The organism is Amycolatopsis sp. CA-128772, assembly GCF_002904295.1.
Lineage (GTDB): Bacteria > Actinomycetota > Actinomycetes > Mycobacteriales > Pseudonocardiaceae > Amycolatopsis.
Genome location: NZ_PPHG01000078.1, coordinates 1 through 55,953, shown reverse-complemented (window position 1 = coordinate 55,953; position 55,953 = coordinate 1). Strand labels below are relative to the sequence as shown.

57 protein-coding genes (1 of these 57 only partly in view) are annotated in these 55,953 nt (G+C 72.9%); 31 read left to right on the top strand and 26 right to left on the bottom strand.

Features of this window, described 5'->3' with window-relative positions:
- Positions 1-353, bottom strand: the 5' end (the start) of a protein-coding gene (locus C2L59_RS31665; protein ID WP_103353203.1) for an MFS transporter. It extends 826 nt beyond the left edge of the window; the window shows 353 of its 1,179 coding nt (coding positions 1-353); its start codon is at positions 351-353; the stop codon falls past the left edge of the window.
- Positions 354-415: 62 nt separating this feature from the next.
- Between C2L59_RS31665 and C2L59_RS31660 the strand changes: the two genes are divergently transcribed.
- On the top strand, positions 416-1,312 hold the full coding sequence (locus C2L59_RS31660; protein ID WP_103353202.1) for a LysR family transcriptional regulator: 897 nt from the start codon (positions 416-418) through the stop codon (positions 1,310-1,312).
- Here C2L59_RS31660 and C2L59_RS31655 read toward each other — a convergent pair.
- Complete coding sequence (locus C2L59_RS31655) at positions 1,309-1,650, bottom strand: helix-turn-helix domain-containing protein (RefSeq protein ID WP_199199348.1); 342 nt, start codon at positions 1,648-1,650, stop codon at positions 1,309-1,311. The genes C2L59_RS31660 and C2L59_RS31655 overlap by 4 nt on opposite strands.
- A gap of 120 nt (positions 1,651-1,770) precedes the next feature.
- Here C2L59_RS31655 and C2L59_RS31650 point away from each other — a divergent pair, with 120 nt between their 5' ends.
- Positions 1,771-2,541: an alpha/beta fold hydrolase gene (locus C2L59_RS31650; RefSeq protein ID WP_103353200.1), complete on the top strand. Its 771-nt coding sequence runs from the start codon at positions 1,771-1,773 to the stop codon at positions 2,539-2,541.
- On the opposite strand, the gene C2L59_RS31645 is transcribed toward C2L59_RS31650, so the two are convergent.
- Entirely contained in the window at positions 2,466-3,917 is a 1,452-nt protein-coding gene (locus tag C2L59_RS31645) for a M17 family metallopeptidase (protein ID WP_103353199.1), read from the bottom strand. The two genes, C2L59_RS31650 and C2L59_RS31645, sit on opposite strands and share 76 nt — an antisense overlap.
- A gap of 90 nt (positions 3,918-4,007) precedes the next feature.
- Complete coding sequence (locus C2L59_RS31640) at positions 4,008-4,175, bottom strand: DUF3117 domain-containing protein (RefSeq protein WP_013222969.1); 168 nt, start codon at positions 4,173-4,175, stop codon at positions 4,008-4,010.
- Positions 4,176-4,374: 199 nt separating this feature from the next.
- Here C2L59_RS31640 and C2L59_RS31635 point away from each other — a divergent pair, with 199 nt between their 5' ends.
- Positions 4,375-5,169 carry an enoyl-CoA hydratase-related protein gene (locus C2L59_RS31635; protein ID WP_103353198.1) on the top strand — a complete coding sequence of 265 codons (795 nt, stop codon included), beginning with the start codon at positions 4,375-4,377 and terminating at the stop codon, positions 5,167-5,169.
- 19 nt (positions 5,170-5,188) lie between these two features.
- Here the strand turns inward: C2L59_RS31635 and C2L59_RS31630 are convergent, their stop codons facing one another.
- The 5 genes from C2L59_RS31630 to C2L59_RS31610 are packed head-to-tail and all read right to left on the bottom strand — an operon-like array spanning position 5,189 to position 7,502.
- Positions 5,189-5,752 (bottom strand): DNA-3-methyladenine glycosylase I, encoded by a 564-nt coding sequence (locus C2L59_RS31630; protein ID WP_103353197.1) that lies wholly within the window; start codon positions 5,750-5,752, stop codon positions 5,189-5,191.
- Positions 5,745-6,203 (bottom strand): SRPBCC family protein, encoded by a 459-nt coding sequence (locus tag C2L59_RS31625; protein ID WP_103353196.1) that lies wholly within the window; start codon positions 6,201-6,203, stop codon positions 5,745-5,747. Before C2L59_RS31625 ends, C2L59_RS31630 begins: the two co-directional genes overlap by 8 nt.
- On the bottom strand, positions 6,200-6,523 hold the full coding sequence (locus tag C2L59_RS31620) for a DivIVA domain-containing protein (protein WP_103353195.1): 324 nt from the start codon (positions 6,521-6,523) through the stop codon (positions 6,200-6,202). Before C2L59_RS31620 ends, C2L59_RS31625 begins: the two co-directional genes overlap by 4 nt.
- Complete coding sequence (locus tag C2L59_RS31615; RefSeq protein ID WP_103353194.1) at positions 6,520-7,188, bottom strand: permease prefix domain 1-containing protein; 669 nt, start codon at positions 7,186-7,188, stop codon at positions 6,520-6,522. Before C2L59_RS31615 ends, C2L59_RS31620 begins: the two co-directional genes overlap by 4 nt.
- Positions 7,185-7,502: a helix-turn-helix transcriptional regulator gene (locus C2L59_RS31610; RefSeq protein ID WP_103353193.1), complete on the bottom strand. Its 318-nt coding sequence runs from the start codon at positions 7,500-7,502 to the stop codon at positions 7,185-7,187. The genes C2L59_RS31615 and C2L59_RS31610 overlap by 4 nt, the downstream gene beginning before the upstream one ends.
- Before the next feature lie 60 nt (positions 7,503-7,562).
- Between C2L59_RS31610 and C2L59_RS31605 the strand changes: the two genes are divergently transcribed.
- The 4 genes from C2L59_RS31605 to cydC are packed head-to-tail and all read left to right on the top strand — an operon-like array spanning position 7,563 to position 12,475.
- The gene (locus tag C2L59_RS31605) at positions 7,563-8,351 is read left to right on the top strand and encodes a cytochrome ubiquinol oxidase subunit I (RefSeq protein ID WP_103353192.1); all 789 of its coding nucleotides are present in this window, start codon (positions 7,563-7,565) and stop codon (positions 8,349-8,351) included.
- Between the two features lie 3 nt (positions 8,352-8,354).
- Positions 8,355-9,323: a cytochrome d ubiquinol oxidase subunit II gene (locus C2L59_RS31600; RefSeq protein WP_103353191.1), complete on the top strand. Its 969-nt coding sequence runs from the start codon at positions 8,355-8,357 to the stop codon at positions 9,321-9,323.
- 9 nt (positions 9,324-9,332) lie between these two features.
- Entirely contained in the window at positions 9,333-10,886 is a 1,554-nt protein-coding gene (cydD, locus tag C2L59_RS31595; protein WP_233223791.1) for a thiol reductant ABC exporter subunit CydD, read from the top strand.
- Complete coding sequence (gene cydC / locus C2L59_RS31590; protein ID WP_103353189.1) at positions 10,883-12,475, top strand: thiol reductant ABC exporter subunit CydC; 1,593 nt, start codon at positions 10,883-10,885, stop codon at positions 12,473-12,475. The genes cydD and cydC overlap by 4 nt, the downstream gene beginning before the upstream one ends.
- Here the strand turns inward: cydC and C2L59_RS31585 are convergent.
- Positions 12,411-13,313, bottom strand: coding sequence for a glucosyl-3-phosphoglycerate synthase (locus C2L59_RS31585; protein ID WP_103353188.1), 903 nt, complete (start codon positions 13,311-13,313; stop codon positions 12,411-12,413). The two genes, cydC and C2L59_RS31585, sit on opposite strands and share 65 nt — an antisense overlap.
- Before the next feature lie 51 nt (positions 13,314-13,364).
- On the opposite strand from C2L59_RS31585, the gene C2L59_RS31580 reads away from it, so the two are divergent.
- Positions 13,365-14,039, top strand: a complete 675-nt coding sequence (locus C2L59_RS31580; RefSeq protein WP_103353187.1) for a 1-acyl-sn-glycerol-3-phosphate acyltransferase — start codon at positions 13,365-13,367, stop codon at positions 14,037-14,039.
- Positions 14,040-14,437: 398 nt separating this feature from the next.
- Here the strand turns inward: C2L59_RS31580 and C2L59_RS31575 are convergent, their stop codons facing one another.
- Genes C2L59_RS31575 through C2L59_RS31565 form a run of 3 tightly spaced genes read right to left on the bottom strand, consistent with a single transcriptional unit; the run spans position 14,438 to position 17,649 of the window.
- Entirely contained in the window at positions 14,438-15,022 is a 585-nt protein-coding gene (locus C2L59_RS31575; RefSeq protein WP_103353186.1) for a TIGR00730 family Rossman fold protein, read from the bottom strand.
- Positions 15,022-15,807 (bottom strand): TIGR00730 family Rossman fold protein, encoded by a 786-nt coding sequence (locus tag C2L59_RS31570; protein WP_103353185.1) that lies wholly within the window; start codon positions 15,805-15,807, stop codon positions 15,022-15,024. The genes C2L59_RS31575 and C2L59_RS31570 overlap by 1 nt, the downstream gene beginning before the upstream one ends.
- A gap of 9 nt (positions 15,808-15,816) precedes the next feature.
- A complete protein-coding gene (locus C2L59_RS31565; RefSeq protein WP_103353318.1) occupies positions 15,817-17,649 on the bottom strand; it encodes a glycoside hydrolase family 9 protein in 1,833 nt (610 codons plus the stop codon).
- Positions 17,650-17,830: 181 nt separating this feature from the next.
- Here C2L59_RS31565 and C2L59_RS31560 point away from each other — a divergent pair, with 181 nt between their 5' ends.
- From C2L59_RS31560 to C2L59_RS31535, 6 genes are all read left to right on the top strand, one after another.
- A complete protein-coding gene (locus C2L59_RS31560; RefSeq protein ID WP_233223790.1) occupies positions 17,831-19,117 on the top strand; it encodes a helix-turn-helix domain-containing protein in 1,287 nt (428 codons plus the stop codon).
- Positions 19,118-19,373: 256 nt separating this feature from the next.
- Positions 19,374-21,404, top strand: a complete 2,031-nt coding sequence (locus C2L59_RS31555) for a M4 family metallopeptidase (RefSeq protein ID WP_103353183.1) — start codon at positions 19,374-19,376, stop codon at positions 21,402-21,404.
- Between the two features lie 80 nt (positions 21,405-21,484).
- Positions 21,485-22,750: a helix-turn-helix domain-containing protein gene (locus C2L59_RS31550; protein WP_103353182.1), complete on the top strand. Its 1,266-nt coding sequence runs from the start codon at positions 21,485-21,487 to the stop codon at positions 22,748-22,750.
- Positions 22,751-23,071: 321 nt separating this feature from the next.
- Positions 23,072-25,336, top strand: a complete 2,265-nt coding sequence (locus C2L59_RS31545) for a M4 family metallopeptidase (protein ID WP_199199347.1) — start codon at positions 23,072-23,074, stop codon at positions 25,334-25,336.
- 113 nt (positions 25,337-25,449) lie between these two features.
- A complete protein-coding gene (locus C2L59_RS31540; RefSeq protein WP_103353181.1) occupies positions 25,450-27,054 on the top strand; it encodes a M28 family metallopeptidase in 1,605 nt (534 codons plus the stop codon).
- A 134-nt stretch (positions 27,055-27,188) separates the two neighbouring features.
- Positions 27,189-28,244 carry a chitinase gene (locus C2L59_RS31535; RefSeq protein WP_370444799.1) on the top strand — a complete coding sequence of 352 codons (1,056 nt, stop codon included), beginning with the start codon at positions 27,189-27,191 and terminating at the stop codon, positions 28,242-28,244.
- A gap of 42 nt (positions 28,245-28,286) precedes the next feature.
- Here the strand turns inward: C2L59_RS31535 and C2L59_RS31530 are convergent, their stop codons facing one another.
- Both C2L59_RS31530 and dapE read right to left on the bottom strand, forming a co-directional pair.
- Positions 28,287-29,096: a DUF3152 domain-containing protein gene (locus C2L59_RS31530; protein WP_103353180.1), complete on the bottom strand. Its 810-nt coding sequence runs from the start codon at positions 29,094-29,096 to the stop codon at positions 28,287-28,289.
- Between the two features lie 211 nt (positions 29,097-29,307).
- The gene (dapE, locus tag C2L59_RS31525; RefSeq protein ID WP_103353179.1) at positions 29,308-30,378 is read right to left on the bottom strand and encodes a succinyl-diaminopimelate desuccinylase; all 1,071 of its coding nucleotides are present in this window, start codon (positions 30,376-30,378) and stop codon (positions 29,308-29,310) included.
- A 44-nt stretch (positions 30,379-30,422) separates the two neighbouring features.
- Between dapE and C2L59_RS31520 the strand changes: the two genes are divergently transcribed.
- From C2L59_RS31520 to C2L59_RS48280, 3 genes are all read left to right on the top strand, one after another.
- Entirely contained in the window at positions 30,423-30,833 is a 411-nt protein-coding gene (locus tag C2L59_RS31520) for a hypothetical protein (protein WP_103353178.1), read from the top strand.
- Positions 30,834-30,861: 28 nt separating this feature from the next.
- Positions 30,862-31,845 carry a 2,3,4,5-tetrahydropyridine-2,6-dicarboxylate N-succinyltransferase gene (gene dapD / locus C2L59_RS31515; protein WP_103353315.1) on the top strand — a complete coding sequence of 328 codons (984 nt, stop codon included), beginning with the start codon at positions 30,862-30,864 and terminating at the stop codon, positions 31,843-31,845.
- Between the two features lie 101 nt (positions 31,846-31,946).
- On the top strand, positions 31,947-32,123 hold the full coding sequence (locus C2L59_RS48280; RefSeq protein ID WP_199199345.1) for a hypothetical protein: 177 nt from the start codon (positions 31,947-31,949) through the stop codon (positions 32,121-32,123).
- A gap of 6 nt (positions 32,124-32,129) precedes the next feature.
- Here the strand turns inward: C2L59_RS48280 and C2L59_RS31510 are convergent, their stop codons facing one another.
- The gene (locus C2L59_RS31510) at positions 32,130-33,542 is read right to left on the bottom strand and encodes an FAD-dependent monooxygenase (protein ID WP_103353177.1); all 1,413 of its coding nucleotides are present in this window, start codon (positions 33,540-33,542) and stop codon (positions 32,130-32,132) included.
- 81 nt (positions 33,543-33,623) lie between these two features.
- On the opposite strand from C2L59_RS31510, the gene C2L59_RS31505 reads away from it, so the two are divergent.
- Positions 33,624-34,241, top strand: coding sequence for a TetR/AcrR family transcriptional regulator (locus tag C2L59_RS31505; RefSeq protein ID WP_103353176.1), 618 nt, complete (start codon positions 33,624-33,626; stop codon positions 34,239-34,241).
- Here the strand turns inward: C2L59_RS31505 and dapC are convergent.
- The 3 genes from dapC to C2L59_RS31490 all read right to left on the bottom strand — a co-directional run bounded on the left by dapC (position 34,235) and on the right by C2L59_RS31490 (position 35,947).
- Positions 34,235-35,326 (bottom strand): succinyldiaminopimelate transaminase, encoded by a 1,092-nt coding sequence (gene dapC, locus C2L59_RS31500; protein WP_103353175.1) that lies wholly within the window; start codon positions 35,324-35,326, stop codon positions 34,235-34,237. The two genes, C2L59_RS31505 and dapC, sit on opposite strands and share 7 nt — an antisense overlap.
- Complete coding sequence (gene fdxA / locus C2L59_RS31495; RefSeq protein ID WP_003083029.1) at positions 35,323-35,643, bottom strand: ferredoxin; 321 nt, start codon at positions 35,641-35,643, stop codon at positions 35,323-35,325. Before fdxA ends, dapC begins: the two co-directional genes overlap by 4 nt.
- Positions 35,644-35,767: 124 nt before the next feature.
- Complete coding sequence (locus tag C2L59_RS31490; protein WP_233223797.1) at positions 35,768-35,947, bottom strand: hypothetical protein; 180 nt, start codon at positions 35,945-35,947, stop codon at positions 35,768-35,770.
- Between the two features lie 53 nt (positions 35,948-36,000).
- On the opposite strand from C2L59_RS31490, the gene C2L59_RS31485 reads away from it, so the two are divergent.
- Genes C2L59_RS31485 through C2L59_RS31455 form a run of 7 tightly spaced genes read left to right on the top strand, consistent with a single transcriptional unit; the run spans position 36,001 to position 40,782 of the window.
- A complete protein-coding gene (locus C2L59_RS31485) occupies positions 36,001-36,768 on the top strand; it encodes an N-acetyltransferase (protein WP_103353174.1) in 768 nt (255 codons plus the stop codon).
- A complete protein-coding gene (gene cofD / locus C2L59_RS31480) occupies positions 36,765-37,754 on the top strand; it encodes a 2-phospho-L-lactate transferase (RefSeq protein WP_103353173.1) in 990 nt (329 codons plus the stop codon). Before C2L59_RS31485 ends, cofD begins: the two co-directional genes overlap by 4 nt.
- Positions 37,690-39,084: a coenzyme F420-0:L-glutamate ligase gene (locus tag C2L59_RS31475; protein WP_370444798.1), complete on the top strand. Its 1,395-nt coding sequence runs from the start codon at positions 37,690-37,692 to the stop codon at positions 39,082-39,084. Before cofD ends, C2L59_RS31475 begins: the two co-directional genes overlap by 65 nt.
- Positions 39,081-39,626: an NUDIX hydrolase gene (locus C2L59_RS31470; RefSeq protein WP_103353171.1), complete on the top strand. Its 546-nt coding sequence runs from the start codon at positions 39,081-39,083 to the stop codon at positions 39,624-39,626. The genes C2L59_RS31475 and C2L59_RS31470 overlap by 4 nt, the downstream gene beginning before the upstream one ends.
- Before the next feature lie 27 nt (positions 39,627-39,653).
- Positions 39,654-40,088: a hypothetical protein gene (locus C2L59_RS31465; RefSeq protein WP_103353170.1), complete on the top strand. Its 435-nt coding sequence runs from the start codon at positions 39,654-39,656 to the stop codon at positions 40,086-40,088.
- A complete protein-coding gene (locus C2L59_RS31460; RefSeq protein WP_103353169.1) occupies positions 40,085-40,450 on the top strand; it encodes a GntR family transcriptional regulator in 366 nt (121 codons plus the stop codon). The genes C2L59_RS31465 and C2L59_RS31460 overlap by 4 nt, the downstream gene beginning before the upstream one ends.
- On the top strand, positions 40,450-40,782 hold the full coding sequence (locus tag C2L59_RS31455) for a hypothetical protein (protein WP_103353168.1): 333 nt from the start codon (positions 40,450-40,452) through the stop codon (positions 40,780-40,782). The genes C2L59_RS31460 and C2L59_RS31455 overlap by 1 nt, the downstream gene beginning before the upstream one ends.
- Positions 40,783-40,824: 42 nt before the next feature.
- Here the strand turns inward: C2L59_RS31455 and C2L59_RS31450 are convergent, their stop codons facing one another.
- Together C2L59_RS31450 and C2L59_RS31445 are read right to left on the bottom strand one after the other, a co-directional pair.
- On the bottom strand, positions 40,825-41,721 hold the full coding sequence (locus C2L59_RS31450) for a DNA-3-methyladenine glycosylase (RefSeq protein WP_103353167.1): 897 nt from the start codon (positions 41,719-41,721) through the stop codon (positions 40,825-40,827).
- 3 nt (positions 41,722-41,724) lie between these two features.
- A complete protein-coding gene (locus tag C2L59_RS31445) occupies positions 41,725-42,813 on the bottom strand; it encodes a sugar phosphate nucleotidyltransferase (RefSeq protein WP_103353166.1) in 1,089 nt (362 codons plus the stop codon).
- Between the two features lie 141 nt (positions 42,814-42,954).
- Between C2L59_RS31445 and C2L59_RS31440 the strand changes: the two genes are divergently transcribed.
- Entirely contained in the window at positions 42,955-43,407 is a 453-nt protein-coding gene (locus C2L59_RS31440; protein WP_103353165.1) for a hypothetical protein, read from the top strand.
- Here the strand turns inward: C2L59_RS31440 and C2L59_RS31435 are convergent.
- The 3 genes from C2L59_RS31435 to C2L59_RS31425 form a co-directional block, all read right to left on the bottom strand.
- Entirely contained in the window at positions 43,404-44,264 is an 861-nt protein-coding gene (locus C2L59_RS31435) for a glycosyltransferase family 2 protein (protein ID WP_199199344.1), read from the bottom strand. The two genes, C2L59_RS31440 and C2L59_RS31435, sit on opposite strands and share 4 nt — an antisense overlap.
- A gap of 67 nt (positions 44,265-44,331) precedes the next feature.
- Positions 44,332-45,480 carry a glycosyltransferase family 1 protein gene (locus tag C2L59_RS31430; RefSeq protein WP_103353163.1) on the bottom strand — a complete coding sequence of 383 codons (1,149 nt, stop codon included), beginning with the start codon at positions 45,478-45,480 and terminating at the stop codon, positions 44,332-44,334.
- Between the two features lie 66 nt (positions 45,481-45,546).
- On the bottom strand, positions 45,547-46,623 hold the full coding sequence (locus C2L59_RS31425) for a glycosyltransferase family 1 protein (protein WP_103353162.1): 1,077 nt from the start codon (positions 46,621-46,623) through the stop codon (positions 45,547-45,549).
- A 9-nt stretch (positions 46,624-46,632) separates the two neighbouring features.
- Here C2L59_RS31425 and C2L59_RS31420 point away from each other — a divergent pair, with 9 nt between their 5' ends.
- Genes C2L59_RS31420 through C2L59_RS31410 form a run of 3 tightly spaced genes read left to right on the top strand, consistent with a single transcriptional unit; the run spans position 46,633 to position 51,180 of the window.
- Positions 46,633-47,568, top strand: coding sequence for a glycosyltransferase family 2 protein (locus C2L59_RS31420; RefSeq protein WP_199199343.1), 936 nt, complete (start codon positions 46,633-46,635; stop codon positions 47,566-47,568).
- 32 nt (positions 47,569-47,600) lie between these two features.
- Positions 47,601-50,102 (top strand): glycosyltransferase, encoded by a 2,502-nt coding sequence (locus C2L59_RS31415; protein WP_103353161.1) that lies wholly within the window; start codon positions 47,601-47,603, stop codon positions 50,100-50,102.
- Entirely contained in the window at positions 50,095-51,180 is a 1,086-nt protein-coding gene (locus C2L59_RS31410) for a glycosyltransferase family 1 protein (RefSeq protein ID WP_103353160.1), read from the top strand. The genes C2L59_RS31415 and C2L59_RS31410 overlap by 8 nt, the downstream gene beginning before the upstream one ends.
- Before the next feature lie 12 nt (positions 51,181-51,192).
- Here the strand turns inward: C2L59_RS31410 and rfbD are convergent, their stop codons facing one another.
- The gene (gene rfbD / locus C2L59_RS31405; RefSeq protein ID WP_199199358.1) at positions 51,193-52,080 is read right to left on the bottom strand and encodes a dTDP-4-dehydrorhamnose reductase; all 888 of its coding nucleotides are present in this window, start codon (positions 52,078-52,080) and stop codon (positions 51,193-51,195) included.
- A 12-nt stretch (positions 52,081-52,092) separates the two neighbouring features.
- A complete protein-coding gene (rfbB, locus tag C2L59_RS31400) occupies positions 52,093-53,082 on the bottom strand; it encodes a dTDP-glucose 4,6-dehydratase (RefSeq protein ID WP_103353158.1) in 990 nt (329 codons plus the stop codon).
- 138 nt (positions 53,083-53,220) lie between these two features.
- Between rfbB and C2L59_RS31395 the strand changes: the two genes are divergently transcribed.
- Together C2L59_RS31395 and C2L59_RS31390 are read left to right on the top strand one after the other, a co-directional pair.
- The gene (locus C2L59_RS31395; protein ID WP_103353157.1) at positions 53,221-54,765 is read left to right on the top strand and encodes an LCP family protein; all 1,545 of its coding nucleotides are present in this window, start codon (positions 53,221-53,223) and stop codon (positions 54,763-54,765) included.
- Positions 54,766-54,844: 79 nt separating this feature from the next.
- Positions 54,845-55,953: LCP family protein (locus C2L59_RS31390; protein ID WP_199199357.1), on the top strand; the 1,109-nt coding region annotated here is incomplete at its 3' end.

Below are 55,953 nucleotides of genomic sequence, written 5' to 3'. Positions count from 1 at the left end.
TAGGCCGCCGCCACGCCGGGAAAGCCCGCGATCGCCACGCCCTGCAGCGCGCGCAGGGCCAGCAGCGCCGGGTACGTCGGCATCAGCGGCAGGAGCAGGCCGCACACGACCGACGCGAGCACCGACGTCAGGATCACCGGACGGCGGCCGATCACCTCGGACAGCGCCGCGATGGGCAGGACCGCGATGGCGAGCGCACCGGTCGCGACGCTCACCGCGAGCGCCGCGCCGCCGGGGTCGAGGTGGTACTGCGCGGCGAGCTGCGGCAGCACCGGCTGCGGCGCGTAGAGCAGGGCGAACGAGGAGATCCCGGCCGCGGCGACGGCGGTCTTGACTCGGCGGGTGGCAGTCACGTCCTGAAAGTAAGCAGCGCTAATCAATACGTCCAATGCACGAACGTGCGAGGATCGATGCGGTGAAGCATGAATCGTTGTCCGCGCAGGTCGCGCCGCACCTGCCACTGCTGGCCGCGCTCCGGGAGACGAGGAACGTCACACGCGCGGCCGCGCTGCTGGGCGTACCGCAGCCGACCGTCAGCCGCCGGCTCGCCGCGCTGGCGGAGGCGCTCGGTGCGCCGCTGACCGTCCCGGACGGCCGCGGCATCCGGCTCACGCGCGCGGCCGAACTGCTGGCCGAGGCGGCCGAACGCGGAATGGCGGCGGTCGACACCGGTGTCCGGCTGGCGCGCGAGGAGGTGTCGCCGGAATCCGGGCACGTCGTGCTGGGGTTCCTGCACCTGCTCGGGCGCTCGCTGGTGCCTTCGCTGCTGCGCGGGTACCGGGCGCGGTTCCCGGCGGTGCGGTTCACGCTGGTGCAGGGCTCTCGGCAGGACATGGTCGACCGGCTCGCGGGCGGCGAGCTGGACCTCGCCCTGGTGGCGCCGCTGCCGGACGTCCCGGCGCTGGCCTGCGCGGGCCTGGTGGACGAGGAGATCCTGCTGTCGGTCCCCGCGGGCCACCGGCTGGCGGGCCGGGCGTCGGTGCGGGTGGCGGAGCTGGCGGACGAGGAGTTCGTGCTGCTGGAGCAGGGGTACGGCGTGCGGACGCTGACGGACGAGCTCTGCGCGGCGGCCGGGTTCACGCCGCGGATCGCGTTCGAGGGCCAGGAGTCGGACACCGTGCGCGGCCTGGTGGCGGCGGGCCTGGGGGTGGCACTGCTGCCGCGGTTCGGGCCGGGCAGCCCGGCGGGGGTGGCGGAGGTGCCGCTGTCGCCGCGGCCGTACCGGACGATCGGGCTGGTGTGGCGGGCGGACGAGCCGATGACGCCGGCGGTCACCGGGTTCCGCGAGCACGTCCTGGCCGGGCCGCGCTAACGGCGGTCGTCGTAGGCCGCGCGGGCCGCGTCGATCCGCGGGAGGTGCTCGATGCTCCACTCGAGCAGGGGCGCGGCGGCTTCGCGCAGCGTCCGGCCCATCGGCGTCAGCTCGTAGCTCACGTTCGGCGGCATGACTTCACGGACCGTGCGGGTCAGGATCCCGTCGCGCTCGAGGTCGCGCAGGGTCACGGTGAGCATGCGCTGGCTGATCCCGTCGATGGCCCGCTTGAGTTCGGTGAAGCGCAGCGGCCCGTCCTTGAGCATGCGGACGACCAGGAGCGCCCACTTGTCCCCGACGATGTCGAGCACCGCCCGGGTCCGGCACACGTCCTGCACGGTTACCTCCAAAGAACCGGGGCACGGGAAAGTGCCTTATTGCCCGGTTCGCGTCCAGTGGATCACGATGGTTCCGGTTACCGAATGGTACCGAGGCACTGATGGGAACCGAGGTAGTGCATGACCACGTTCGTCCTGGTGCACGGCGCCTGGCACAGCGGACGCTGCTGGGACCGGGTGGTCCCGCTGCTGACGTCGGCCGGGCACCGCGTGCTCGCGCCGTCGCTGACCGGGTACGGCGGCAAGGCGCACCTGCTGAGCCCCGGCGTCGGGCTCGACACGCACGTCGACGACATCGCCGGCCTGATCGAGGCCGAGGCGCTCGACGACGTCGTCCTCGTCGGGCACAGCTACGCCGGGCTGGTCATCTCGTCGGTCGCCAACCGCCTCCCGGAGCGGATCGCGCACCTGGTGTACCTCGACGCGATGGTCCCCGAAGACGGCGAAACCGCGGTGGACGTCCTGCCCGTCACCCAGCAGCTGATCGACGCCGCGATCGAGGGCTGGCGGGTCCCACCGCTGCCGGAACTGCCGCCGCCCCTCGGCCTGTTCGGGGTGACCGATCCAGGCGACGTCGCCTGGCTGCGCTCGATGCTTTCGGACCAGCCGGTGCGGTGCCTGCGCCAACCGGTCCGGCTGGACAACCCGGCCGTGTCCGCGATCCCGCGCACGCACATCCACTGCACCGCCGGCCGGCCGGACGGCATCACCCGCCGGCCCGTCCCGCCGGGCGCGCGGGTGCGGGAGCTGCCGACCGGGCACGACTGCATGATCACCATGCCCGCCGAGCTCGCCGCCCTGCTCGCCGAGGCGGCTCAGCCCAGAGACGCCGCCAGCTCCACCAACGTCCGCGCCGCGAACCCGGTCGCGCCCGGGACCACCTCGTCGTAGTTCTTCTCCGAGCGCGCCGGCCCCGCGATGTCCAGGTGCGCCCACGGCAACCCCGCGGTGAACTCGCGCAGGAACAACGCCGCCGTGATGCCGCCTGGGCCGCCCGGCGTCTGGCGGACGTCGCCGAACTCGCCGCGGACGTTCTCCGCGTAGTCCTCCACCAGGGGCATGCGCCACCACGCCTCGCCCACCCGGGCGCCCGCCGAGGTGACCGCGGCGGCCAGGAAGTCGTCCGAGGCGAACAGGCCGCCCGTGCGCAGGCCCAGCGAGACCTTCATCGCGCCCGTCAGGGTCGCCGCGTCCACCACGTAGTCCGGGGTGAACCGGCGGATGCCGTACGCCAGCGCGTCGGCCAGGACCATCCGGCCCTCCGCGTCGGTGTTGCCCACCTCGGTCGTCTTGCCGCCGTAGTGGCGGACGATGTCGCCCGGGCGGTACGCCGAGCCCGACACGTGGTTCTCCGCGCACGGGACCAGCGCGGTGACCCGGACCGGCAGCCCCAGTGCCGCGATCGCGCGGGTCGCCGCGATCACCGCCGCGCCGCCCGCCATGTCCGTGCGCATCAGGTGCATGCCGTCGGCCGGCTTGATCGACAGGCCGCCCGTGTCGAACGTGATGCCCTTGCCCACGAGCAGCAGGTGCCGGGACGCGCCCGCCGGCTTGTACGTCATTTCGACCAGCCGCGGCGGCCGCGCCGAGCCGCCGCCGACCGCCAGGACGCCGCCGAAACCTTCCGCCGCGAGCCACTTTTCGTCCCGCACCGCCACCTCGACGCGCGGGCCGGCCACGCGGGCCGCCGTGTCGGCCAGCCAGGCCGGCGTCTTCACGTTGGACGGCGTGTTCGCGAGGTCGCGGGTCAGCGCCGTCGACGCGGCCAGCACCGCGGCCCGCTCGACCAGCTCCGGCACCGCGCGATCGGACGTGACCAGCCGGATCGTCCGGACCACCGGCTTCGGGTCCTCGCCGGTCACCTTGTAGCGGTAGCCGCCGAGCAGCAGGCCAAGCACCAGCTCGGTCACGTGCTCGCCGGACGCCTCCTCGGGCAGCTCCAGCTGCACCGCCCGGAACGCCTTGCCCCCGTTTTCGACGTCCTCGGCCAGGGTCGCGTGCACCGCGCGGACCAGCGCCGCGCCCGTCTTGCGGTACTGCTTCGGCTCGCCGCCGCCCAGCCCCGCGACCCAGCGCGGCCCGCCGCCGGGGACCGTCTGGACGTCTCCCGCCTTGCCGCTGATCCGGACGCCCTCGATCTCCAGGGGCTCGACGTCATCGTTGTCGGGAGCGGCCACCAGGCGGGCCGCCGGGACGCCGCGACGGAGCTCCGTCGCGACCTCGACGTCGAGCAGGGTAGCCGGAACGGGCGGTAGCGGATTACGCACAGTGAGCAACCTTCGGGCGCAGAGGAACCGCGACCCCGGCCTCCGAAGGGAGACCGGGGTGCGACGGAAGGACGGATCGGGAAGGCAGGCTCAGCCGGTGACCTCCGCCAGTGCGGCGCCGAGGTCCTTCGCTTCTTCCGCGGAGAGTTCGACGACGAGTCGCCCACCACCCTCGAGCGGTACGCGCATCACGAGGCCCCGCCCCTCCTTAGTCACTTCGAGGGGACCATCTCCGGTCCGGGGCTTCATGGCCGCCATAGCGTGCTCCCTCCGTCTCAACCGGCGCGCCCGGGTCGCGCTCGCGTGAAAGCCAGCCGGGTCTGCTGTCCATTGTCCCTCATCAGCGGCCGGGCGCATCAGCGGAGGGGATCTTTTGCTGCGGTATCGGTGCTGGTATGCGGCCCGCGCGAGGTGAAAGACTCTCGGCCGACCGAAGTTTTCCGCGCAAGGAGAAGACGTGACCACATCCGACGTCCTGTTGACCGCCGACGCCGACGGGGTGCGCACCCTCACCCTCAACCGGCCCCAGGCGTACAACTCGCTGACCGTCGAGCTGAAGGAAGCACTGCTCGCGGCGCTGCGCGAGGCGTCCGGCGACGAAGGAGTCCGCGCGGTCGTGCTGACCGGTTCCGGCAAGGCGTTCTGCGCCGGCCAGGACCTGAAGGAGCACGTGGGTCTGCTGCAAGCGGGTGACCCCGCCCCGCTACAGACCGTGAAGGAGCACTACAACCCGATCGTCCAGGCGATCGTGGCGATGGAGAAGCCGGTGATCGCCGCCGTCAACGGCACCGCCGCCGGTGCCGGGGCCGCTTTCGCCTACGCCAGTGACCTGCGGATCGCCGCCGAATCGTCGTCGTTCCTGATGGCCTTCGCCAACGTCGGGCTGGGCCCGGACTCGGGCGCGTCCTGGACGCTGCAGCGGCTGGTCGGCTACGGCCGCGCCGCCGAGCTGATGCTGCTGGCCCGGACCGTGGACGCGGCCGAGGCGCTGCGGCTCGGCCTGGTCGGCGAGGTCGTCCCGGACGAGGAGCTTGCGGCTCGCGCGCAGAAGGTGGCGGCGAAGCTCGCGGCCGGTCCGACCGTGGCCTACGCGAAGATCAAGAGCGTGCTCAACCTGGCCGCGCAGTCGACGTTCGAGGAGGCGCTCGACGCCGAGGACGCCGCCCAGACGGCGCTCGGCGCGACGGCCGACCACGCCGAGGCCGTCGAGGCCTTCGTCGGCAAGCGCAAGCCCGCCTTCCAGGGCAGGTGACGTCCGGCTGCTTCCGGGCTCAGACCGCCCGGAAGCAGCCTTCGACGTGGTCGTCGACCATGCCGGTGGCCTGCATCAGGGCGTAGCAGGTCGTCGGGCCGAGGAAGACGAAGCCGCGCTTCTTGAGTTCCTTCGCCATCGCCTTGGACTCGTCGGTGATGGCCGGGACGTCGGCCATCGTCTTCGGGCGCACCTGAACCGCGGGTGCGAACGACCACAAGAGGTCGTCCAGCGGCGTGTCGAGCGAAGCGATCGCCTGGGCGTTCTTGATCGCGGCCAGGATCTTGGCCCGGTTCCGCACGATCGACGCGTCCTGCATCAGCCGCTCGACGTCGGCGTCGCCGAACTTCGCCACCTTCGCCGGCTTGAACTGCTTGAACGCCTTCCGGAAGCCCTCCCGCTTGCGCAGGATCGTGATCCACGACAGCCCCGACTGGAACGACTCGAGGCAGAGCCGCTCGTACAGCTCGTCCTGCCCGTGCAGGGGCGTGCCCCACTCCTTGTCGTGGTACTCCGCGTAGTCCGGGGTCGAATTGCCCCAGCTGCAGCGCGCGACGCCGTCGGCGCCGGTCAGCTCACTCATCCCCACCCACCGAATAGTCCTCCGCGAACCGCGCGAACTGCCGCAGCGACCGGCGCACCCCCAGCGCGAACGCCGGCCGCACCACCGGCCAGCCGAGCCGGCCCAGCGGCCCGAACGGCAGCCGCAGGTGCTCGGCCCAGACGAACGTCGAGCGCGTTGCGCCCTTGGGCACCACCTGGAACGTGCCGGTGCCCTGCACGACGCTGCCGAGGTGCCGGACCGCGCACCGCACCGGCGGCTCCCAGCTGGTGATCTCCATGGTGTCGGTGAAGCCGATGCCGGCCACCCCGGTGAACGCCGCCAGCCGCGAGCCGACGCTGCGGCCGTTGCCCTCGACGACCTCGACCTCGGTGCCGAGCATCCACTCGCCCTGGCGCGTCCAGTCGGTCAACGCGAGCCACGTCGTCCCGGCGGGGGCGCGGACGTCGACCGAAAGCACCAGGTCCGTCACGGAGCACCCTCGGGCGAGCTCTCCCGCTCCGGTTCGCGCTGCTCCAGCTCGGCGACCCGGGCCCGCAGCCCGTCGATCTCGACGCCGAGCCGTCGCACCACCCAGTCCACCTCGGACATCTTGTAGCCGCGGAACACCAGCTGGAACCGGACGTCGGCCAGGTCGTCGCCGGTGATGTCCTCGGCGGGCAGCCGCGTGGGCGAACTGCCCGGCGGAAGCGGGGCGAGCTCCTCACCCCGGCCGAACACCACCGCGGCGAGCAGGAACACCACGGCCGCCACCAGCAGCATGACTACGAGGTAGATCAGCGCGGTCGTCACGCGACGATCGTGGCATACCCACCCCAGGATCGTCTCGCGAGCACGACGAGCCGGACGGAAAGTGCCACCCAGGCCAGCATCAGGAGCACGCAGGGGACGCTGAGGAACAGCCTGGAGACGTCGACTACGCCGGTCGCGCCGATCAGCAGCCCGACCGAGGCCAGGTTGACGCCGACAGCGAAGGCGATCAGCACCCCGCAGAACCGGGACAGCCGGACGCCGTCGAGGCGGCGGCTGAGCCAGCGCGTGCCGAGCAGCGCGAGGACGCCGATCACCGGCACGACGAACACCGCGCCGTGGGAGGCGTGCGCGACGACCTTGTACCACCCGGGGGTCGGCGTCGACAGCTTCGTCCAGTCGCCGAAGGTGAGGATCCGCGCGTAGTCCCACAGGACCTGCATCGCCGGGACGCCGATGACGAGCTTCCACAGCGTGCGGACGCCGCTGAGCATGCCCAGCTCGGCCTGGTAGCCGCGGGCGACGACGGCCGCCGGGCCGAAGTCGGCGACGGCGCGACGCTCGGCCTCTTCGCCGGTCCAGCCGCCGGCGCGGTAGGCGTCGGCGGCGTCGTGCAGGCCGTCGCGGGCCTCGTCCAGCAGGTCGGCCTTGAACCGGCCGCAGCCGTGCAGCCGCCGGTCGAGATCGGCCAGGTACGCGTCGATCATGCTTCCAGCACTCCCCCGATGACCGCGGTGAACTCCCGCCACTCCGCGCGCTCGGTGGTCAGCGCCTGCTCGCCGGAGCGGGTGAGCCGGTAGGTCCGCCGCTTGCGGCCGGAGACGACGTCCCATTCGCTGGCCAGCCAGCCGGCCCGCTCGAGCCGGCGCAGCGCCGGGTACACGGTGCCGGTGGGCAGGTCGAGCGCGCCGTCGCTGCGCAGCTGGAGCGCCTCGATGATCGCGTAGCCGTGCAGTTTCCGGCCGTCGAGCACGGCCAGCAGCAACGCGTCGAGGTGTCCGCGCAGGGTGTCCGCCTTCATGGGTACGCAGTCTACACGTCGGTTCGCTACATGTAGGCAGACTATGTGTAGCCTGTCTACATGAACGCTCTTCCGATCGCGAGACTCCAGTTCGCGACGACGACCTCGTTCCACTTCCTGTTCGTGCTGCTCACCTTGGGGCTGGTCACGCTGGTGGCCGTGATGCAGACGCGCTGGACGCTGGGCGGTAAGCCCGAACTGCTGCGGATGACGCGCTTCTGGGGCCGCCTGTACGTCATCAACTACGCGCTCGGGATCGTCACCGGCATCGTGATGGAGTTCCAGTTCGGCCTGACCTGGACCGGGCTCTCTACCTTCGCCGGCGACGTCTTCGGCGCCCCGCTGGCCATCGAGACGCTGGTCGCGTTCTTCCTGGAGTCGACCTTCCTCGGCCTGTGGATCTTCGGCTTCGGCCGCCTGCCCAAGGGGCTGCACCTGGCGCTGATCTGGCTGGTCACGCTGACCGCGTACGCGTCGGCGCTGTTCATCATGCTGGCCAACTCGTTCCTGCAGAACCCGGCCGGCAGCCACCTCGAGCACGGCACACTGCACCTCGACGACTTCGGCGCGCTGTTCGCCAACCCGGCGCTGGCCGCGTCGCTGCCGCACGTCACCGGCGCGGCGATCGTCACCGGCGGGTTCTTCGTCGTCGGCGTCAGCGCGTGGCACTTCCTCAGGCGCACCGCCGAGGCCGTCCCCGCCGGCCAGATCCTGTTCTCCTTCATCGCTTTCTCACTGCTGTTCGCCGCGCTCGCGGTGGCCGACTGGGTGCTCATGGCGCGGGTCGCCAAGCGCGGCCCGGATCCGGTCGACGAGCCCGCCGGGCTGCCCGTCCTGAGCGGGGTCTGACCGGTGGTGACCTTCTGGTGGTGTGTGCTGGGCCTGCTGACCTGCGGGTACTTCGCGCTGGCGGGGTACGACTACGGCGTCGGCATGCTCCTGCCCGGCTTCGAGGCCGGCGAGCGGCGCCGACGGCAGACACTGGGCGCGCTCGGGCCGTTCTTCCTGGCCAACGAGGTGTGGCTGGTGGCCGCGGTCGGCCTGCTGTTCGGGGCGTTCCCGCACCTGGAGGGCAAGGTGTTCGCCGGGGCGTACGTCCTGGTCGTGACGCTCCTGCTCGGCCTGGTCACGTTCACGGCGTCGATGCAGCTGCGCAGCCGCCGCCCGGACGCGCGCCGCGGCGCCTGGACGGCCGGCATCGTCGGCGGCGCGCTGGTGACGGCGCTGTCGTGGGGCCTGTTCCTCGGCAACCTGGTCGTCGGGCTGCCGCCGGTCGCCGACGTGCTCGCGCTCTTCAACCCGTACGCGGTGCTGTGGGGCCTCGGGTTCGTCGCGCTGTTCTGCCTGCAGGGCGCGGCGTTCCTGGCCGTGCGGGCACCGGCCGAGCTGACCGGCCGCGCGGTCCGGCTGGCCCGGGCCTTCTCGGCGCCGGTGCTCGCGTTCCTCGTGGTCGCCTCGGGCTGGGGGTACTTCGCGCTCGACGGCGTTTCGCTGCTCGGTGCCGGTGCGGTCGTCCTGGCCTTCGCGGCTTTCGCCGTCACCCGCTTCGGGCTGGCGACGCGGCGGTACCGGGTCGCGCTCGCCGGGTCCATGGTGCTCTCGGCCTGTCCGGCGCTGCTCGCCGGCACCGTGCGGTTCCCGGCCGTGCTGGTGTCTTCGCAGTCCACGCTGACGCTCGAGCAGGCGGCGACGGCGCCGGAGACGTTCGCGGTGCTGGCCTGGTTCACCCCGCCGTCGCTGCTGGTGCTGCTGGTGGTGCAGTGGCTGACCTGGCGGGCGCACCGCCGCCCCGTCGACCAGCACTCGCTGCTGCACTTCTAGGGGGACGCCGTGCCTGCACTGCCCGGACTCCGGCGGTACCTCGTCGTGGTGGGCCTGCTCGGGGTGCTCACCGCGGCGGCGGTGCTCCTCCAGGCCGAGGGGCTCGCCACCCTGCTGACCGGTGGTGGCGTTTCCGCGCTCCTGGTCGTGGCCATCGCGGGGCGGGTGGCCCTGTCGTGGGGGCACACCGTCCTCAGCGGACGCTTTGCCGCGTCGGTCCGCCGCGGGTTGCGCCGGCGGCTCCTGGAGTCCGCTTCGGACCGGGCCGGGGTTGTCGCGACGCAGATCACGCGCGGTGTCGACGCCACGGACAGCTACCTGACCGGGTACCTGCCCTCACTGGTGGTGTCGGTGGTCGTGCCGGCCGCGGTGGTCGTGCGGCTGTTCACCACGGACCTGGTGTCCGCGTTGGTCGTGGTGGTCACCCTGCCGCTGATCCCGGTGTTCGCGGTCCTGGTCGGGAAGCACACGCGGGCCTCGGTCCAGTGGCAGCTGCTGACGAAGCTGGGCGGGCACTTCCTGGACGCCGTCCGCGGGCTCGGGACGTCGAAGGTGTTCGGACGGGCGGCCGAGCAGGCGGCCACCGTGCGTTCGATGGCGGCCGCCCACGCCGACGCGACCATGAAGACGCTGCGGGTCGCGTTCCTGTCGGCGCTGGTGCTGGAACTGGTGGCGACGCTGTCCGTGGCGTTGGTGGCGGTGCCGATCGGCTTCCGGTTGCTTTCGGGCGGCCTGGAGGCGCGTCCGGCGTTGCTCATCCTGCTGCTGACGCCGGAGGCGTACCTGCCGCTGCGCGCGGCGGGCGCGAAGTTCCACGCGGCGGCGGAGGGGTTGACGGCGTTGCGGGAGGCTCTCGCGGTGCCGGTTGTCCCGGTTCCGTCCGGGACCGTCTGCCGGCGGCGGGGGGCGCCTTCGGTGGTCTTCGAGCGGGTGTCCGTGGCTTACGACGGGGTTCCGGCGTTGTCCGAAGTGGACCTTTCGCTGCCGGCCGGGTCGCGGGTGGCGCTGGTGGGGCCGAGCGGGTCGGGGAAGAGCACCTTGCTGGCGGTGCTGCTGGGGTTCGTGACGCCTTCGTCGGGACGGGTGCTCGTGGACGGGGTGGACCTGCGGTCGCTGTCGTCGCCGGACTGGCTGGCCGAGGTGGCGTGGGTCCCGCAGCGGCCGACGTTGTTCCGCGGGTCGCTGGCTTCGAACATCGCCCTCGGCGGTCCGGCCGACGTGCCGGCGGCGGCCCGGGCGGCGGCGTTGGCGCCGGTGGCGGCGAGCCTGCCGGCGGGCTTTTCGACGCCGGTGGGCGAGCTGGGCGAGGTGCTGTCGGCGGGCCAGCGCCAGCGGGTGGGCCTGGCCCGGGCCCTGGCGCGGAGGTCGGCGGGGCTGGTGCTGCTGGACGAGCCGACGGCGCGGCTGGACGCCCGGACGGAGGACGCGGTGCTGTCGGCGACGCGGAAGCTGCTGCCGGGCCGGACGGCACTGCTGGTCGCCCATCGGCCGGCCATGGTTTCGCTGGCGGACCGGGTGGTCGAGCTACGCGACGGCCGGATCCGCACGGAGGTGACGGCGTGAACGTCCGGGCTCTGTCCACAAGAGACTGGCTGCGGCTGCTCCGCGCCGCGCTCCTCGGTGCCGCCGCCGAACTCGCCGCCCTCGCGCTCATGGCCACCGCGGCCTGGCTGCTGCTGCGGGCCGCCGAACGGCCGCCGCTCGGCGCCCTCACCCTCGCCGTCGTCACCGTCCGGACCCTCGCCCTCCTCCGCGGTGGCCTGCGGTACGCCGAACGGCTCGCCGGGCACGAGGTCGTCCTCCGGTGGCTCGGCTCCCTGCGGACCCGCGTCTACCAGGCCCTCCTGCCCGGGACCCGGTACTCCGGCGGCGACCTCGTCACCCGGCTCGTGTCCGATGTGGACGCGCTGCAGGACGCCGTCCTGCGGTGGCTCCTGCCCGCCGCCGTGGCCGCCGTCGTGGGTGCCGCCGCGGTCGCCGTCACCGCGGGCGCTTCGGTGCCGGCCGCCGCCGTGCTCACCGCCGGGCTGCTCGTCGCCGGTGTGCTCCTGCCGTGGCTCGTCGTCCGCGCCACCGGCCGGGCCGCGCGGGAGACCGCGGGTGCCCGGGCCGAACTCGCCGAACGGGCCGTCGAGCTCGTCACCGGGCACCGGGAGCTCGTCGCCGCCGGGGCGCTCGGAGAACAGCGGCGCAAAGCCACCCGGGTCGTCGACGTCATCGCCGCCGCCGAGCGGGCGGCCGCGGGCCGGACGGCCCTGCTCGGCGCCGCCGGGGTGCTCGTCCAGCTGGGCACCGCCGTCGCCGTCGCCCGGCTGTGCCACGCCTCCGGGCCCTGGACCGCGGCCCTCACCCTCGCCGCCGTGACGGCCTTCGAGGTCGTTCTCCCGCTGATCGGCGCCGCCCGGCGCGTTCCGGAAATCCGCGCCTCGGCCGCCCGGGTGCGGGCCGTGCTGAGCGAGCCCGCCCTCCCGGCCGGCACCCGCACCGCGGCGGACGGCCACTTCCGGCTGGAGAAGGCCGGCGTCCGCCACCCCGGCCGGCCGCCGGCGCTCCGGGACGTCGATCTCGACCTGCCGCCCGGCAAGCGCGTCGGCATCCTCGGCCCGAGCGGCGCGGGGAAGACGACCCTCCTGCGGCTCCTGCTCGGCAGCGAGACCCCGACCGAAGGCCGGGTCACCCTCGACGGCCACCCGCTCGCGGAGTACGCCGGCCTGGCGAATGTCATTTCCGGCGCCGAAGCCGACGCCCACGTCTTCCACACCACCGTCCGCGAGAACCTGCTGCTCGCGAAGCCGGACGCCACCGACGACGAACTCCGGGCCGCCTGCGACACCGCCGGGTTCGACCTGGACCTCGACCGCGACACCGGCCCGGACGGTGACGCGCTGTCCGGGGGTCAGCGGCAGCGGCTGGTCCTCGCCCGCGCGGTGCTCGCCAAGCCCCGGGTCCTCGTGCTCGACGAGCCCGTCGAAGGGCTCGACCCGGCCCACGGCGACGCCGTCCTGAAGCGGGTCCTCGCCCAGGCGGCCGGCAGCGTGGTGCTCGTCACCCACCGGCCCGAGCACGTCGACGGCTTCGACGAGGTGCTCACCCTCGAGGACGGGCGAGCACTTCCCGCATCGGCGGCCGGTCGGCGACGCGGACGTCCGTGACGTCCGGCAGCCACTCCTCGTCGACCTGCACGAACTGCGTGAACGGGGCGTCCGCGGCCGGGACGCCGCAGCGGTCCAAAGCCGTGCCGAGGATCTGGCGGGACATCGCGCCCAGCTGGCTCAGCGACCGGTTCCGGTGCTTGCGGACACCCAGGTTGACCTGCGCGAGCCCGTCGAGGCCGTACCGCGCCTCGGCGTCGAGCAGCAGCCCGATCTCGACGCCGTAGCCGGCCGCGAACGGCACCGACTCGAGGAACTCGCGGGTGCCCGCGTACTCGCCGCCGAGCGGCTGGACCAGCCCGCCGAGCGCGGGGCGCAGCGCGGAGAGGACCGGCCGGGCGAGCAGCTCGGTGACGCGCCCGCCGCCGGTGCTCTCCAGCCGCAGCGGGCGGCGGTAGAAGCCCTTGACCAGGTGGACGCCGTTTTCGGTGAGCAGCGGGCCGAGCAGGGACGGCACGAACGCCGGGTCCGGGTCGACCAGGTCGGAGTCGAGGAAGACGACGATGTCACCGCTGGTCGCGGCCAGCGAACGCCACAGCACCTCGCCCTTGCCGGGGACCGGCGGCAGGTCCGGCAGGACGTCCTCGCGGCGCACGACCCGCGCGCCCGCGGCTTCGGCGGTTTGCGCGGTGGCGTCCGTGGAACCCGAATCCATGACGACGAGCTCGTCGACGACCGAACCGACCAGCGGCCGGACCGACGCGACCACAGCACCGACGGTCCGCTCTTCGTCCAGGGCCGGTAGCACGACCGAAACCGTCCGGTCACCCTTCGCGGCCAGGATGTCCCCGGGCGTCCAGCCGGGCTCCTGCCACGTACGCCGCTCGAACCAACTCACGAGTAACGATCGTGCCATGCTGGTGGCACCGCCACCGAGGAGGAGGACGACTTGATCGCGCTGCTAGTCCGGTTCGTGCTGGGCCCGCTGGCCAGGGCCGTGTACCGGCCGGAGGTGCACGGCGTGGAGAACGTGCCGCTCAGCGGCCCGGTGCTCCTGGCGGCCAACCACCGGGCGGCGCTCGACACCGGCGTCATCACCTTCGCGACGCCCCGGCAGGTCAAGTTCCTCGGCAAGGCCGAGTACTTCGCCGGCAAGGGCCTCAAGGGCCGGGCGCTGGCCGGGTTCCTCGGCGGCCTCGGCTACGTCCCGGTCGAGCGCGGCAACGCCCAGGCCGGGCTGGCCGCCCTGGAGGCGGCGCGCAAGGTGCTCGACGCGGGCGGCGTGTTCGCGATCTACCCGGAGGGCACCCGCTCCCTGGACGGCCGGCTGCACCGCGGCCACACGGGCGTCGCGGCGCTGGCCCTGGCGACCGGCGCGAAGGTGGTACCGGTCGCGCTGACCGGCACCGAGAACCTCCAGCCCCGAGGCGCGAAGATCCCACGGCCGGCGAAGATCGGCATCACGTTCGGCAAGCCCCTCGACTTCTCGCGGTACGAAGGCCAGGACTACGCGCCGGCGATCCGCCGCTCGGTCACCGACGAGGTGATGTACGCGATCCTGGAGCTCTCGGGCCAGGAGTACGTCGACACCTACCACAAGCGGCCGAGCGAAGGCGTCGCCTGACTCACCACGGCACCGGGCCTTCGTCGTCGACGAAGGTGCCCGTCGGGCCGCCGCGACCGCGCCCGGCGCCGGATGCGCGGCGCGGCCGACCGCCGCCGCAGCGGCTTCCTTGCGAGAGCCGCAAAGCGCTCGCCGCGGTACACCGGGCGCGGTGCGGGGCAGGCCGTGCCGAAGCTGCTCGTGGCGATGGAGCCCGACGAGCAGGACCAGCCGGCGGCGCTCCCCCGCGGGCACCGGCCGGCCGGGCGGCCGGCGCTGGTCGTGGCCGACCTCGGCGGCGAGCCGTTCCCGCACTGGGCCGAGCAGCGATGTGCCCGGGCCGGAGGTGCGCGACCCGGGCCGGCTGCCGGCGCTGGGCGAGCTCGCGGGCGGCGGCGTTCGTCCGGGCGGGCACGACGTCAGATCCCCGGCGATTCCTTCGCCCACTTCGGCGGCGCGGGCGGCTCGTACGTCTCGAACCGGTCCAGCAGCGCCGCCGGGTCGGCGTCGGTGAGCAGCAGCTGCCGGTAGTCCTCCTTGACGAAGCCCTCCGCCACCATGTGGTCGGCGAAGGTGATCAGCGGCGCGTAGTACCCGTCCACGTCGACCAGGCCGATCGGCTTTCCGTGCAGGCCGAGCTGGGCCCACGTCCAGACCTCGAACAGCTCCTCCAACGTGCCCGCGCCGCCCGGCAGGGCCAGGAAACCGTCGGACAGGGCCGCCATCTTGGCCTTGCGCTCGTGCATGTCCGCCACCACGTGCAGCTCGGACAGGCCCGCGTGGGCGATCTCGACCGACGACAGCGCCTCCGGGATCACGCCGATCACCTCGCCGCCCGCCGCGAGGGCCGCGTCGGCGACCACGCCCATCGTGCCGACGCTCGCGCCGCCGTAGACCAGGCCGATGCCGCGCTGGGCCAGTAGCTTGCCGAGTGCGGCCGCCTGCTCCGCGTACCTCGGCGAAAAGCCCATCGACGACCCGCAGAAGACACAGATCCGCCGCATCAGTGGGTGTCCTCCCACGCCTGATAGGACTCCTGCACCACGCGGACCGCGTCGTCGATGTCGTCGGTGAGGTGCAGCAGGTCCAGGTCGCCCGGGCTGATCTTGCCCTCGGCCAGCACCGAGTTCTTGATCCACTCGTAGAGGCCGCCCCAGTAGTCGCTGCCGAACAGCACCACCGGGAATTTCGTGACCTTCTTCGTCTGCACCAGGGTCAGCGCCTCGAACAGCTCGTCGAGCGTGCCGAAGCCGCCGGGCAGGCAGATGAAGGCCTGCGAATACTTGATGAACATCGTCTTGCGGGCGAAGAAGTAGCGGAAGTTGACGCCCAGGTCGACCCACGGGTTCAGGCCCTGCTCGAACGGGAGCTCGATGCCCAGCCCGACGGAGAAGCCGCCGGCCTCGGCCGCGCCGCGGTTGACCGCCTCCATCGCGCCCGGGCCGCCGCCGGTCATCACCGCGAAACCGGCGTTGGCCAGCGCCCCGCCGATCTTGCGGCCGAGCTCGTACTCCGGGTTGTCGCGCTTGGTGCGGGCCGAGCCGAACACCGTGACCGCGCGCGGGACCTCGGCGAGCGCGCCGAAGCCCTCGACGAACTCGGCCTGGATCCGCAGGACGCGCCACGGGTCGGTGTGCACCCAGTCGCTCGGGCCGCGCGAGTCCAGGAGCCGCTGGTCGGTGGTGCTGCCCTGGTCACGGCGGTCGCGGCGCAGCACGACCGGGCCCTTGTGCCGCTCCACCGGGCGTTCGGGGTACTGGCCGTCCGGCCATTCAGACTGTTCGCTCACTTCCCCATGCTACGGCCTGCCCGCCAGCGAGAATGCGAGCAGCGCGGTGGAGGTGAAGTCGATGGCGGGCTCGTTGCTGGGCCATGAACTCAGGTCGTCGGCGTAGCGGCTTCCCTGGCCGTCGAAGGATTCATACGGACGGGTGCACTCCCTGGCCCCGGCCGGGAACGGCAGGTCGGCGAAGTTGTCCGCGCCGTTCGGGCCGTTCACGACCGCGCCGTAGAGCACTTTCGAAGGTCCGGCCAGGTTCGCGGCCTGGTGGTGCGGACACTGCGGGGACGTCGTGCCGACGCCGACCACCAGCGAGACGCCCCAGGCGTTGGCCCCGAGGGTGAAGTTCCGTTGCCGGGCGCCGAAGGCGGCGTAGCGGGTGTCGCCGGTGACGCGCTGGTAGAGCCGCGCGGTCGCGGCGAAGCCGAAGCTCTTGCTGGCGGCGTCGAAGTCCGTGACGTCGACGGCTGTCCCGAATGGACTCGCCTTCGCCGCCTCGACGCCGGAGTCGAGCTGGCGGCGCAGGTCGGCGGCCAGCTCCCGGACGCCGAGGGCCGCGCCCGGGACGCCGGTGCGCAGCAGACCGGCCAGGTCGGCGTGGGCGAGCGCGCTCGTGTCGTAGAGGTTCAACGTGCTCGTGTCGCCGCTGCCGATGTACGCCTTCGCCCACTTCGCCGCGTCACGGGCCCAGCCGCCGGCGCGCGGGTCGTGGAGCGCCCGCGCCGCCAGAGCGAGCTGCGTCGCGCCCAGTTCCAGGTCGTCCTCCCAGGAGGATTCCGGGTAGTAGGCGTGCGGGAACGCGGTGACGAGCTCGCCGACACCGGTCGTCTTGGCCTGTGCGAACACGGCGGCCGCCTCGGCCAGGTAGTGGCGGGCGAGCCGCGGGTCGCGGTGGGCGTACACCTGGGCGCCGAGCGCGAACGCCGCCGCGACCCGGCCGGCGAGGTTCGGGGACAGCGGCGCGCCCGCCGGGGCCGCGGGGAACACCGGGCGGTGCTTGACGAAGTAGGCCGGATCGCCGGGCTTGACGTCGAGCGCGTCGTCGTCCTGCGGGTTGCGCCAGACGTCGTGGTCGCCGAGGAAGCCGAACTCCTCGCTGCCGGTGCCGATGCCGACCTGGGCGTAGAGGGTCTTCGAGCGGCCGTCCCACACCTTGTCGAGCCAGTCGAGACCGAACCGGACCTCCTCGGCCAGCACCGGGTCCGGGTCCTCGCGCAGCACGAAACCCAGCTCCGCCAGCGAATACGCGGTGTTGGAGGTGAACTTCACGAAGTCGCCGGCGTCGACCCAGCCGCCTTCGACGTCGACCGGGCCGCCCTGCGGTTTCAGGGGTTCGACGATCTCGTCGCCGCCTTCACCGGCGAACTTCGGTTCCGCGTAGACGGTCGCCGTCCGGTCGGCGAGGTGCGACGGCCGGCGGTCGAGCCGGCCCGGGACGACGTCGTGGCCGTCGCGCTGGGCCTGGAAGAACTCGGTGGTGGCCCGCACGAGCGGGCGGAAGAGGCGGCGCGCGGTGTCGATCCGGAACGGCGGTGACACCGCGCCCGCCGCCTTGACCCGGTAGGTGCCCGGTCGGTCCAGTGTGGACAGATCGAGGTCGAACACCGCGGGGTAGCGGGCGTTCCAGGCGCCGAGGCTCGCGCCGGTCCGGCCTTCGCGGACGGTGTGGCCGCCTTCGTCGACCACGGCGAACTTCCCGGGGGCGCCGCCGAGCAGGTACGCGTGCTTCGCCTCGCCCAGCGCGTAACCGGCCTGGTCGACGCGCACCTCGGCCGGGGTGGCGGCCTCGGCCGGGGTCGCCGCGAGGGGCACGGCGAGCACGGCCGCCGTCGCGAGGGGAAGCAGGCGCATGATCGGCTCCACTTTGTTAGGAAAGTTTCCTATTTAGCGGAGAACGCTATCCCGGGCCGGCCGGAGGCGTCAATATGTCCGGTTCCGGGATCGGGACGAGCGACCGGCGCCGTCGGCCCCGGCGAACCCCGCCGATCGGCGCGACCGGCATCCCGGCGTCCCGATGACCTACCGTGGGGAGATGACCAGCGCACCCGCCGAGCCGCTCGGCGCGCGGATCCGGCGGCTGCGCACCGGCCGCGGCTGGACCCAGCGCGAGCTGGCCGAGCCGGGCTACGACCGGGGCTTCCTGGCGAAGGTGGAGACCGGCAGCCGCCCGCCGTCGGAGGAGATGCTGGCCTACCTGGCCCAACGGCTCGGCCTCACCGTGGACGAGCTGCGGTTCGGCCGGCCGCCGGGCGTCGCCGTCGAGCTGCGCGCCTCGCTGGACGAGGGCTACCGCGACCTCGAGCAGGGCCGCGTCGCCGACGCGGAGGCGCGGTTCGCCGCCGTGGCGAAGCAGGCCGCGGGCTACCACCTCGACGACGTCGAGTGCTACGCGCGGTTCTGCCAGGCCGAGGTGAAGTGGCAGCTGTTCGACGTGGCGGAGGCGCAGGAGGCCCTGGAGCACGCCGGGGAGCTGGCCGGCGCGGCCCCGCCGTGGCTGCGGGCGATGATCGTGCACCGGTGGGCCAACTGCCGGTTCCAGCACGGCGACCCGGGCCCGGCGATCGCGCGGATCGAGGCCGAGCTGGCCGTGCGCCCGCTGGACCCGGACGCCGAGCTGTGCCTGCTCACGGCCCTGATCCACCCCCTGATGGAGATGGGCGGCCTGCACCGGGCCCGCCGCGCGGCCGAGGACGGGCGGCGGCTGACCCGGGTGGCGACGCGGCCGGACTTCATCGCGCGGTTCCACCGGCAGGCGTCGCAGGTGTGGCACGCGACCGGCCAGGCGGACCGGGCCGACGAGGACCTGACCGAGGCGTGCCGGCTGTTCGCGTCGGTGGGGTTCGACCGGGACGCGGCCCGCTGCCGCTGGGCCCGCGGCTACCTGCTGCGTCACCTCGGCCGCCTCGACGAGGCCCGCGCGGAGCTGACGACGGCCCGCGACCAGCTCGCGGCGATCGGCGCGGAGGAAGGCTTCGCCGGGGCGACGCTCGAACTGGCCGAGGTCCGGCTCCGGCAGGGTGCCCCGGCGGAAGCCGCGGCGCTCGTCTCCGGCGTCCGCGAACTGCTGTCCCGTGACGTCGAAGCACGCGGCGAGGCGACGAGCCTGCTCGGGCAGGTCGCCCGGGCCCGTGGCGACCTGGAGACGGCGACCCGGCTGCTGCGCGAAGCGTTCGAAATCCAGACCGGGGCGTCCCTGCACGGCGCGGCGGTTTCGACGGCCCTGCGGCTCGGCGACGCGCTCCGACAACGTGGTCATCTCGAGGACGCCATCGCGGCGTACCGCCGCGGCCTGGACTCGGCGAGCGGCACCGACGCCTGATCGGGCGGACCACCGGGCTCGATGGTCCGGACCACAACCACTTTCCTACGAAAGTCGGTGAATTGGTTCAGACCAGTCATCGACATCGTACTGACCTGGGCTTTCGGGCCCCCACGAGCGATCGACACGGAGGCTCGCTACTCCGTTCGGCCCATTGACCTGCCCGCGGCCGGAACCTTTACTCGGACGCGTCCGGCGCAATAACACCAGTTATTCCGCCGGGCACATTGCTCACGGTCCCCGGAAAGGTTCCCCCATGAGATCCCCACGAGGGCTGGCGGCGATCGCCGGCCTGGCCCTGACCTTCGCGGTGCCGGCGATCCCGGCCGCCGCCGCACCCGCACCTCCCGCCGCCACCCCACCCGAGGCGCTCGCCGCGCGAGCCGCCGATCAGGCCGCCCTCAACGGCGCCGACCGGCTCGCCAAGGGCGCCGGGGAGACCTTCGTCCGCACCGGGGTCACCCCGGGTGGCGGCGGGCTCTACTACGCCTCCTACCAGCGCACCTACCACGGCCTGCCGGTCGTCGGCGGCGACGCGGTGGTCGTCGCCGACGGCGCCGGGCGCGTCCGCGGCACCGAAGCCGCGCCCACCGCCCCGATCACCGTCGGCACGCAGGCGGCCCTCAAGGCCGAGCAGGCCACGAAGATCGCCACGGCCAAGGTGTCCAAGGTGGACAGCGTCACCAGCCCGAAGCTGGTCGTGCTGGCCGGGAACGCCCCGAAGCTGGCGTACGAGGTCGTCGTCAGCGGCTACGACCGCGCCCGGCCGACCCACCTGCACGTGTTCGTCGACAGCGCGACCGGCGCCGTCCTCGACACGCGCGACGACGTCCGCGAGGCCGGCACCGGCAACTCCTACTACGCCGGCACCGTCTCGATCGACACCTCCGGCTCCGGCAGCTCCTACTCGATGACCGACCCCGCGCGCCGCGGCATCGCCTGCGGCCGCGAGGGCGGCTCGATCTTCACCAAGAGCTCCAACACCTGGGGCAACGGCTCCGGCACCGACCTGGAAACCGCCTGCGTCGACGCGCTCTACAGCGTCCAGACCGAGTGGAAGATGCTCGGCGACTGGCTCGGCCGCAACGGCATCGACGGGGCGGGCGGCGGCTTCCGCGCCAGCGTCGGCCTCAACGACGTCAACGCCTACTGGGACGGCTCCTCGACGCACTTCGGGCACTCCCAGGACAACCGCCGCCAGGCGACGCCGATGGACGTCGTCGGCCACGAGTTCGGCCACGCGATCTTCCAGACCACGCCGGGCGGCGCGGGCTCGGGCAACGAGAACGGCGGCCTCAACGAGTCCACCGGCGACATCTTCGGCGCGCTGACCGAGGCGTACGCCAACAACCCGGTGGACCGGCCGGACTTCACCGTCGGCGAGGGCGTCAACCTCGTCGGCCAGGGCCCGATCCGCTACATGTACAACCCGTCTCAGGTCGGCGACCCGAACTGCTACTCGTCGTCGATCCCGAGCACCGAGGTGCACGCCGCCGCGGGCCCGCAGAACCACTGGTTCTACCTGCTCTCGCAGGGCAGCAACGCCTCGCCGGCCAGCCCGACCTGCAACGGCTCGACCGTGACCGGCATCGGCATCCAGAAGGCCGGCAAGATCTTCTACAACGGCCTGCTGAAGAAGACCTCGTCGTGGAACCACAAGGCCGCCCGCAAGGCCACTCTCGAAGCCGCGGTCGCGCTCTTCCCGGGCAGCTGCACCGAGTTCGCCGCCACCAAGGCCGCCTGGGACGCGGTGAGCGTCGCCGCGGTCAGCGGTGAGCCCACCTGCAGCGGCCAGCCGCCCGCCGGCAACGACTACTCGCTGACGCTGTCGCCGACGTCGGCGTCCGTCCAACCCGGACAGACGGCGACCACCACGGTGACCACCCGGGTCACCTCGGGCAACGCCCAGACCGTGCAGCTGGTGGCGACCGGCCTGCCCGCGGGCGCGAAGGCGACCATCAGCCCGGCGAGCATCCAGTCCGGCGGCACCGCCACCTTGACCATCACCACGTCGGCGACCACGCCGGAGGGCACCAGCCAGGTGACGGTCAGCGGCGACGGCCCCGACGCCGACCACTCCGCGCAGTTCACGCTCACCGTCGGCAACGGCGGCCCGCCGCCGACCGGCTGCGAGGGGCTCGCCGAGTGGGACACGGCCAAGGCGTACGTGCCCAACGACGTCGTGGGCCACAACGGTCACAAGTGGACGTCGCTGTGGTACTCGACCGGCGCCGAGCCCGGCGCGCCCGGCTCCTGGGCCGTCTGGAGCGACAGCGGCGCCTGCTGAACCACGCCGCGCGGCGGCGGGGCACCCTCCCCGCCGCCGCGCGGCTTACCCTGGGACGTCCACGGCGGAAAGGCACCTGTGTGAGCGAGAGCGTCGGCGAACGCCTGCGTGAGCTGCGCACCGAACGCGGGCTCACGCAGCGCGAACTCGCCGGGCCGCAGTACTCGGCCGCGTACGTGTCGTCGGTCGAGACCGGCGCCCGGACCCCGTCCGGCGACGCGCTGCGGTTCTTCGCCCAGCAACTCGGCATCGACCCCGACGAGCTGCTCGGCGGCCGGTCGCCGCGCGAGCTGATCGAGCTGGACCTCGAGCTGATCGAGACGGCGGAACGGTTCCTGGCCGGCGACGCCCGCCGCGCGACCCCGCGGATGCAGCGGATCCGGCGCCGGGCCGAACGCCTGGACCGGCCGCGGCCGACCGGGATCGCCCTGCTGTGGCTGGCCGGGTACTCGACCGGCGACGTCCGCACGAAGTACGTCGCCGACGCCGAAACGGCCCTGTCGGGCGAGCCGCCACCGGTGCGGGCGATGGTCGTGCCGCTGCGCGCGGCGGTGCTGTCCGGCTGGGGCGAGGTGCAGTATTCGGTGCACCTGCTGGAAACCTGCCACGCCGAACTGCTGCGCGACGGCTACCCGCAGCCGTCGATCCTGCTCACGCTGCGGGCCTGCCTGGCCGAGCGGCACCTGCGCCAGGGCGACCTGGAGCGAGCGGCCGAGTACGCCGACTCGGCGTTGCGGCTCACCCGGGGCGGCCCGGCGGTGCTCGCGGAACTCACCCGCAGCCACGTCGAGGTGGCCCGCAGCCACCTGGCGGCGGACCGGTTCGCCGACGCGGCCGCGTCGGTCGCCGCGGCCTACGACCTGATGCAGGAACGGGCGCTGCACCCGGCGATGGCGTACTGCCTGCTGGCCAGGGCCCGGGTCCGCGGCCGCTCGGGTGACGTCGAGGGCGCGCTGGCCGACCTCGGCGCGGCGCGCGAGACGGCGTGGCCGGACGACGTCCCGGCGATCACCGTCGAGCTCGCCGGGGAGTACCTCGCGGCGGGCCGGCTGGAGACCGCGGCCGCGTTGCTCGACCAGGTCCGCCCGGCCGTCGTGGCGGGCACGCCGCTGGCCGCGGAGCTGCGGCTGCAGCTGGGCTCGCTGGCCAGGGCCCGCGGCGACGCCCGGCGCGCGGCCGAGGACCTGCGGGCCGCCGTCGAGCTCGCCACCGGGCTGGGCGCGCACGGGGTGCTGGTCCGCGCGCTGCGGCCGTTGAGCGAGCTGCTCGGCGAAACCGGGAAGCAGGCCGAGGCGGCGGACGTGCTGCGCAACGGGCTCATCGCGCTGGGCGCGGAAGACGGCTGACCAGGCGGGCAACCGTTTTCTGAGCGGTACTAACGAATCCCGGTGATCGAGATCGTCCGGCGTTCGGATGGTGTCCCCGACAATCCCTACGAAAGTCGTTCCGGGACGGAACGCGGCGAGAATCCCCTGCTGCGGCGGGGTTTGTACGAAATGATTCGATAATCCGGAACGCGTCGTTGGTCCGTTCGGCGCATTGACGCCCGGATCCGCTGATCCTTTACTCGGATGCGTCCGGACGCATACCTGCTGTTAGCACGCCGGACACGTCTCCTCCCTTCCCCTTACGGACCTCGATTCTGCCTTCATGGAAGGAAGACCTCGATGACCCATCGTGGGTTCAGCACGGGCTTGGCGGCTGCCGCCGGGCTCGCCATGACGCTCGCGTTACCGGTGACCCCGGCGAACGCAGCGTCCTCAGCCCAGCCCGCCGCTCCCGAAGCGGCCGCCGCCCGCGCCGCCGACCAGGCGGCCGCCAGCGGTCTCGACGCCCTGCGCCGCGGACCGGCCGAATCGTTCCAGCGCGTCGGCCTGACCGCCGGCGGCGGTGGCCTGTTCTACGGCGCCTACCAGCGCACCTACCAGGGCCTGCGGGTCGTGGGCGGGGACGCGGTGGTCGTCGCCGACGGCGCCGGGCGCGTCCGCGGCACCAGCGCCGCGGAGACCGCGGCCATCACCGTCGGAACCCAGGCGTCGGTCGACGCGGCGAAGGCCGCCGCCACCGCGCGCGCTCAACTGCCCACTGTGGACAGTGTGAGCGCGCCGGAGAAGGTGGTGCTGGCCGGGGCGAGCCCGAAGCTGGCCTACGAGGTCGTCGTCGCCGGGCGCACCGCCACGGCGCCGAGCAACCTGCACGTGTTCGTCGACGCGGCGACCGGGGCGGTGCTCGACAAGCGGGACGACGTGAAGACGTTCGGCTCCGGCGCTCGCACGCAGGCCCAGCCGGCGACGGTGAACGTGGCCGGCACCGGCAACAGCTACTACGTCGGCAACGTCTCCATCGACACCACGCAGTCCGGCAGCACGTACACGCTGCGCGACCCGGGCCGCACCGGCATCAGCTGCGGCCGCGAGGGCGGTTCGGTCTACAGTGGACCGGACAACAACTGGGGCAACGGCTCCGGCACGGACCTCGAGACCGGCTGCGTGGACGTGCTCTACAGCGTCCAGACCGAGTGGAAGATGCTCGCCGACTGGCTCGGCCGCAACGGCATCAACGGCAGCGGCACCGGCTACCCGGCTTCGGTGGGCCTGGCCGACGTCAACGCCTACTGGAACGGCTCCTCGACCCACTTCGGCCACTCGCAGGACAACCAGCGTCAGGCCACCTCGATGGACGTCGTCGGGCACGAGTTCGGCCACGGCATCTTCCAGTTCACCCCGGGCGGTGCCGGTTCCGGCAACGAGAACGGCGGGATGAACGAGTCGACCGGTGACATCTTCGGCGCGCTGACCGAGGCGTACGCGAACAACCCGAAGGACACCCCGGACTACGAGGTCGGCGAGGGCGTCAACCTGGTCGGCCAGGGCCCGATCCGCTACATGTACCAGCCGTCGAAGGTCGGGGACCCGAACTGCTACTCGTCGTCCATCCCGAGCACCGAGGTGCACGCGGCCGCCGGCCCGCAGAACCACTGGTTCTACCTGCTGGCCGAGGGCTCGAACCCGGGTGGCGGCAAGCCGGCCAGCCCGACCTGCAACAGCTCGTCGGTCACCGGCGTCGGCATCCAGAAGGCCGGCAAGATCTTCTACAACGGCCTGCTGAAGAAGACCTCGTCGTGGAACCACAAGGCCGCCCGCAAGGCCACCCTCGAAGCCGCGATCGCGCTCTTCCCGGGCAGCTGCACCGAGTACAACGCCACCAAGGCCGCGTGGGACGCCGTCTCCGTCACCACGGTCAGCGGTGAGCCCACCTCGTGCAGCGGCGGCGGGCCGGACTTCTCGGTCGCGCTGAACCCGGCTTCGGGTTCCGTGCAGCCGGGCGCCTCGGCGACCACCACGATCAGCACCGCGATCACCTCCGGCGCGGCCCAGTCGATCACGCTGTCCGCCTCCGGCCTGCCCGCCGGCGCGACCGCGACGTTCAGCCCGGCCACCATCTCCTCCGGCGGCAGCTCCACGCTGACCATCGCGACCACGTCGTCGACCCCGACCGGCAGCTTCCCCGTCACCATCACCGCCGACGGGGCCAGCACCGACCACACGACGACGTACACGCTGAGCGTGGGCACCACCGGATCGTGCGCCCCGGTGACCAACTCGACCCGCCTGAACATCCCGGACTACCCGGCGAGCGCGGTCAACAGCACCAGCACCGTCAGCGGCTGTGCGCGCAACGCGTCCGGCACCACGAAGGTCGAGGTGCACATCGTCCACACCTACCGCGGTGACCTGGTCCTCGACCTGGTCGCGCCGGACGGCACCGCCTACCGGCTGAAGAACTCCAGCAGCGACTCCGCCGCGAACATCGACACCACCTACACCGTGAACGCCTCCACCGAGGCCGCTAACGGCGCGTGGCAGCTCCGCATCCGAGACGTCGGCCCCGCCGACACCGGTTACCTGTCCTCCTGGACGCTGACCGTCTGATGCGACCCGATGCCGTCACTTTCACGTGAAAGTGACCACCTGGGGGCGGCACTTTCACGTGAAAGTGCCGCCCCCAGAGTTGTCCCCAACCCCCACCGAAGGAATTCACCGCCATGAAGTGGAAGACACGACTCGGCGCCGGGGTCACCGCCCTCGCCGCCGTGCTGGGCGTTGTCAGCGCGCCAGCGGCCACCGCCGCGCCCGCCGCGGCGCTCGCCGCGCCGGACATCTCGCTGGCCAACATCAAGGGCCACCTCAACCAGCTGCAGTCCATCGCCAACAACAACGGCGGCACCCGCTCGGCCCGCGGCGGCGGGTACGCGGCGTCGGTGTCCTATGTGGAGAACCTGCTGAAGAACGCCGGGTACACCACGACCCGGCAGACCTGCACCAGCTGCCTCGGGCAGTCGCAGAACCTGATCGCCGAGTGGCCGCAGGGTGACGCGAGCCAGGTCATCATGCTCGGCGCGCACCTCGACTCGGTCAGCGCCGGCCCCGGCATCAACGACAACGGCTCGGGCAGCGCGTCGATCCTCGAGGTCGCGCTGACGCTGGCCCGCACCAACCCGGCGATGGCCAAGCGCGTCCGGTTCGGCTGGTGGGCCGACGAGGAGTCCGGCCTGGTCGGCTCGAAGTACTACGTCAACAACCTGCCGAGCGCCGAGCGCACGAAGATCAAGACCTACCTCAACTTCGACATGATCGGCTCGAAGAACTGGGGCTACTTCGTCTACGACGACGTCGCTTCGATCAAGGCCGTCTTCGACGAGTACTTCGCCTCCATCGGCATCCAGACCGAGGGCGACAGCGAAGGCGACGGCCGGTCCGACCACGCGTCCTTCAAGAGCGCGGGCATCCCGGTCGGCGGCCTGGCCACCGGCGCCGGCGACATCAAGAGCTCCGCGCAGGCGCAGAAGTGGGGCGGCACCGCGGGTTCGCCGTTCGACAACTGCTATCACCGCGCGTGCGACACGACGGCGAACATCCCGGACGCCCCGCTGGAGCGGAACTCCGACGCCATCGGCTACGCGCTGTGGAAGCTGGCCGTCGCCACGACGCAGGGCAACGACTTCTCCGTGGCGCTGAACCCGACCTCCGGGACCGTCCAACCGGGACAGTCGCTGCAGGTGGCCGTGAGCACCGCGACGACGTCCGGCTCGGCGCAGTCGATCTCGCTGTCCGCGTCCGGCCTGCCCGCCGGCGCGACGGCGTCCTTCAGCCCGGCCACCGTGCAGTCGGGTGGCAGCTCGACGCTGACCATCACGACGTCCTCGAGCACCCCGACCGGCACCTTCGGAGTCACGGTGACCGCGGACGGCGCGAGCGTCGACCACACGGCGACGTTCTCCCTCGGCGTCGGCAGCTCGTCGTGCGCGCCGGTGACCAACTCGGCGCGCCTGGACATCCCGGACTACCCCGGTGCCGCGGTGAACAGCCCGGCGAACGTGGCGGGTTGCGCGCGCAACGCGTCCGGCACCACCAAGGTCGAGGTGCACATCACCCACACCTACCGCGGTGACCTGGTCCTCGACCTCGTCGCCCCGGACGGCACGGCGTACCGGCTGAAGAACTCCAGCAGCGACTCGACGCCGAACCTCGACACCACCTACACCGTCAACGCCTCCTCCGAGGCCGCGAACGGCGCGTGGCAGCTCCGGATCCGCGACACCGGCCCGGCCGACACCGGTTACCTGTCCTCCTGGACGCTGACCGTCTGATCCCCGGCGGGGCGGCACTTTCACGTGAAAGTGCCGCCCCGCGCAATTTGTCTAGACCACCCGTTCGTAGGTAGTCAACGGATTCCCACGGCGCTTATGTTGGGCGGACACGCCGCGTTCGCCCCTCAACGACGATGGGAGCCGGGATGTCGAGACGGTTGTTCGGAACCCTTCTGGCCGCGGTGGTGGCCGTCCCGCTGTTCGTGTCGGCCCCCGCGCAGGGGGCGGTGCAGGCCGACACGTGCGCGGTGAAGTCGCGGCCCGCGGGCCAGGTCCTCCAGGGCTACTGGGAAAACTGGGACGGCGCCGCGAACGGCGTCCACCCCGGACTGGGCTGGATCCCGATCACCGACAGCCGGATGGCCCAGCACGGCTACAACGTCATCAACGCCGCCTTCCCGGTGATCCGCTCCGACGGCACGGTGCTGTGGGAGGACGGGATGGACGCCGGGGTCAAGGTGTCGACGCCGGCCGAGATGTGCGCGGCCAAGGCGGCGGGCGCGACGATCCTGCTGTCGATCGGCGGCGCGGCCGCCGGGATCGACCTGTCGTCGTCCGCGGTGGCCGACCGGTTCGTCGCCACCGTCGTCCCGATCCTGAAGCAGTACAACTTCGACGGGATCGACATCGACATCGAGACCGGGCTGACCAACAGCGGGAACATCAAGACGCTGTCGGCGTCGCAGTCGAACCTGATCCGGATCATCGACGGCGTGCTCGCGCAGATGCCGTCGAACTTCGGCCTCACGATGGCCCCCGAGACCGCGTACGTGACCGGCGGCAGCGTCGCCTACGGCTCGATCTGGGGCGCGTACCTGCCGATCATCAAGAAGTACGCGGACAACGGCCGCCTGTGGTGGCTGAACATGCAGTACTACAACGGATCCATGTACGGCTGCTCCGGCGATTCCTACCAGGCCGGGACCGTGCAGGGCTTCACCGTGCAGACGCAGTGCCTGAACAACGGCCTGGTCGTGCAGGGCACGACGATCCGCGTGCCCTACGACAAGCAGGTCCCGGGCCTGCCCGCCCAGCCGGGCGCGGGCGGCGGGTACCTGTCGCCGAGCCTGGTTTCGCAGGCGTGGCGGTCGGTTCCGGGCCTGAAGGGCCTGATGGACTGGTCGATCAACTGGGACGGCTCGAAGGGCTGGACGTTCGGCAACAACGTCAAGGCGCTGCAGGGCCGCTGACCCGGTCGTGGATGGTGAGGCGGGTTCTGACTGCCTTGCCACTCACGAGTCGCCCGCCGGGATGGGGTCGTCGTACTCCCCCGGCGGGCCGGCGTATTCGCGGCCGCCGCCGTCCGGGAACGGCCACGGGTTCGGGACGCAGCCGTGCAGGCCCAGGGTCTGCTGCTCCATCACCGGCGCCGGCCGGCCCGGCCCCGGGCACAGCTCGTGGCCCTGGCCGAGCCGGTGCCCGGTCTCGTGGGTGACCATGTACTGGCGGTAGACGTCGAGCGGGGCGCCGTAGTTCGGGACGGCGTTGGCCCAGCGGGCGACGTTGAGCACGACGTTGCTGCCGTTGCGGCAGGAGGTGTAGCTGTCCGGCGTGCCGCCGCACAGCTTGTCGCGGCTGGCCGGCGTGGCGAGATAGATGGTGAAGTCGGCCAGTTCGGCCGGCCCGACCTGCTGCAGCCGCCACTGGCCGCCGGCGGTCCAGCCGCGCGGGTCGCCGAGGATGGCGCGGATGCTCTTGGCGAACTCGGCGGGCCCGACGCCGTCGATGTCGGTCTCGACGGCGATCCGGTAGCGCATCAGCCGGCCCGACCTCCCGGCGACCTCGTCGCTGCCGGGGGTGAACATCCATTGGCCGGACCCGGTCCGCGGGAAGCCGATGGCGACCTCGGCGGGCGCGGCCCGCGGCGCCGGAGCCCGCTCGTCCGGCGGCGGCGGGATCGAGGTGGCGTCCCCGATGACGGTCCGGATCGGCCCGGCCGCGGGCGCGGCGACGGGCTGCCTTTCCCCGCAGGCCGCCACGGCCCCGAGCACCGCCAGGGCGAGCACGGCGGTGGCCGCGGCTCGTCTCGCGGTTTTCGGCATGGGTCCTCCCGGTGCGCGGCTTCAGAAGGACATACGCGCCGCGGCCGGGAAAAGTTGCGGTGACCTGCGGTGGCGGAGCGTCACCGCAGCTCAGGACCGCCGAGTGTGACGACCGACACAGCGCCCCAATGTGGCGTTGGTTGCGTCGGACGCACCCAATGTGGCGTTCGGTGCGTCTGACGCACCGAACGCCACATTGGGGCGCTTGGGGTCAGGACAGGAACTTGCGGAGGACCTCCGCCACCTGCCGGATCTCCGCCGTCCGCACGTTCTCCTGCTGCGTGTGCGCCAAAGTCGGGTTGCCCGGGCCGAAGTTCACCGCCGGCATGCCGCGCGCCGCGAAGCGGGCCACGTCCGTCCAGCCCAGCTTCGCCGCCGCGCGGCCGCCCGCCGCCGCCACCAGTTCCGCCGCCGCCGGGGCCGACAGGCCCGGCAGCGCTCCCGGCGACAGGTCCACAACGGACAGTTCGAACCCATCGAACACCTCGCGCAGGTGCCGTTCGGCCGCCGCCGGGTCGCGGTCCGGGGCGAAGCGGTGGTTCACCGTCAGCACCGCCGCGTCCGGGACCACGTTGCCCGCCACGCCGCCGCTGATGGACGTCGCCTGGAGGCCCTCGCGGTAGGTCAGCCCGTCGATGTCCACGATCCGCGGCGCGTACTCCGCCAGCCGCCGCAGCGGCTCGGCCAGCGCGTGGATCGCGTTCTCGCCCATCCACGCCCGCGCGGTGTGCGCGCGCTTGCCCGACAGCCGCAGCTCGACGCGCATGGTGCCCTGGCAACCGGCCTCGATCACACCGTTCGACGGCTCGCCGACGATCGCCAGGTCACCCGCCAGCCACTCCGGCAGCTCGCGCTCGATCCGGCCGAGGCCGTTCTTGACCGCTTCGACCTCTTCGTTGTCGTAGAAGACGAAGGTCACGTCGTGCTTGGGCTCCGGCAGCGTCGCCGCCAGGTGCAGGAAGACCGCGTCGCCGCCCTTCATGTCGACCGTGCCGAGGCCGTGCAGGAACTCCTCGTCGCCGGTGCCCTCGCGCCGCGACGGCAGGTTGCCGTTCTCCGGCACGGTGTCCAGGTGCCCGGCCAGCACGACCCGCGACTCCCGCCCGAGGTTCGTCCGCGCGAGCACGGCGTCCCCGTTGCGGACGACCTCGAGGTGCGGGGCCTGCGCCCGCAGCGCGCCCTCCACCGCCGTCGCGATCTCGGCCTCGGCGCCGGACACGCTGAAGGTGTCCACCAGCGCTGCGGTCAGGTCCACGGGATCGGCGTGCAGGTCGAGGCTCATGGCCCGCACGCTACCGTGGGGGTGTGCGTAGGTTCGGAGTCGCCGTGGGCGGCACGTTGCTGGTCCTGGTCCTGTCGGGCTGCGGGAACGAGGCCGGCCCGGCGCCCAAACCGCAGGCGGGCGAGCCCGGTCCGGACGCCCTCCCGACGAAGCTGGACGCGCTGTCCGCGGACCAGTGCTACGCCAGCCCGCGCACCCAACTGCCGAAGGGCTGTGAGAAGTACGTCACGGAGGTCGCGAACGTGCCGGGCGCGGCCCGCAAGCGCGCCGACGACCGCGACCCGCAGCTGGTCGCCGAAGCCGCCAAGCTGGAGCAGGCCGTCGGGTCGTTCCGGAGCGCGGGCTGCACGACCGTGCCGGCCGCGGGCGGCACCTGCTCGCAGGCGCTCGTCGAGATCGCCGGCGCCCTCGCGGGCCTGAAGAAGCAGGTAGACGCGCGGCCCACGAGTGGTTGATCCGCGTCACTCCACTACGGTGAAGGCCGTGAGCGAGCAGAGCCCGAACCCCGAAACGACCGGCGCCAGCGGCGTCGGGCTGGCCACCGTCACCACCGACGGGACGGTCCTCGACACCTGGTACCCGCACCCGAAGCTGATCGAGAGCGGCACCCCCGGCACCGAGCGCCTGAGCGCCGAAGAGGCCACCGAGCTGCTCGGCGAGGCCGCCGCGGGCCTGCTCGGCCCGGACACCGACCGCGGGGTCGAGGTCGTCGCCGTGCGCACCACGATCGGCAGGCTGGCCGACGCGCCCGCGGACAGCCACGACATGTACCTGCGGCTGCACCTGCTCTCGCACCGGCTGGTCCGCCCGCACGGCCAGAACCTCGACGGCATGTTCGGCCTGCTGGCCAACGTCGTGTGGACCAACCACGGCCCGTGCCCGGTCGAAGGCTTCGAGACGACCCGGCTGCGGCTGCGGACGCGCGGTCCGGTGACCGTCTACAGCGTCGACAAGTTCCCGCGGATGGTCGACTACGTCATGCCGTCCGGTGTCCGGATCGGCGACGCCGACCGCGTCCGGCTCGGCGCGCACCTGGCGTCCGGCACGACGGTGATGCACGAGGGTTTCGTCAACTTCAACGCCGGCACGCTCGGCGCGTCGATGGTCGAGGGCCGGATTTCGGCCGGCGTGGTCGTCGGCGACGGCTCGGACGTCGGCGGCGGCGCGTCGATCATGGGCACGCTGTCCGGCGGCGGCAAGGAGACGATCTCCCTCGGCGAGCGCTGCCTGATCGGCGCGAACGGCGGCGTGGGGATCTCACTCGGCGACGACTCGGTCGTCGAGGCGGGCCTGTACGTCACGGCGGGCACGAAGGTCGTCATCGAGGGCAAGGTCGTCAAGGCCCGCGAGCTCAACGGCATTTCGGGCGCGGTCTTCCGGCGCAACTCGGGAACGGGCGCGGTCGAGGTCGTGCCACGCACGGGCACCGGCGTCGAGCTGAACGCGGCCCTGCACGCCAACGACTGAGCCGGTTCGGCCAGTCGGTCGGCGAGGGACCAGGCGGCGGGCCGCCGCCTGGTCTCGAGGTTCGCCTGCCCGGGCAACGCCGGCGCCCCTAGACTCGGCCGATGGAGACGGCACTGGCCCTGGCCATCGGCGGCGTGGCCCTGCTCTTCCTGGCCATCGTCACCACCCTCGTCCTGCTGGGCCGCCGGGCGCGGCGCGGGCGGAAGCTCGGGCGCTACCCGTACCGCGCCAAGCCGAACGGGACCTACGACAACTCCACGCACTCCGGGATGTCCTGAACCGCCTCAGGACATCGACCAGACGTACCCGTCCGGCCGGATCACCACCCGGCGTCCATCCTCGGCTTCGTAGGCCGCGTACGCGTGGCCGCCCTCGTCCACCAGCTCCGCCCCGGCTGCCGCGCTGCCCGCCGGCCGGATCCGGTGGCCGTGCTCGCCGAGCGCGCCCTCCCCGAAGACCAGCTCCGTCGCGTGCGGGCCGCGGAACAGCTCGAACAGCCGCACCCGCTTCCCGTTCGCGTCCACCAGGGGCGCGTCCGGCGCCCGGTCGCCCGGCCGCAGCTCCCCCGTGCCCTCCGGGGACAGCGGGCCCCCGCGGTACGTGATGTCCAGCTGCTGCGTGTCCTCCCCGCGGCGATGGGCGTCCTCGTCGCCGTCCACGTACTTCTGCAGGATGCCCGCCGTGACCCCGAGGACCCGGGCCGCGACCGTCCGGCGCTCGGTCTCGTAGCTGTCCAGCAGCTCCGGTGACTCGTCCGCGAGCTTCCAGCCCAGGTTGTAGCCGTCCTGGATGCCCGTGTTCAGGCCCTGCCCACCCGTCGGCGGGTGGACGTGGGCCGCGTCGCCGGCCAGGAACACCCGGCCCTCGCGGAAGCGGGCCGCCAGGCGGACATTCGGCCGCCACACCGTCGACCACGCCAGGCCGGACAGCTTTACCGTGCCTCCGCTCAGCACGTCCAGCCGGGCCTGGACCGCGGGCAGCGCCGTCTCGACGTCGGTCTCGCCCTCGCCGAGCGAGGCGCCGAACTGGAAGTGCGGGGTGCCCGGCAGCGGGCTGAACATCATGCCGCTCATCGGCTCGTCCGGCGTCGCGAACCAGTGCCCGAAGTTCCGGTCGAGGCCCTCGGCCACGACGTCGCCGAGCAGCATCCGGATCGACTCGTCGGTCGTGCCCTCGAACGGGATGCCCAGTGCCTTGCGCACGAAGCTCTTGCCGCCGTCCGCGCCGACCAGGTAGGCCGCGCGGACGGTTTCGCCCGTGCTCAGCGTCGCCGTGACGCCGTCGGCGTCCTGGTCGAAGCCGGTCAGCGCGGTCGCGAGCTCGACGCGCACGCCGAACTCGGCCAGCCGGTCGCGCAGGATGCCCTCGGTCTGCGACTGCCCCAGGAACCAGCCGGTCGGGTACGGCTTCGCCGGCGTCGGGTCGACCAGGTCGAACATCATCCGCTCGCCGACCACCTCGCCGCCGAGGTGGATCCGGATCGGGACCGGGGCCATGCCCGCGGCCAGCACCGCGTCGAGCACGCCCAGGTCCTCGAACACCTCCAGCGTGCGCGGCTGCATCCCGTCGCCGCGCGAGCCGACGAAGTATTCCGGCGCCTTGTCGATGATCCGCACCGGGACGTCCCGCCGCGCCAGCTCGATGGCCAGCGTCAGCCCGGTCGGTCCCGCTCCCGCGATCAGCACCCGAGCGTCCATGTCACCCTCCCAGTGAATTAAAGTTCAGTGAATCTAAATTCAGGATGGCGCTGATAGCGTCCCGTGTCAAGGGAGGTGGCGATGACGGCGACGAGCCGCAAGGAAAAGGCCGCGGAGACCGAGGCCGCGCTCAAAGCCGCGGCCAAGCGCGTGTTCGCCCGGAAGGGCTACCTGAACACGAAGATCACCGACATCACCGCCGAGGCGGGCCGGGCCGCGGGGTCGTTCTACAACCACTTCGCGGGCAAGGAAGAGCTCCTCGAGGCGCTCATGGCCGACATCGCGGCGTCCGGCGACGAGAGCGCCGACAGCGAAGACCACCTGGCCGACTTCAGCAACCCCGCGGCCGTGCGCTGGCACGTCAAGCAGTACTGGGACTTCTACCGCGACAACGCCGCGACCATGCTGGCCCTGCGCCAGGCGGCGATGGTCAGCGAGCCGTTCGCCCGGACGGTGGCGCAGTTCGGCGCGTCACAGGCCGCCGACCTCGACGACCACCTGGCGTACATCACCCGCGCCGGCCTGCGGCTGCCGGCCCGGCCCGACCGCTGCGGCATGCTGATCTACCAGCTCGTCGACTCGTTCGCGGCGACGTGGCTGCACGGCTCGGCCCCGGACGGCACCCCGCCGACCGACGAAGAAGCCGTCGAGCTGCTGACGCGGTTCGTCTACCGCGGCCTCACCGGCCAGGACTACTGAGCCAGCCGCTCCACGGCCGCGTCCACGCGCTCGTCCGTCGCCGTCAGCGCGACGCGGACGTGCTTGCCGCCCTTCGGGCCGTAGAACGTCCCGGGCGCGACCAGGATCCCGCGGTCGGCCAACCACCGGACCGTCGCCGCGGCGTCCTCGTCACGGGTGGCCCAGAGGTAGAGCCCGGCTTCGGAGTGGTCGATGCGGAAGCCGTTGTCCTGCAGCGCCTTCCGCAGGACGAGCCGGCGGCGAGCGTAGCGCTCGCGCTGGACGTGCAGGGCCTCGTCGTCGCCCAGGGCGGCGACCATCGCCTCCTGGACCGGGCGCGGCACGATCATGCCCGCGTGCTTGCGGATGTCGAGCAGCTGCTTGATCAGCCGCGGATCGCCGGTCAGGAACCCGGCGCGGTAGCTGGCCAGGTTCGCCGACTTCGACAGCGAGTGCACCGCGATCAGGCCGTCCGGCCGGCCGTCGCAGACGTCCGGGTGCAGCACCGACAGCGGGTCGGTCTCCCAGCCGAGGGCCAGGTAGCACTCGTCGGAGACCACGACGACGTCCCGCTCGCGCGCCCATTCGACGACCTTGCGCAGGTGCTCGACGGGCAGCACCTGGCCGGTCGGGTTGGACGGCGAGTTCAGCCAGATCATCGCCGGCTTCTGCGGGCCGAGCGCGGTCAGGCCGTCGGTCCGCAGGATCGACGCGCCCGCCAGCAGCACGCCGACCTCGTACGTCGGGTAGGCCAGCTCCGGGATGACGACGACGTCACCGGGGCCGAAGCCGAGCAGTCGCGGCAGCCACGCCACGGCCTCTTTGGACCCGATCGTCGGCAGCACGGCGTCCGGCTCGATGCCGTCGACGCCGTGACGCCGCGAAAGGGCGCCGCGCGCGGCTTCCCGGAGGGCCGGGATGCCGTGCGTGGTCGGGTAGCCCGGGATCTCGGAGACCGACGCGAGGGCCTCGCGGATCCCGGCCGGCACCGGGTCGACCGGCGTGCCGATGGAGAGGTCGACGACCCCGCCGGGATGCGCCTGCGCCGTGGCCTTGACCTCGGCGAGCGAATCCCAGGGGAAGTCGGGCAGCGCGACCGGGCTCATTCGCCCTGCGGGGGCAGCGCCTTGATGAAGGCCGGGTCGTGCGCGGTCTTGCCCACCTTGGACGCGCCGCCGGGCGAGCCCAGCTCGTCGAAGAAGTCGACGTTGGCCTTGGTGTAGTCCGACCAGTTGTCCGGGACGTCGTCCTCGTAGTAGATCGCCTCGACCGGGCAGACCGGCTCGCAGGCGCCGCAGTCGACGCACTCGTCCGGGTGGATGTACAGCATCCGCTCGCCCTCGTAGATGCAGTCCACGGGGCACTCGTCGATACACGCCTTGTCGAGCACGTCGACGCAGGGTTCGGCGATCACGTAGGTCACTGCGCACTCCCGCATATCTCTGCAAAGACAGTCTCTGCAAACAGCCAGTCGGGGCCGACACTACGCGGTTCGGGCACCCGTTCGGTCGGTGAGGCAAGCCTTAGCCATACCCCGGGTATGGGGCTCACCTCGGCCGGCGGCGCGAAGGCGGGGTCGCCCGGGCGTCACCGGTGATGACGAAGCGCGGCTTGGGGGCTTCGTCCTCGGTCTCCTTCTCCCCCACGGCCCGGTTGAACCCCTCGGAGATCTCGTCGACGAGCTTCTCGTTGTGCCGCTCGTCCTTGCGCTGGATGCCCACCGCCACCTCCAGAAGAAATCCGTTCCCGCGACGTTCACCGCCTCCGTCACAATCTAGCGGTGAACGCCCCCGAAAGGCTCGAAACCACCTGCAGCAGAGCATGGCCACCACTGGTCGAGGAACCCCTAGGTGAGTGGTGCCTGCGCTGGGCGGACGGCTTCACCGGCCGCGCGAACAGCGCACTTGCCGTCGGCGACCCCGGTCGCCCGCTCGGCGACGCCCTGACCGCGGTGTGTGACTTCGCCCACGGTAGGGGGATCACCCCGATGGTCCAGGTGGTCCGCGACAGCCCGAACGAGCGCGCGATCGCGGCCGCGGGCTGGCGGCCGGCCACCCACCACGGCGCCGGCCACGAGGTCGCCGTCCTCACGAAGCGGCACTTTCACGTGAAAGTGCCGCCCCCAGGTGGGCATTTTCACGTGAAAGTGCCGGATGAGCCGACGCCGGGTTGGTGGGGGCTTGCGCTGCGGCCGGGGGAGGACTCCGCGGCCGCGCGGCAGGTACTGGCCGGTGGGAAGGTCGGCTACGGGGTCGCGGCCGAGGGTGCCGTCACGACGGCGGTCGTCCGCGGGGCGCTGGTCGACGACTGGCTGCACGTCGGCCGGCTCGAAGTCGGCCCCGCCTTCCGCCGCCGCGGGCTGGCGTCGGCCCTGATGGGCGCGGTGCAGGCGTGGGGCGCGGAACACGGCGCGGGCCACGCGGTGTTGCAGGTGGCGGAGGGCAACTCGGGCGCGCTCGCGCTCTACGCGGGGCTCGGCTACGCCCTGCACCACAGATACCGGTACTGGGTGCCCGCACCCGGCTCGTGCGAGGATTCGACGTCGTGAAGATCGTGGTAGTGGTCGGCGGAGTGGGCGGGGCCCGCTTCCTGCTGGGTGTCAAGGCAGCGCTGGGCATGGCACCGGAAGGTGCCTCGGAGAGCGAGCACGAGGTGACGGCGCTGGTCAACACCGGCGACGACGTCTGGATGCACGGCCTCCGGATCTGTCCCGACCTGGACACCTGCATGTACACCCTGGGCGGCGGGATCGACTCCGAACGCGGCTGGGGGCACTCGGGCGAGACCTGGGTCGTCAAGGAGGAGCTGGCCGCCTACGGCGCCGAGCCGACCTGGTTCGGCCTCGGCGACAAGGACATCGCCACCCACCTCATCCGGTCGCGGATGCTGCGCGCGGGCTACCCGCTCTCGGCGGTGACCGAGGCCCTGTGCGACCGCTGGCAGCCCGGCGTCCGGCTGCTGCCGATGTCGGACGACCGCGTCGAGACGCACGTCGTGATCGACGACCCGGAGCAGGACGGGCAGCAGAAGGCCGTCCACTTCCAGGAATGGTGGGTGCGCTACCGCGCCGAGCCGAAGGCGCACTCGATCGTCGCGGTCGGCAACGACGAGGCCAAGCCCGCGCCGGGCGTGCTGGAGGCCGTTTCGGGGGCGGACGCCGTGCTGTTCGCGCCGTCGAACCCGGTCGTCTCGGTGGGCACGGTCCTGGGCGTGCCCGGGGTGCGGGACGCGCTGCGGAAGACGTCCGCGGGCGTCGTCGGGGTGTCCCCGATCATCGGCGGCAAGGCGCTGCGCGGGATGGCCGACGCGTGCCTGACCGCGATCGGCGTCGAGACCTCGGCCGAGGCGGTGGGCCGGCACTACGGCTCCCGCAAGGACGGCGGCGTGCTCGACGGCTGGCTGGTCGCCGAGGGCGAGACCGCCGACGTGCCGGGCGTGATTGTCCGCGACGTCCCGCTGCTGATGTCCGATGTGGACGCGACCGCGGCGATGGCCCGCGCCGCCCTCGAACTGGCTGGAGCCCCCGTTGAATGACCACGCTTCCCCCAAGCTGGAGATCCTGCCCGTCTCCGGGCTGCCGGAGTTCCGCCCGGGTGACGACCTGACCGGCGCGATCGTGGCCGCCGCGCCGTGGCTGCGCTCCGGCGACGTCCTGGTGGTGACCAGCAAGATCGTCTCGAAGGCCGAGGGCAGGCTCCTGCGCGTGCCGTCGGACCCGGAGGCCCGCGACGCCGAACGCCGGAAGCTCGTCGAGCAGGAGGCCGTGCGGATCGTCGCGCGGATCGCGCGCACCGTGATCACCCAGAACCACCTGGGGATCGTGCAGGCCGCGTCCGGCATCGACGCGTCCAACGTGGCCGGTGACGAGGTCGCGCTGCTGCCCGCCGACCCGGACGCTTCGGCGCTGGCGCTGCGCAACGGGCTGCGGGAGCGGCTCGGCGTCGAGGTCGCCGTCGTCGTCACCGACACGATGGGCCGCGCCTGGCGGGTCGGGCAGACCGACGCCGCGATCGGCTCGTCCGGGCTGCGCGTGCTGCACGCCTACCGCGGCGAAGTCGACGGGCAGGGCAACGAGCTGGCCGTCACCGAGGTGGCCGTCGCCGACGAGCTCGCCGCGGCCGCCGACCTGGTCAAGGGCAAGCTGGGCGGGACGCCGGTCGCGGTCGTGCGCGGGCTCACCCTGGAGGACGACGGCTCGACCGCGCGTGCGCTCGTCCGCCCGCTGGAGGAGGACCTCTTCCGGCTCGGCACCAACGAGGCCATCGCGCAGGGCCGGCGCGAGGCCGTCCCGGTCCGGCGTTCGGTGCGGCAGTTCGCGGACGAGCCGGTGTCCCCCACCTCGATCCGGCGGGCGGTCGGGTCCGCGCTGACCGCCCCCGCCCCGCACCACACGCACCCGGTGCGGTTCGTCTGGCTGCGCGACCCCGGCGTCCGGAAGAAGCTGCTGGACGCGATGCGCGAGTCGTGGCAGGCCGACCTCGAGTCCGACGAATTCACCCCGGAGCAGATCGCGAAGCGGCTCAGCCGGGGCGACATCCTGTACCGGGCGCCGGAGGTCGTCATCCCGTTCCTGGTCCCGGACGGCGCGCACACCTACCGCGACGACCGCCGCAACGGCTGCGAGAAGACGATGTTCACCGTGGCCGGCGGCGCCGCGGTGCAGGGCCTGCTGGTCGCGCTGGCGGCCGAGGGCCTCGGCTCGTGCTGGATCGGGTCGACGATCTTCGCCGCCGACGTCGTGCGGGACGTCCTGGGCCTCGACGAGGGCTGGCAGCCGCTGGGTTCGGTCGCCATCGGCGTGCCGGCTTCCGAGCCGGCGCCCCGGTCACCGGCCCTGGCCGGGGAAGGGCTGCTGGAGCTGTGAGCCTGCACGCGGACGCCGTCGCGACGCTTTCGTCGTGGCGGCCTGCTGCCCCGGCCCAGGAGTCGCTGCGGCAGGCGTTCCTCGGGTTCCTGGCCGCGCGCGAGGATTCGTGTCAGCGGTCCTGCGCGGCCGGGCACCTGACGGCGTCCGCGGTGGTCCTGGACCACACCGGCACGCGGGTGCTGCTGACGCTGCACCCGCGGGTCGGCCGCTGGCTGCAGCTCGGCGGCCACTGCGAGCCGTCGGACGTGTCGCTGGCCGGCGCGGCGCTGCGGGAGGCGACCGAGGAGTCCGGCATCGCCGGCCTGCGGCTGTCCGCGGAGCCGGTGCACCTGGACGTCCACCAGATCACGTGCTCGCTCGGCGTGCCGACGCGGCACTTCGACGTCCGGTTCGCCGTCCACGCCCCGCCGGGCGCTTCGCCGGTGCGCAGCGAAGAGTCCGACGACCTGCGGTGGTGGCCGGCGGACGCGCTCCCGGCGGGGTCGGAAGATCTCGCCGATCTGGTGAAAGCCGCGGTTCCTGTCGGTGCCGGGCGATAACCTGGTCCGCGGACAGGGAGGGACCAGATGGCTACGCAGTTCCCCGAGCGGGTGCACTACCACTCCGGAGGTGGCGGCGACACCGGCGTGTTCGGGTACATCGTGCTCGGGCTGATCGTGCTGGGCATCATCGTGTTCGTCATCGCGGTGGTGGTCAGGGTGTCGAAGATGCGCCGCGAAGAGGCGATGAAGCGGAGCGGGCAGTTCCCGCCGCCGAACCCGGGTTTCCCGCCGCAGCAAGGGTTTGCGCCGCCTCCGCAGGGTTTCGCGCCGCCCTCGCAGGGGTTTGTGCCGCCTTCGCAGGGGTTCACGCAGCCGGGGTACGCGCCACCGCCTCCGCCGCAGCAGGGGTTTCCGCAGCAGCCGGGGTACCCGCCGGCGCCTTCGCAGTACGCGCCGCAGGGGCCGTCGTTCCCGCAACAGCAGTTGCCGGGGCCGGGAGCGGGTCCGCAGAGCTGGTGATCATCCCCTTCGACAGCGGTTCACCGGTCCCGCCGTACGAGCAGGTCCGGTCGGGGCTCGCGACCCGGATCACCGACCGCAGCCTGGCCGTGGGCACCAAGCTGCCCACGGTCCGCCGGCTGGCGGCCGACCTGGGCATCGCCCCGAACACGGTGGCGAGGGCGTACCGCGAACTGGAGGAAGCGGGCCTGATCGAGACCCGCGGCCGGGCGGGCAGTTTCGTGGCGGCGGCGGGCGACCAGAGCCGCCGCCGTGCCCAGCAGGCGGCCGCGGAGTACGCGAAGACGACCCGTAAGCTCGGCCTCGACGACACCGAGGCACTGTCGATTGTCCGCGCGGCACTCGACGAGGGGAACGGCTGATGCTCAGCGTCCTGACACTGCTGATCCTGCTGGTGGTGATCGCCGGGATCGTCGCCGGGGTGCTGGCGATCGTGAACTCGAACAAGCCGAAGCAGCCGCCGTACCCGCCGCAATACCCCGGCTATCAGCAGCCGGGATATCCGCCGCAGCAAGGGTTCCCGGGCCAGCAGCCGGGATATCCGCCACAGCAGGGGTTTCCCGGCCAGCAGCCGGGCTATCCGCCCCAGCAAGGGTTTCCCGGCCAGCAGCCGGGCTACCCGCCGCAGCAACCGCCGTACCCCGGACAGCCGCCGTACCCGGGCCAGCCGGGCGGGAATCCCCCGCAGCAGTAAGCATTTCGTTTTGAAGGCCACCTTCCGGGTCTTGCCCGGCGCTCACATCGCGCGGTAGTCCCGCAGCTCGATCCGCGGCCCGAACCGCGGCCGCCGGTGGCCGGCCGCCTCCAGGTAGCGCACCGCCCGCTGGCGCTGCGGTGCGTACGGTGCCAGCAGTTCCGCCATCCCCGCGTCGTCCGTTCGCCGGCCCAGCAGCGCGTGGCCCACCATCGACGGGATGTTGTAGTCGCCGAAGCTGACCGCGTCCGGGTCGCCCCACGCGCGCTGGGCGATCTCCGCCGCCGTCCACACCCCGATGCCCGGCACCTGGCGCAGCCAGTGCCGCCCCGCGAGGCCGCCCAAGGCCACCGCGTGCTCCAGGTGCTTCGCCACGCCGGCCGCGTTGAACAGGGCCGTCCGGCGCTTGATGTCGACGCCCGCCCGGTGCCAGTCCCAGTCCGGCAGCTCGCGGATCTTCGCCGGCGTCGGCGGCACGCGCAGCCGCTCGGGGCCCGGCCCCGGCGCGCGGGCGCCGAAGCGGCGGCACAGCTCGGCCCACGAGCGGATCGCCTCCTTGCCCGCGACCTTCTGCTCCAGCACCGCCAGCACCAGCCAGTCCCACACCACCCCGGTCGCGCCGAGCCGCAGTCCGGGCACCGCCCGGCGGGCCCGCGCCACCACGTCGTGGTGCGCCACGAACCCCGAGTCGTCGTCGTTCGCGCCCAGCAGCGCCGGGACGCCGGTGAGCAGGCGGTCCGCCCCGTCGCCCCAGGCCGCCGCCTCGACGCGGCCGTCCGCGTGGCGGCGCAGCGCCAGCGTGCCCGGGCCGTCCGGGGTGTTCGAGGCCAGCCAGGTGATGCCGCGCTCGTCCGTGAGGATGTTGAGCGACCCGCGCCCACGCTTCAGCGGACGCAGGACACGGTCCAGGTCGACTTCGAACGCGGGACGCCAGAACATCGGCTAAGCGTCGCTCGAGAAGCGGATGGACCCGTCGGGCAGCACGACGTCCGGCCAGATCCGGGCGCCTTCCAGCAGCTCGCAGCCCGCCCCGACGGACACGCCGTCGCCCAGCACCACACCGCGCAGCACCGCGCCGGCGCCGACGCGGGCGCCGTGGCCCAGCACCGAGCGCTCGACGATCGCGCCTTCGGAGACGGCCGCGCCGTCGAACAGGACCGAGCCGTCGATCTTCGCGCCCGAGCCGACCACAGCCGCGACGCCGATCGTCGAACCGCCGCTGAGCTGGGCGTCTTCCGCCACCGACGCGCCGTCGAGAACCAGGAAGTCGCCGGGGCGGCCGGGCAGCGCCGACGTCGGCGCCAGGCCGCGGACGAGGTCGGCCGAGCCGCGCACGAACGCTTCCGGCGTGCCGACGTCCAGCCAGTAGGAACTGTCGACGAACCCCTGGATGTGCGCGCCCTGCTCCAGCAGCTGCGGGAACGTCTCGCGCTCGACCGACACCCGGCGTCCGGTCGGGATGGCCTCGATCACCGGGCGGCGGAAGACGTAGCAGCCGGCGTTGATCTGGTCGGTCGGCGGGTTCGGCGTCTTCTCGAGGAACGCCTGGACGCGGCCGGTCTCGTCGGTCGGCACCGAACCGAACCGGCTCGGGTCGGGCACGCGCTGCAGGTGCAGGGTGACGTCGGCGCCCGATTCGCGGTGGACGCGCAGCTGCTCGCCGAGGTCCGAGCCGGAGATGATGTCGCCGTTGAAGACGATCACCTGCTCGGCGCGCAGCTTGTCGTAGACGTTCCGGATCGCGCCCGCGGTGTCGAGCGGCTCCTCCTCGACGACGTACTCCAGCTCCAGGCCGATCGCCTTGCCGTCGCCGAAGTACTCCTCGAACACCTCCGCCCGGTAGCTGGTCCCCAGCACGACGTGCCGGATCCCGGCCTCGCGGATGCGGGAGAACAGGTGGCTCAGGTAGGGCGTCCCGGCTGTGGGGAGCATCGGCTTCGGCGCCGACAGGGTCAAGGGCCGGAGACGCGTGCCCTTGCCCCCGACCAGCACGACGGCGTCGACAGCGTCGGTTCGGACCTCGGACGTCACGGAAATCTCCTCTTTTATCACGCACCGCTGAGCGACAAGCCGCGGGAAACCCTGACGGAGGTCGCCCGGAGGGCCTACCCTAGACAGGAAACAGGCGGGCCTTTCCCCAGAGGGCCCCGGGTCAGTCGGGAGGCCGAGGGGATGGACCCCCGCGATCGGGCGGACGCCCTGCTCGCACGAGCCCAGGCGCGCGGTGTGTTCGTCGTGACACCCGACAGCGCGACGTCACCGATGGACTCGTCGAACACCCAGCAGATCCCGCGCGCGCAGATCGACGGGCTCGACCGCAGCCGCGACCCCGACACGACCACGCAGCTGCCGGCGTCGCTGATCGAGGAAAACGACCACCCGCTGGCCGGCTCGTCGCCGACCCGGCGGCTGGAGGTCCCGGGCGGCCGCCGCCCGCAGCAGACGACCCCGCTGAGCACGCCGTCGCCGACGACGCCGCTGCCGGCCCCGCTGTCCCGCCGGCCCCAGGCCGAGCAGATCACGAGCCCCCTGAAGGAGCCGGATCCGGAGGACACCGGCCTGGTGCCGACGGTGACGCAGAACATCGGCAAATCCGACCTTTCACGCCGGCTCGACGGGATCTAGCGGGTTTCCAGCTTCAGCCGCAGCGCGAGGCCGAGCTTCACGGCGGCCAGCACCGGCTTCCAGGCGAGCCCCTGGTGGCGGTCGGCGAGGTAGCGGTAGGCACTGGCGTGGTGCGCGGCCAGCATCTTCTTCGACGCCTGCGACGTCGAGTGCCCGCCTTCGTGCGTGACCCGCGAAGACGGCGCGTAGACGTTCAGCCAGCCCGCCTTGGCCAGCCGGTCGCCGAGGTCGACGTCCTCGAAGTACATGAAGTAGCGCGTGTCGAAGCCGCCGACGGAGTCGAACGCCTCCCGCCGGATCAGCTGGCACGAGCCGGACAGCCAGCCCGCGACGCGCTCGGCCGGGGCGCCGGTCTCCTGCCGGTACTGCCTGGTCCAGGGGTTGCCGGGCCAGACCTTCGCGAAAACGGCGTGCCCGATCCCGCGGCCGAAGGACGGCAGCAGCCGCGCCGAGGGGTAGACGGTGCCGCTGAGGTCGTGGATGAGCGGCCCGAAGGCACCCCCGCGCGGCCACCGCCCGGCGACCTCGAGCAGCGCGTCGAGCGACCCGGGCTCCCATTCGAGGTCCGGGTTGACGACGACGACCCACCCACAGGAGTCATCGAGCTCGGCGACCCCCCGGTTGGCGGCGGTCCCGTACCCGACGTTCTCCCCGATGGTGAGCAGCTGCACGTTCGCCCGGCGCGAGGTGACCTGCTCGAGGGCCCCCTCAACGGACGCGTTGTCCGCGACGACCACCTTGACCTCGCGCTCGGTGGCCTTCTCGAGGGTGTCGAGGAACCGCTCGATGGTGTCCTCGGAGAAGTAGGTCACGGTCACGACGCCGACATCGTCGCCATAGCGGGATTGCTCAGTCACCCGGCCATTGTCCACGCATCACCGAGGGTGAATCGGCGGCCCCGGCCCAGCAGCACGCCGGAAGAAGTCACCGGGTGCGCAGGTGCCGGGACCAGGCTTTCGCGTACGCCTCCCGGTGCCGTTCCGCGGTCGTAGCCCACGAGAACTCCTTCGCCCGCTGCTGCGCCGCCGTCGCCAGCTCCGCTCGCCGGCCCGGGTCGTCCAGCAGCTCACCCAGCGCAGCCGCCACGTCCCCGGCTCCCACGCCGCAGTACGCCACCGCGTCGCCGCCCACCTCGGGCAGGGACAACCGGCGTGTCGTCAGGACGCACGCGCCGCACGCCATGGCCTCCAGGACCGGCAGCCCGAACCCCTCGCCCAGCGACGGGTACGCCACCAGCGAAGCCCCGCCCAGGAACCCCGCCAGCGTGCCGAACGGCAGGTACCCGGCCCGGATCACGCGCAGGCGGTGCGGGACCGCGTCCAACGCCCGCTCGACCTGCGTGTCCCAGCCCGGCTGGCCCGCCAGGACCAGCGCCGGTGCGTCCGGGCGGCCGGCGACCGCGCGCGCGAAGCCGCGGATCAGGGCCGGCACGTTCTTCCGCGGCTCCAGCGCGCCCAGGAACGCCACGTACGGGGTCCGGCCCAGGCCGACCGCCGCGCGCGCCGCCGCCACCTCGGCCGGGGACGGCGGGTGGAAGCGCTCGCTGTCGACGCCGTGGTGGATGACTTCCAGGGAAGCGTGCCGCACCGGGCCGACGCGGGCCAGCTCCGTCGCCGTCGCCTCCGACGGCACCACGCACAGCGTCGCGCGCCGCAGGGCCGTCGCCGTCCACGCGCGGAAGAACCGGGCCTTCACCGACGAGTGCAGCACGGCGTCGGTGAAGAACGTCGCGTCGTGCAGCGTCACCACCGAGGCCGCCGACGTCGCCAGCGGCATCGTGTAGTGCGGTGAGTGGACGACGTCCGCGCCGAGGCGGCGGGCCAGCCGGGGCAGGGTCGCCTGTTCCCAGGTCAGCCGGGCCGTGCGGGTGGTCGTCGCCGGGGACGCCGGCACGACGCGGGAGCGTGGCGCCAGCCGATCGTAAAGCTGCAGGTCGCGGGGCTGGCAGACGACGGTGATCCGGGCCCCGTCCGCGTCGAGGGCGGCGACGAGCGAATCCACGTACCGGCCGACCCCGCCGCGGTCCGCGGGAACCGCGGTCGCGTCGATCAGGACCCGGGGATCATCGCTCACCCCTGCAGGGTACGGCGGCACCCCGGTGCCTCGGTGAGGAACTGGCAAACCGGGCAGGTGGGGGCCTCAGTCGTGCGCCCGCCGGTGGATCGCCCAGACGGCCTCGGCCGCGCGCCGCCAGGTGAACGCGCGCGCCCGCTCGCGGCCCGACCGGACCAGCTCCGCCGCCAGCGACGGCGACCCCAGCACCTCGCGAAGGGCCTTCGCCAGCGCCGCCGCGTCCCCGCGCGGCACCATGACGCCCGCGCCGCCCGCCACCTCGGCCAGCGCCGGGACGTCGGTGTGCACCACCGGGATCCCGGCCGCCATCGCTTCGAGCAGGCCCAGCCCGAACCCCTCGGCGAGGCTCGGCACGGCCAGCACGTCGGCCCGGCGCAGCACGGTCGTCAGCTGCGCGTCCGTCACCTTCCCCAGCACCCACAGCCGGTCCGCCGGCAGGCCGCGCTCGGCCGCCAGCGCCACCGGGTCGACGCCGCCCCAGCCCGGCTGGCCGGCCAGCACGAGCGCGGTGCCGTCCAGCGCCGCGACCGCGTCGACCAGCACGTCGATCCCCTTGCGCGGCTCGATCGTGCCGACCGCCAGCACGTACTGCGCCGGGAGCTCCACCTCGGCCGCGCCCGACGGCACCCGCACGCCGTGCGGCACCACGCGCACCGGCACGTCGACGTCGATGAGCACGGCCAGCTCGTCGGCGACCGCGCGCGTCGGCACGACCAGCCCGGACGCCCGCCGCGCGGCCCGCGCGATCATCGACCGGTGCCAGCTCACGCCGCGCGCGGTGAGCGTCTCGGGGTGGGTCCACGGCACGGTGTCGTGCACGGTCACGCTCAGCGTCTTGCCGGCCGGGGCGCGCGGCGGCGCGAACGGCGTCGGCGCGTGCACCGCGTCGCCGCCCGGCCACCAGCGCAGGCCCAGCTGCCAGGCGGCGACCAGCGCGCGCGGCGGGATCCGCAGCACCCGCGGCCCTTCGACGCCGTCCAGCCGGGCCGCGGTCACGTCGGCGTGCCGCGCCACGACGCTGGACACCGTCCAGCCCGGCGGCGCGGTCTTCGCGAGCGCGGGCAGCAGCTCGGCCGTGTAGCGCCCGGTGCCACCGGGCACGGGCGCGAGGAGCTGCTCGGCGAGCACGACCAGTTCGGGCACGCGGCTATTGTGCGGGACGTGACCGTCAATCCCGCCACCACGGTGGTCGTCGTGACCTGGCGGGGCGCCCCGCACGTCGCGGCCTGCCTCGACGCGCTCGCCGCGCAGGCGCGTCCACATCGGACGCTCGTGGTGGACAACGCCTCCGACGACGGCACCGCCGCCCTGCTCGCGGCCCACCCGTCACGCCCGGAGGTGCTCCGCCTCCCGCGCAACACCGGCTACGCGGGCGCGCTCGCCGTCGCTCTCGGAAAGGTCCAGACCCCGCTGATGGCGTGGCTGAACGACGACGCCGAACCGGCGCCGGACTGGCTGGCCACCCTGGAGGACGCCCTCGAAGAGGCGCCGCTGGCCGCCGCGGCGACTTCGCTGCTCGTCCGGCCCGACGGCGCCACGCAGTCCGCCGGCGTCCGGCTGACCGCCGACGGCCACGGCGCCGACGCCACCGAGCCCGCCGCCGAGGTGTTCGGCTTCTGCGGCGGCGCGGCCCTGCTGCGCACCGACGCCCTGAAGAGCGTGCACGGCGTTCCGGCCGGATTCTTCTGTTATTACGAGGACACCGACACGGCGTGGCGGCTGCGGCTGGCCGGGTGGGACGTCGTCGCGGCGCCCGGTGCCCGCGTCCGGCACGCCCACGGCGTCAGCAGCAACCTCGGCTCACCGCTGTTCCACCGCTGGAACGAGCGCAACCGGCTGCTCATGCTGCTGCGCTGTGCGCCCGGCGTCGTCGCGGCGAAGCAGCTGGCCCGGTTCGCGCTGCTGACAGCGGTGCTGCCGCTGCGCCCCGGGGGCCCGGCCGCGGCGAACTTCCGGTTCGGCCTGCGCTGCCGGGTCCTCGCCGAAGTGGCCCTGCGGTTACCAGCGACGTTGCGGATGCGCCGCAAGATCAGCCGCCGGGCGGCGCTGGGCCGAGGCGCGGTCTGGGAAGCATGGGCGGGCCTTTAAGCTTGCCCTCGACCCGACGACAGGAGCTGGCTTTGGCGCAGGGGGATCCGCAACCGCTCGTCTCGGTGATCGTGGTCAACTACCACGGCGCCGACGACACGATCACCTGCCTGCGCGCGCTCGCCGAGCACGGCTACCCCGAGCTCGAGCTGATCTGCGTCGACAACTCGGACGAGGCCGCGCGCATCCGCGAGGCCGTTCCGCAGGCCCGGGTGGTCGAAGCCGGCCGCAACACCGGGTTCGCCGGCGGCTGCAACCTCGGCGCGAAGCACGCGAAGGGCACCGTCCTCGGCTTCCTCAACAACGACGCCCGCCCGGCCCCCGGCTGGGTGTCGGCCGCCGTCGCCGAGCTGCGCGCGCAGCCCCGCGTCGCCGCCGTGGCCAGCAAGGTCCTCGACTGGGACGGCACCGGCACCGACTTCGTCGACGGCGGCCTGACCTGGTTCGGCATGGGCTACAAGCGCCACGCCGGTTCGCCGCTGGCCGACGTCCCGGCCGCCGAGCACGAGGTCGCGAAGGACGTCCTGTTCGGCACCGGCTCGGCGCTGTTCGTCCGGGCGAGCGTGTTCGCCGAGCTCGGCGGCTTCGACGAGCGGTTCTTCATGTTCTACGAGGACGTCGACCTCGGCTGGCGGCTCAACCTCCGCGGCTGGCGCGTCCGGTACGTCCCGGCGTCGCTGACCTACCACCGCCACCACGCCACGATGGCGGCGGTCGACGCCCCCGAGACCGGCCGCGAGACGTTCCTCCTGGAGCGCAACGCCCTGGCCTCGCTGTACAAGAACCTCTCCGACGAGACACTGGCCCGCGCGCTGCCCGCGGCGCTCGCGCTGGCCGTGCGCCGCGCCACCGCGCGTGGCGAGCTCGACCCGACCCAGCTGGACCTCGAGCACGGCGTCGGCCCGATCGAGTCCGGCGACGTCGCCGTCCCGCGCACCACGCTCGCCGGGCTGCTGGCCATCGACCAGTTCGTCGAGCAGCTGCCGTCGCTGGCGGAATCCCGCGCGGTCGAGCAGGCCGCCCGCGTCCGCACCGACGCCGACCTGCTTCCGTTGCTGCGCAAGGCGTTGGAGCCCGCCTACCCGCTGCCGCGCTACCTCGCCGCGCACGACATCCTGGTCGAGGCGTTCGGCATCGCCAAGGCGTTCGGGCAGCGCCGGAAGATCCTCGTGCTCACCGGCGACGCGCTCACCGAGCGGATGGCGGGCCCGGCGATCCGCGCCTGGAACATCGCGCTGGCCCTCGCCGCGGAGCACGACGTCCACCTGATCACCACCAACCCCCTCGTCACGCCGCCGCCGGCGCCGTTCCGGGTCGGCGCGGGCAAATTCCGCGAGCTGGACGAGCCGATCGCCTGGGCCGACGTCGTCGTCCTGCAGGGGCACGTGCTCGAACTGGCGCCGTCGCTGAAGAAGCAGCACAGCGGCAAGATCGTCGTCGCCGACCTGTACGACCCGATGCACCTGGAACTGCTGGAGCAGGGCAAGGGCGTCGCGGACGACCAGCGCGCGGCCGACCTCGCCGGCGTCACCCGCGTCCTCGACGCCCAGCTCGAACGCGGCGACTTCTTCCTCTGCGCGTCCGAGCGGCAGCGGCACTTCTGGCTCGGCCACCTCGCCGCGATGGGCCGGCTCTCGCCGCGCCTCTACGACGCCGACCCGACGACGCAGTCGCTGCTCGCGGTCGTCCCGTTCGGGCTGCCGGCCGAGCCGCCGGTGCGCACCGGGCCCGGCCTGCGGTCGTCGCTCGGCATCGGCGGCACCGACCACGTCGTGCTCTGGGCCGGCGGGGTGTACAGCTGGTTCGACCCGTTGACGCTGGTCCGCGCGATCGACCGGCTGCGCCGCAACCGCGGGGACGTCCGGCTCGTGTTCCTCGGTATGAAGCACCCGAACCCCGAGGTCGCCGAGATGGACATCGGCGCGCGGACGATCCGGCTGGCGGACTCGCTGGGGCTGACCGGCAAGCATGTCTACTTCAACGAGCAGTGGGTGCCCTACCACGAGCGCCAGAACTGGCTGCTCGACGCGAACTGCGGCGTCACCACGCACTACGAGCACGTCGAGACGACGTTCGCGTTCCGCACCCGGGTCCTCGACTACCTGTGGGCGGGGCTGCCGATCGTCACCACCGACGGCGACGCCTTCGCCGACCTGGTCCGGGCCGAGCGGCTCGGCGTGGTCGTCCCGGCCGAGGACGACGCCGCTCTGGCGGACGCGCTCGAAAAGGCGTTGTACGACGAGGAGTTCGCCGCGGGCTGCGTCGAGCGGCTGGCCGTCGTCGCACAGCGGTTCGCCTGGCCCGAAGCGCTGAAGCCGCTGGTGGAGTTCTGCCGCGACCCGCGCCCGGCGGCCGACCGGCTGCCCGGGTCGGCGGACCTGGTGACGACGCCGGCGGTGCGCGGCCGGGCGATGCTGCGGCGGGACGTCGACCTGGTCCGCGAGTACCTCGCCGCCGGCGGCGCGTCGGAGCTGGCGCGGCGCGTCGGCGGCCGGGCGCTGAAGGTCGCGAAGCAACGGCTCCGCCGTGGCTAGGTCACTGAGCGTCCTCCTCGACGGCACCCCCCTGCTCGGTGCGCGCACCGGGATCGGCCGGTACACCTCCGCGCTGATCGAAGAACTGGTGTCGATCCCGGAAGTCGACACGCGCGCGGTGGCGTTCACGTTGCGCGGCTGGCGGCGGCTGCGGCACGTGCTCCCGTACGGCGCCCGCGCCCGCGGGATGCCGGTGGCGGCGCGGCTGCTGCGGATGGCGTGGCTGCGGTCGGACTTCCCGCCGGTCGAGGTGTTCGCCGGCCCGACGGACGTGGTGCACGGCACGAACTTCGTGCTGCCGGGCCGCTTCCGCGCGGCGGGCGTGGTGACGATCCACGACCTGGCCTTCCTGGACAACCCCGCGGAACTCGCCCCGAGCGACCGCGGCCTGCCGGAGCTGGTCCGCCGCGGCGCCCGCCGCGCGAACGTCATCTGCACCCCGACGTCGGCGGTGGCCGATGCGGTGGCGGAGCGCCTGGACGTCTCCCGCGAAAAGATCGTGGTGACACCACTGGGCGTGAACCCGGCGTGGTTCACCGCACGCCCCCCGGACGACGAGCGCCGAGCCCGTCTCGGCCTGCCTTCGCGCTACTTGCTGTTCGCCGGCGCGGCGGGGCCCCGGAAGGGCCTGGACTGGCTGACCCGCGCTCACGACGCGGCCCCGGACCTGCCGGACCTGGTGTTCGCGGGCCCGGGCCCGTTCCCCCGCGGCCCCCGCCGCTGCCAGACCGGCTACCTGTCCGATGTGGACCTGCGCACGGTGGTCGCGGGCGCGTCGGCCCTGGTGCTCCCCTCCCGCGACGAGGGGTTCGGCCTCCCGGTCCTGGAGGCGATGGCCTCGGACGTCCCGGTGGTCTGCACGGACATCCCGGCCCTGCGCGAAGTGGCGGGCGAGTGCGCCAGCCTGGTCCCGTACGGCGACGTGGACGGCCTGGCGGAGGCCTTGAGGACGGCGGTGACGGACCCGCACGCGGTGGCAACATCGGCTTCACGGCGCGCGCACGCGGCGAACTTCACGTGGCGAACGTGCGCAGAGCTGACGGTGGGCGCGTACCGGCTGGCCTCAGGGCGTCACTGACCCGCTCCTGGGTTACCCGGCCGCGAAGTACGCGGCCAATGCCTCATCCCACGGCCGCATCGGCGTCAACCAAGCCTCGCGCCACGAAGCCGGCGACAGCACCGAATACGCCGGCCGCGCGGCCGGGCGGGGGAACTCCGCCGTCGTGCACGGCTTCACGCGGTCCGGGTTCGCGCCCAGGTGCTCGAAGATCGCCCGGGCGAATCCGCACCAGGTGACCTCGCCCGCGTTCGTGCAGTGCAGGATCCGGCGCTCCGGTCCGTCGCCCGCTGCCGCGCGGGTGGCCAGCTCCAGCAGCCCCGCCGCCAGATCCGCCGTCCACGTCGGACCACCGATCTGATCGTCCACAACAGACAGATCCGGCCGGGAAGACTCCAGCGACACCATCGTCTTCACGAAGTTCGTCCCGGTTTTCCCGTACAGCCAGCCGGTCCGCACCACCCACGACGACGCGCCCGAGCCGAGGACCGCGTCCTCGCCCGCCGCCTTCGTGCGGCCGTACGCCGAACGCGGGCCCAGCTCGTCCGCGGGCTCGTACGGCGCCGACGCGTCCCCTGGGAAGACGTAGTCCGTCGACACGTGGATCAGCGGTACCCGGCGGGACGCGCAGGCCGCCGCGAGCACGCGCGGGCCGTCGGCGTTCACCGCGAACGCGCGCTCCTCGTCCGTCTCCGCCGCGTCGACCGCCGTGTACGCCGCCGCGTTCACGACCACCGGCGCCGAACCGGATTCCCGTGCCCGCTCGGCCAACGCGCCGACCGCCGCCAGCACCTGGCCCGTCTGGGTCACGTCCAGCTCGGCCGACCCCGGGGCCACCACCTCCACCGACGGGGACGCCAGCGCGGCGAGATCCCGGCCGAGCTGCCCGGATCCCCCGGGCACGAGCACCGTCAGGCGCACAGGCACTTTCCTCTACTTCCGGAGCGCGGTCCGCCCGGCCAGGGGTTCCCACCACGCGCGATTGTCCGTGTACCAGGCCACTGTCGCGGCCAGACCGTCCTCGAAGGACACGCGCGGAGCGTACCCCAGCTCCTTGTTGATCTTCGTGATGTCCACCGAGTACCGGCGGTCGTGGCCCTTGCGGTCCTCGACCGGCTCGACGCTGTCCCAGCCCGCGCCCAGCGCCGCCAGCAGCTTCTCGGTCAGCGACCGGTTCGTCAGCTCGGTGCCGCCGCCGATGTTGTAGATCTCGCCCGGCCGGCCCGCCTCGGCGACCAGCTGGATGCCGTGGCAGTGGTCGTCCACGTGCAGCCAGTCACGGACGTTGAGCCCGTCGCCGTAGAGCGGCACCTTCCGCCCGTCGAGCAGGTTGGTGACGAACAGCGGGATGACCTTTTCCGGGAACTGGTACGGACCGTAGTTGTTGGAGCACCGGGTGATGCACACCGGCAGCCCGTGGGTGCGGAAGAACGACCGCGCCACCAGGTCCGACGACGCCTTCGACGCCGAGTACGGCGAGTTCGGCTCCAGCACGTGGTCTTCGGTCCACGAACCGTGCTCGATCGAGCCGTACACCTCGTCGGTGGACACGTGCACGAACTTGCCGACGCCGGCTTCCAGCGCCGCCTGCAGCAGGTTCTGCGTGCCGAGCACGTTCGTCAGCACGAAGTCGGCGGCCCCGAGGATCGAACGGTCCACATGGGACTCGGCGGCGAAGTGCACGACGAGGTCCACGCCGGTCATCACGTCGGAGACCAGCGCGGTGTCGCAGATGTCGCCGCGGACGAACTCGAGCCGCGGGTCCGCGGCGACCGGCGCCAGGTTCGCCTCGTTGCCGGCGTAGGTGAGTTTGTCGAGCACGACCACCTCGGCGTCGCGCAGCGCCGGGTAGGCGCCGGTCAGCACCTGCCGGACGTAGTGCGACCCGATGAAGCCGGCACCACCGGTGACCAGGACCCGCATCTTCCCGCCTTCCCTTCGTGCCCCGGGCGGGGCATACCGCCCCCAGCCTACGGAGGTCCCACAACACCCTCAGTAGAGTCTGCGGCGGAGACACACGGGTGTCCTGGGGGAAGCACGGGGTCACAGGGGAGGAAGCGCGTGACCGAACAGGCTGCGCCGACCATCCCGGCACGCCGTCACACCGGTGCGACGGTCTTCGCCCGCCGCGGCGGCAAGGTCGTCGTGTCGTTGCTCTCCGTCGCGATCCTGGCCCTGACCTGGTACGGCTGGCACTACATCGGCGACCCGAACACCGGCCTGACGACGACGAACGTCTTCGCCGACACCGAGGCGCACGCGAAGCCGCTCGACGGCGCGATCGACATCCTGCTGGTCGGCCAGGACAGCCGCACGGACGCGCAGGGCAACCCGCTGCCCCGCGAAGTGCTGGACATGCTGCACGCCGGCGTCTCCGACGGCGAGCTGAACACCGACACGATGATCCTCGTGCACATCCCCCAGAACGGGAAGCACGCGATCGCGGTCTCGTTCCCCCGCGACTCGTGGGTGGAGCTGACCGGTGGCTTCGGCAAGCACAAGCTCAACAGCGCGTTCGTCTACGCCTACACCGACACCTACCGCACGTTGCAGCGCCAGGGCATGACCGACCTGAAGCAGGCCGACCAGGAAGCGAAGGTCGCCGGGCGCAAGAACCTCATCGCCACGCTCGAGAAGTTCATCGGCAAGCCGGGCATGATCGACCGCTACGCCGAGGTCAACCTGGCCAGCTTCTACGAGATCACCAAGTCGATCGGCGGCGTCGAGGTCTGCCTCAAGGGACCGGTCAAGGAGACGAAGTCCGGCGTGGACCTGCCGGGCGGCCGCCAGACGATCGAGGGCGTGCAGGCGCTCGCGTTCGTCCGCCAGCGCTACGGCCTGCCGAACTACGACCTCGACCGGATCGCGCGCCAGCAGGCGTTCCTGTCCGGGCTGGCCCGCAAGGTCATTTCGACCGACGTGCTGACCAGCCCGGCGAAGATCGCCGACCTGGTCGCCGCGGTGAAGAAGTCCGTCGTCGTGTCGCAGGGCTGGGACCTGACCGAGTTCGCCGCGCAGATGCGCGGCCTGACCGGCGGCAACATCGAGTTCCACACCATCCCGACGCTCGGCAACGCGACCATCGGCGGCGCGGACGTGCTGCGCGTCGACCAGGCCGCGGTGGCGGCCGAGGTGGCCCGGCTGACGTCGGACGGCACGACGGCGACCTCGACCTCGACGTCGGCGCAGGTGCCCGGCGCGCGGGCGGTCACGATCGAGCTGTTCGACGGCTCGGGCGCGCCGGCCGTGGCCGGCCAGACGCACGCGATGTTGCAGGGCAAGGGCTTCACGCTCGCCGCCGACCAGCGGCTGAGCACCCGCACCACGACCGTGGTCCGCTACAACCCGGCCGACGAAACCGCGCTGGGCCTGGTCAAGCAGGCCCTGGGCGCAGGCGTCCAGGCCGAACCGGACCGGGACGTCCCAGCCGGGCACGTGCGCGTGCTCCTGGGCAAGGACTTCCGGAACTCGGCGGCCGGCCCGGGCGGCGCGCCGACGTCCACGGCCGCGAAGCCGCCGGTGGCCACGGCCGCGAAGCCGCCGGTCGCCCCGACCACCCCCGCCGCGCCGCCCATCACGGCGGGCGACGTCCCCTGCGTCAACTAGACTGCGTACGCAGGGTGTTCGGGGGAGGTAGGCCAGGGTGGCGGACGAGCAGGGAGAACCGGAGGCGAACGCCGATCCGGTGACGCACAGCGACGACTCGCGGCCGTCGCGCGTGCGCCGCGCGGGGCGTGTGACGCGCCGGGTCGCGCTGGGGCTGGTGTCGCTGCTCGCGCTCGGAGCCAGCGGCTACGCGTACGTCACCAAGGACCAGCTGCAGAGCACGATCCCGACGACCGACGCGCTGACCCCGCGGGCCGGCGAGCCCGCGCCGCCGCCCGCGGACGACGGCGCGGAGGACATCCTGCTCGTCGGCAGCGACGCCCGGACGGACGCGCAGGGCAACGCGCTGCCCGCCCGCGTGCTGCGGCAGCTGCGCACGGAAGCCAACAACGGCGCGGTGAACACCGACACGGTGATCCTGCTGCGGGTGCCGAAGAACGGCGGCAAGCCGTCGGCGGTCTCGATCCCGCGCGACACGTGGACGGCCATCCCGGGCCGCGGCGAGGCCAAGATCAATTCGGCGTACGGCGTCGCGAAGGCGCACGCCGTGCAGGCGTTGCGCGGGCAGGGCGAACGCGACCAGGCGAAGATCGAACGCGACTCCGACACCGAGGGCCGCCGGGTGCTGGTGCAGGCGGTGCAGGACCTGACTCAGGTGCGGATCGACCACTACGCCGAGATCAACCTGCTGGGCTTCTACCTGCTGACCGAGGCCCTCGGCGGCGTCAAGGTGTGCCTGAACCACGCGACCGAGGACAAGGATTCGGGCGCGAACTTCCACCGCGGCGAGCAGACGGTGTCCGGCGGCGAGGCCCTGTCGTTCGTCCGCCAGCGCAAGAACCTCCCGCGCGGCGACCTGGACCGGATCGTCCGGCAGCAGGCGTTCCTCTCCTCGGCCCTGCACCAGCTGCTCTCGGCGGGCACGCTGACCAGCCCCGGCACGATGACCGACCTGATGGACGCGGTCCACCGCTCGCTGACCCTGGATCCGGGTCTCGACCTGCTGCAGTTCGCCCAGCAGGCGAAGGGCATCGCCTCGGGCGACCTGACGTTCGCGACGATCCCGGTGGTGACGGCGAACGGCCGCAGCGAAGACGGCCAGAGCATCGTGCAGATCGACCTGAAGGCGGTCCGGGAGTTCGTGGCCGGCCTGGCGGGCCGGGCGGCCGCCCCGGCGCCGGCGGGCGG

Coding starts and splice junctions, on each gene's coding strand:
- C2L59_RS31450 (WP_103353167.1), bottom strand. CDS start 41,721: ATGTTCTGGCGTCCCGCGTTCGAAGTCGACCTGGACCGTGTCCTGCGT.
- C2L59_RS31545 (WP_199199347.1), top strand. CDS start 23,072: ATGACCCATCGTGGGTTCAGCACGGGCTTGGCGGCTGCCGCCGGGCTC.
- C2L59_RS31615 (WP_103353194.1), bottom strand. CDS start 7,188: ATGATCGACGCGTACCTGGCCGATCTCGACCGGCGGCTGCACGGCTGC.
- C2L59_RS31650 (WP_103353200.1), top strand. CDS start 1,771: ATGACCACGTTCGTCCTGGTGCACGGCGCCTGGCACAGCGGACGCTGC.
- C2L59_RS31505 (WP_103353176.1), top strand. CDS start 33,624: ATGACGGCGACGAGCCGCAAGGAAAAGGCCGCGGAGACCGAGGCCGCG.
- C2L59_RS31465 (WP_103353170.1), top strand. CDS start 39,654: ATGGCTACGCAGTTCCCCGAGCGGGTGCACTACCACTCCGGAGGTGGC.
- C2L59_RS31455 (WP_103353168.1), top strand. CDS start 40,450: ATGCTCAGCGTCCTGACACTGCTGATCCTGCTGGTGGTGATCGCCGGG.
- dapC (WP_103353175.1), bottom strand. CDS start 35,326: ATGAGCCCGGTCGCGCTGCCCGACTTCCCCTGGGATTCGCTCGCCGAG.
- C2L59_RS31510 (WP_103353177.1), bottom strand. CDS start 33,542: ATGGACGCTCGGGTGCTGATCGCGGGAGCGGGACCGACCGGGCTGACG.
- rfbB (WP_103353158.1), bottom strand. CDS start 53,082: ATGCGGGTCCTGGTCACCGGTGGTGCCGGCTTCATCGGGTCGCACTAC.
- C2L59_RS31540 (WP_103353181.1), top strand. CDS start 25,450: ATGAAGTGGAAGACACGACTCGGCGCCGGGGTCACCGCCCTCGCCGCC.
- C2L59_RS31630 (WP_103353197.1), bottom strand. CDS start 5,752: ATGAGTGAGCTGACCGGCGCCGACGGCGTCGCGCGCTGCAGCTGGGGC.
- dapE (WP_103353179.1), bottom strand. CDS start 30,378: ATGAGCCTCGACCTGCACGCCGATCCCGTGGACCTGACCGCAGCGCTG.
- C2L59_RS31475 (WP_370444798.1), top strand. CDS start 37,690: ATGTGGACGCGACCGCGGCGATGGCCCGCGCCGCCCTCGAACTGGCTG.
- C2L59_RS31530 (WP_103353180.1), bottom strand. CDS start 29,096: ATGCCGAAAACCGCGAGACGAGCCGCGGCCACCGCCGTGCTCGCCCTG.
- C2L59_RS31535 (WP_370444799.1), top strand. CDS start 27,189: ATGGGAGCCGGGATGTCGAGACGGTTGTTCGGAACCCTTCTGGCCGCG.
- C2L59_RS31560 (WP_233223790.1), top strand. CDS start 17,831: ATGACCAGCGCACCCGCCGAGCCGCTCGGCGCGCGGATCCGGCGGCTG.
- C2L59_RS31565 (WP_103353318.1), bottom strand. CDS start 17,649: ATGCGCCTGCTTCCCCTCGCGACGGCGGCCGTGCTCGCCGTGCCCCTC.
- C2L59_RS31575 (WP_103353186.1), bottom strand. CDS start 15,022: ATGCGGCGGATCTGTGTCTTCTGCGGGTCGTCGATGGGCTTTTCGCCG.
- C2L59_RS31555 (WP_103353183.1), top strand. CDS start 19,374: ATGAGATCCCCACGAGGGCTGGCGGCGATCGCCGGCCTGGCCCTGACC.
- C2L59_RS31640 (WP_013222969.1), bottom strand. CDS start 4,175: ATGGCGGCCATGAAGCCCCGGACCGGAGATGGTCCCCTCGAAGTGACT.
- C2L59_RS31605 (WP_103353192.1), top strand. CDS start 7,563: ATGAACGCTCTTCCGATCGCGAGACTCCAGTTCGCGACGACGACCTCG.
- C2L59_RS31610 (WP_103353193.1), bottom strand. CDS start 7,502: ATGAAGGCGGACACCCTGCGCGGACACCTCGACGCGTTGCTGCTGGCC.
- C2L59_RS48280 (WP_199199345.1), top strand. CDS start 31,947: ATGGAGACGGCACTGGCCCTGGCCATCGGCGGCGTGGCCCTGCTCTTC.
- C2L59_RS31440 (WP_103353165.1), top strand. CDS start 42,955: ATGGACCCCCGCGATCGGGCGGACGCCCTGCTCGCACGAGCCCAGGCG.